Origin of the sequence: Micromonospora sp. NPDC047187, from assembly GCF_040643355.1 — a bacterium.
GTDB classification, from domain to species: Bacteria; Actinomycetota; Actinomycetes; order Mycobacteriales; family Micromonosporaceae; genus Micromonospora; species Micromonospora salmantinae.
Window position 1 is genome coordinate 57,672 of the sequence record NZ_JBEYUF010000022.1, and the last position, 48,957, is coordinate 106,628.

Annotated in this window: 50 protein-coding genes, 1 tRNA gene and 1 pseudogene (1 of these 52 cut by a window edge); 24 read left to right on the plus strand and 28 right to left on the minus strand. The window is 71.0% G+C overall.

Features of this window, described 5'->3' with window-relative positions:
- From ABZ794_RS26785 to ABZ794_RS26810, 6 genes and pseudogenes are all read left to right on the plus strand, one after another.
- On the plus strand, positions 1–236 hold the end of the coding sequence (locus ABZ794_RS26785) for an FAD-dependent oxidoreductase (RefSeq protein WP_357518117.1). 1,003 nt of this gene lie to the left of the window's left edge; the window shows 236 of its 1,239 coding nt (coding positions 1,004–1,239); the start codon falls outside the window, past its left edge; its stop codon occupies positions 234–236.
- Between the two features lie 121 nt (positions 237–357).
- Positions 358–434: transfer RNA gene (locus tag ABZ794_RS26790), tRNA-Ile, on the plus strand.
- A gap of 109 nt (positions 435–543) precedes the next feature.
- Positions 544–798 carry a hypothetical protein gene (locus ABZ794_RS26795; protein WP_210783910.1) on the plus strand — a complete coding sequence of 85 codons (255 nt, stop codon included), beginning with the start codon at positions 544–546 and terminating at the stop codon, positions 796–798.
- Positions 795–1,196 (plus strand): type II toxin-antitoxin system VapC family toxin, encoded by a 402-nt coding sequence (locus ABZ794_RS26800; protein WP_357518119.1) that lies wholly within the window; start codon positions 795–797, stop codon positions 1,194–1,196. The genes ABZ794_RS26795 and ABZ794_RS26800 overlap by 4 nt, the downstream gene beginning before the upstream one ends.
- Before the next feature lie 928 nt (positions 1,197–2,124).
- Positions 2,125–2,500: pseudogene (locus ABZ794_RS26805) on the plus strand (DUF5753 domain-containing protein).
- The gene (locus ABZ794_RS26810) at positions 2,490–2,678 is read left to right on the plus strand and encodes a DUF397 domain-containing protein (protein ID WP_210783913.1); all 189 of its coding nucleotides are present in this window, start codon (positions 2,490–2,492) and stop codon (positions 2,676–2,678) included. Before ABZ794_RS26805 ends, ABZ794_RS26810 begins: the two are co-directional and overlap by 11 nt.
- A gap of 398 nt (positions 2,679–3,076) precedes the next feature.
- On the opposite strand, the gene ABZ794_RS26815 is transcribed toward ABZ794_RS26810, so the two are convergent.
- The 10 genes from ABZ794_RS26815 to ABZ794_RS26860 all read right to left on the minus strand — a co-directional run bounded on the left by ABZ794_RS26815 (position 3,077) and on the right by ABZ794_RS26860 (position 11,441).
- Positions 3,077–4,990, minus strand: coding sequence for an EAL domain-containing protein (locus tag ABZ794_RS26815; protein WP_357518121.1), 1,914 nt, complete (start codon positions 4,988–4,990; stop codon positions 3,077–3,079).
- Positions 4,977–5,597: an RNA polymerase sigma factor gene (locus ABZ794_RS26820; RefSeq protein ID WP_357518174.1), complete on the minus strand. Its 621-nt coding sequence runs from the start codon at positions 5,595–5,597 to the stop codon at positions 4,977–4,979. Before ABZ794_RS26820 ends, ABZ794_RS26815 begins: the two co-directional genes overlap by 14 nt.
- Positions 5,597–5,890 (minus strand): hypothetical protein, encoded by a 294-nt coding sequence (locus tag ABZ794_RS26825; RefSeq protein WP_247669373.1) that lies wholly within the window; start codon positions 5,888–5,890, stop codon positions 5,597–5,599. The genes ABZ794_RS26820 and ABZ794_RS26825 overlap by 1 nt, the downstream gene beginning before the upstream one ends.
- Before the next feature lie 319 nt (positions 5,891–6,209).
- Positions 6,210–6,674, minus strand: coding sequence for a hypothetical protein (locus ABZ794_RS26830; protein WP_357518124.1), 465 nt, complete (start codon positions 6,672–6,674; stop codon positions 6,210–6,212).
- Positions 6,675–7,290: 616 nt separating this feature from the next.
- Positions 7,291–7,995, minus strand: coding sequence for a TMEM175 family protein (locus ABZ794_RS26835; protein ID WP_357518126.1), 705 nt, complete (start codon positions 7,993–7,995; stop codon positions 7,291–7,293).
- Positions 7,996–8,085: 90 nt separating this feature from the next.
- Positions 8,086–8,277: a hypothetical protein gene (locus ABZ794_RS26840; RefSeq protein WP_357518128.1), complete on the minus strand. Its 192-nt coding sequence runs from the start codon at positions 8,275–8,277 to the stop codon at positions 8,086–8,088.
- A 340-nt stretch (positions 8,278–8,617) separates the two neighbouring features.
- A complete protein-coding gene (locus ABZ794_RS26845) occupies positions 8,618–9,070 on the minus strand; it encodes a hypothetical protein (protein ID WP_357518130.1) in 453 nt (150 codons plus the stop codon).
- Positions 9,071–9,127: 57 nt separating this feature from the next.
- Positions 9,128–9,760: a dihydrofolate reductase family protein gene (locus ABZ794_RS26850; RefSeq protein WP_210783921.1), complete on the minus strand. Its 633-nt coding sequence runs from the start codon at positions 9,758–9,760 to the stop codon at positions 9,128–9,130.
- A gap of 37 nt (positions 9,761–9,797) precedes the next feature.
- A complete protein-coding gene (locus tag ABZ794_RS26855; protein ID WP_210783922.1) occupies positions 9,798–10,382 on the minus strand; it encodes a hypothetical protein in 585 nt (194 codons plus the stop codon).
- Positions 10,383–10,472: 90 nt separating this feature from the next.
- Positions 10,473–11,441, minus strand: a complete 969-nt coding sequence (locus ABZ794_RS26860; protein ID WP_357518133.1) for a helix-turn-helix domain-containing protein — start codon at positions 11,439–11,441, stop codon at positions 10,473–10,475.
- Between the two features lie 132 nt (positions 11,442–11,573).
- On the opposite strand from ABZ794_RS26860, the gene ABZ794_RS26865 reads away from it, so the two are divergent.
- The 5 genes from ABZ794_RS26865 to ABZ794_RS26885 all read left to right on the plus strand — a co-directional run bounded on the left by ABZ794_RS26865 (position 11,574) and on the right by ABZ794_RS26885 (position 17,835).
- Positions 11,574–14,339: a BTAD domain-containing putative transcriptional regulator gene (locus ABZ794_RS26865; RefSeq protein ID WP_357518176.1), complete on the plus strand. Its 2,766-nt coding sequence runs from the start codon at positions 11,574–11,576 to the stop codon at positions 14,337–14,339.
- Between the two features lie 94 nt (positions 14,340–14,433).
- A complete protein-coding gene (locus ABZ794_RS26870; RefSeq protein WP_357518134.1) occupies positions 14,434–15,153 on the plus strand; it encodes a hypothetical protein in 720 nt (239 codons plus the stop codon).
- A 42-nt stretch (positions 15,154–15,195) separates the two neighbouring features.
- Positions 15,196–16,080, plus strand: coding sequence for a hypothetical protein (locus tag ABZ794_RS26875; RefSeq protein ID WP_210783925.1), 885 nt, complete (start codon positions 15,196–15,198; stop codon positions 16,078–16,080).
- Positions 16,081–16,252: 172 nt separating this feature from the next.
- Positions 16,253–16,525: a hypothetical protein gene (locus ABZ794_RS26880; protein ID WP_357518136.1), complete on the plus strand. Its 273-nt coding sequence runs from the start codon at positions 16,253–16,255 to the stop codon at positions 16,523–16,525.
- 101 nt (positions 16,526–16,626) lie between these two features.
- Positions 16,627–17,835, plus strand: coding sequence for an Imm21 family immunity protein (locus tag ABZ794_RS26885; protein ID WP_210783928.1), 1,209 nt, complete (start codon positions 16,627–16,629; stop codon positions 17,833–17,835).
- A gap of 194 nt (positions 17,836–18,029) precedes the next feature.
- Here the strand turns inward: ABZ794_RS26885 and ABZ794_RS26890 are convergent, their stop codons facing one another.
- The 6 genes from ABZ794_RS26890 to ABZ794_RS26915 all read right to left on the minus strand — a co-directional run bounded on the left by ABZ794_RS26890 (position 18,030) and on the right by ABZ794_RS26915 (position 23,649).
- Positions 18,030–19,217, minus strand: a complete 1,188-nt coding sequence (locus ABZ794_RS26890; RefSeq protein WP_210783929.1) for an FAD-dependent oxidoreductase — start codon at positions 19,215–19,217, stop codon at positions 18,030–18,032.
- 82 nt (positions 19,218–19,299) lie between these two features.
- Positions 19,300–20,244, minus strand: a complete 945-nt coding sequence (locus tag ABZ794_RS26895) for an RNA polymerase sigma-70 factor (protein WP_210783930.1) — start codon at positions 20,242–20,244, stop codon at positions 19,300–19,302.
- Between the two features lie 26 nt (positions 20,245–20,270).
- A complete protein-coding gene (locus ABZ794_RS26900) occupies positions 20,271–21,029 on the minus strand; it encodes a hypothetical protein (RefSeq protein ID WP_238690507.1) in 759 nt (252 codons plus the stop codon).
- Positions 21,030–21,188: 159 nt separating this feature from the next.
- Positions 21,189–22,409, minus strand: coding sequence for an MFS transporter (locus ABZ794_RS26905; protein ID WP_357518140.1), 1,221 nt, complete (start codon positions 22,407–22,409; stop codon positions 21,189–21,191).
- Between the two features lie 75 nt (positions 22,410–22,484).
- Entirely contained in the window at positions 22,485–22,964 is a 480-nt protein-coding gene (locus tag ABZ794_RS26910) for a hypothetical protein (RefSeq protein WP_357518142.1), read from the minus strand.
- An 82-nt stretch (positions 22,965–23,046) separates the two neighbouring features.
- Complete coding sequence (locus ABZ794_RS26915; RefSeq protein ID WP_357518144.1) at positions 23,047–23,649, minus strand: TetR/AcrR family transcriptional regulator; 603 nt, start codon at positions 23,647–23,649, stop codon at positions 23,047–23,049.
- 133 nt (positions 23,650–23,782) lie between these two features.
- Between ABZ794_RS26915 and ABZ794_RS26920 the strand changes: the two genes are divergently transcribed.
- The 3 genes from ABZ794_RS26920 to ABZ794_RS26930 all read left to right on the plus strand — a co-directional run bounded on the left by ABZ794_RS26920 (position 23,783) and on the right by ABZ794_RS26930 (position 26,685).
- On the plus strand, positions 23,783–24,802 hold the full coding sequence (locus tag ABZ794_RS26920; protein WP_357518146.1) for an aldo/keto reductase: 1,020 nt from the start codon (positions 23,783–23,785) through the stop codon (positions 24,800–24,802).
- 576 nt (positions 24,803–25,378) lie between these two features.
- The gene (locus ABZ794_RS26925; protein ID WP_357518148.1) at positions 25,379–25,648 is read left to right on the plus strand and encodes a hypothetical protein; all 270 of its coding nucleotides are present in this window, start codon (positions 25,379–25,381) and stop codon (positions 25,646–25,648) included.
- Positions 25,648–26,685 carry a hypothetical protein gene (locus ABZ794_RS26930; RefSeq protein ID WP_210783936.1) on the plus strand — a complete coding sequence of 346 codons (1,038 nt, stop codon included), beginning with the start codon at positions 25,648–25,650 and terminating at the stop codon, positions 26,683–26,685. The genes ABZ794_RS26925 and ABZ794_RS26930 overlap by 1 nt, the downstream gene beginning before the upstream one ends.
- Positions 26,686–26,732: 47 nt before the next feature.
- Here ABZ794_RS26930 and ABZ794_RS26935 read toward each other — a convergent pair whose 3' ends face one another.
- Both ABZ794_RS26935 and ABZ794_RS26940 read right to left on the minus strand, forming a co-directional pair.
- Positions 26,733–27,263 carry an SRPBCC family protein gene (locus ABZ794_RS26935; RefSeq protein ID WP_238690511.1) on the minus strand — a complete coding sequence of 177 codons (531 nt, stop codon included), beginning with the start codon at positions 27,261–27,263 and terminating at the stop codon, positions 26,733–26,735.
- A complete protein-coding gene (locus ABZ794_RS26940) occupies positions 27,264–27,575 on the minus strand; it encodes a metalloregulator ArsR/SmtB family transcription factor (RefSeq protein ID WP_112699184.1) in 312 nt (103 codons plus the stop codon).
- Positions 27,576–27,673: 98 nt separating this feature from the next.
- Between ABZ794_RS26940 and ABZ794_RS26945 the strand changes: the two genes are divergently transcribed.
- Complete coding sequence (locus ABZ794_RS26945; RefSeq protein WP_238690513.1) at positions 27,674–28,603, plus strand: LLM class F420-dependent oxidoreductase; 930 nt, start codon at positions 27,674–27,676, stop codon at positions 28,601–28,603.
- An 18-nt stretch (positions 28,604–28,621) separates the two neighbouring features.
- Here the strand turns inward: ABZ794_RS26945 and ABZ794_RS26950 are convergent, their stop codons facing one another.
- Positions 28,622–29,044, minus strand: coding sequence for a hypothetical protein (locus ABZ794_RS26950; protein WP_357518152.1), 423 nt, complete (start codon positions 29,042–29,044; stop codon positions 28,622–28,624).
- Between the two features lie 120 nt (positions 29,045–29,164).
- On the opposite strand from ABZ794_RS26950, the gene ABZ794_RS26955 reads away from it, so the two are divergent.
- On the plus strand, positions 29,165–29,917 hold the full coding sequence (locus tag ABZ794_RS26955) for a hypothetical protein (RefSeq protein ID WP_357518154.1): 753 nt from the start codon (positions 29,165–29,167) through the stop codon (positions 29,915–29,917).
- Positions 29,914–31,185 (plus strand): FAD-binding protein, encoded by a 1,272-nt coding sequence (locus ABZ794_RS26960; protein ID WP_357518156.1) that lies wholly within the window; start codon positions 29,914–29,916, stop codon positions 31,183–31,185. Before ABZ794_RS26955 ends, ABZ794_RS26960 begins: the two co-directional genes overlap by 4 nt.
- Before the next feature lie 74 nt (positions 31,186–31,259).
- Here ABZ794_RS26960 and ABZ794_RS26965 read toward each other — a convergent pair whose 3' ends face one another.
- Positions 31,260–32,399 (minus strand): site-2 protease family protein, encoded by a 1,140-nt coding sequence (locus ABZ794_RS26965; protein WP_210783942.1) that lies wholly within the window; start codon positions 32,397–32,399, stop codon positions 31,260–31,262.
- A 106-nt stretch (positions 32,400–32,505) separates the two neighbouring features.
- On the opposite strand from ABZ794_RS26965, the gene ABZ794_RS26970 reads away from it, so the two are divergent.
- Together ABZ794_RS26970 and ABZ794_RS26975 are read left to right on the plus strand one after the other, a co-directional pair.
- Positions 32,506–32,787, plus strand: a complete 282-nt coding sequence (locus ABZ794_RS26970) for a hypothetical protein (RefSeq protein WP_210783943.1) — start codon at positions 32,506–32,508, stop codon at positions 32,785–32,787.
- On the plus strand, positions 32,784–33,194 hold the full coding sequence (locus ABZ794_RS26975; RefSeq protein WP_357518158.1) for a hypothetical protein: 411 nt from the start codon (positions 32,784–32,786) through the stop codon (positions 33,192–33,194). Before ABZ794_RS26970 ends, ABZ794_RS26975 begins: the two co-directional genes overlap by 4 nt.
- 256 nt (positions 33,195–33,450) lie before the next feature.
- Here the strand turns inward: ABZ794_RS26975 and ABZ794_RS26980 are convergent, their stop codons facing one another.
- The 3 genes from ABZ794_RS26980 to ABZ794_RS26990 form a co-directional block, all read right to left on the minus strand.
- Positions 33,451–34,305, minus strand: a complete 855-nt coding sequence (locus tag ABZ794_RS26980; protein WP_210783945.1) for an alpha/beta fold hydrolase — start codon at positions 34,303–34,305, stop codon at positions 33,451–33,453.
- Between the two features lie 356 nt (positions 34,306–34,661).
- Positions 34,662–35,573: a L,D-transpeptidase gene (locus ABZ794_RS26985; RefSeq protein WP_357518160.1), complete on the minus strand. Its 912-nt coding sequence runs from the start codon at positions 35,571–35,573 to the stop codon at positions 34,662–34,664.
- A 75-nt stretch (positions 35,574–35,648) separates the two neighbouring features.
- Complete coding sequence (locus ABZ794_RS26990; protein ID WP_210783947.1) at positions 35,649–37,094, minus strand: alpha-amylase family protein; 1,446 nt, start codon at positions 37,092–37,094, stop codon at positions 35,649–35,651.
- 272 nt (positions 37,095–37,366) lie between these two features.
- Between ABZ794_RS26990 and ABZ794_RS26995 the strand changes: the two genes are divergently transcribed.
- The 4 genes from ABZ794_RS26995 to ABZ794_RS27010 are packed head-to-tail and all read left to right on the plus strand — an operon-like array spanning position 37,367 to position 42,039.
- The gene (locus tag ABZ794_RS26995) at positions 37,367–39,013 is read left to right on the plus strand and encodes a ferric reductase-like transmembrane domain-containing protein (protein ID WP_238690519.1); all 1,647 of its coding nucleotides are present in this window, start codon (positions 37,367–37,369) and stop codon (positions 39,011–39,013) included.
- Positions 39,013–40,476 carry an NADH-quinone oxidoreductase subunit NuoF family protein gene (locus ABZ794_RS27000; RefSeq protein ID WP_210783948.1) on the plus strand — a complete coding sequence of 488 codons (1,464 nt, stop codon included), beginning with the start codon at positions 39,013–39,015 and terminating at the stop codon, positions 40,474–40,476. Before ABZ794_RS26995 ends, ABZ794_RS27000 begins: the two co-directional genes overlap by 1 nt.
- A 52-nt stretch (positions 40,477–40,528) precedes the next feature.
- Entirely contained in the window at positions 40,529–41,161 is a 633-nt protein-coding gene (locus ABZ794_RS27005) for a thioredoxin-like domain-containing protein (protein ID WP_210783949.1), read from the plus strand.
- A complete protein-coding gene (locus ABZ794_RS27010; RefSeq protein ID WP_357518164.1) occupies positions 41,158–42,039 on the plus strand; it encodes a cytochrome c biogenesis CcdA family protein in 882 nt (293 codons plus the stop codon). The genes ABZ794_RS27005 and ABZ794_RS27010 overlap by 4 nt, the downstream gene beginning before the upstream one ends.
- 47 nt (positions 42,040–42,086) lie before the next feature.
- Here the strand turns inward: ABZ794_RS27010 and serS are convergent, their stop codons facing one another.
- The 5 genes from serS to ABZ794_RS27035 all read right to left on the minus strand — a co-directional run bounded on the left by serS (position 42,087) and on the right by ABZ794_RS27035 (position 47,418).
- On the minus strand, positions 42,087–43,370 hold the full coding sequence (serS, locus tag ABZ794_RS27015; RefSeq protein WP_210783950.1) for a serine--tRNA ligase: 1,284 nt from the start codon (positions 43,368–43,370) through the stop codon (positions 42,087–42,089).
- Positions 43,371–43,467: 97 nt separating this feature from the next.
- Positions 43,468–44,550, minus strand: coding sequence for a MerR family transcriptional regulator (locus ABZ794_RS27020; protein WP_357518166.1), 1,083 nt, complete (start codon positions 44,548–44,550; stop codon positions 43,468–43,470).
- A gap of 25 nt (positions 44,551–44,575) precedes the next feature.
- On the minus strand, positions 44,576–45,772 hold the full coding sequence (locus ABZ794_RS27025) for a saccharopine dehydrogenase NADP-binding domain-containing protein (RefSeq protein ID WP_357518168.1): 1,197 nt from the start codon (positions 45,770–45,772) through the stop codon (positions 44,576–44,578).
- A gap of 51 nt (positions 45,773–45,823) precedes the next feature.
- On the minus strand, positions 45,824–46,972 hold the full coding sequence (locus ABZ794_RS27030; protein WP_357518170.1) for an alcohol dehydrogenase catalytic domain-containing protein: 1,149 nt from the start codon (positions 46,970–46,972) through the stop codon (positions 45,824–45,826).
- Positions 46,969–47,418, minus strand: coding sequence for a hypothetical protein (locus ABZ794_RS27035; RefSeq protein ID WP_238690525.1), 450 nt, complete (start codon positions 47,416–47,418; stop codon positions 46,969–46,971). Before ABZ794_RS27035 ends, ABZ794_RS27030 begins: the two co-directional genes overlap by 4 nt.
- A gap of 136 nt (positions 47,419–47,554) precedes the next feature.
- Here ABZ794_RS27035 and ABZ794_RS27040 point away from each other — a divergent pair.
- The coding region (locus ABZ794_RS27040) for an AAA family ATPase (RefSeq protein WP_357518172.1) at positions 47,555–48,957 on the plus strand (1,403 nt) is incomplete at its 3' end.

The window sequence follows — 48,957 nt, forward strand, 5'->3', positions numbered from 1 at the left end:
AGTTGACCCGGTTGTACGGCCGCTCCACCGCCGACTGGACCCACCTCACCACGGTGGCCGTCCCCGAGGCGCTACCCGCCGCGCCACCGCCACAGGGACGGCTGCGCAAGCCGGTGGCGCTGGGGGAGGGCCTGTTCGTGGCCGGTGACCACCGCGACAGCCCATCGATCCAGGGCGCCCTCACCAGCGGCTGGCGCGCCGCCGGCGCCGTACTGGACGAGCTGCGCGCCGGCTGACAGGCGTACCCGAGCACGCTGTTATATTCCTGTTGCCCATCGTGCTGGCGCAGGCGTGGGCGCCGGCCGGCTCGGTGCTGGCTGCTGACCGCCGAGCGGGATAAGATCCGGCGCGGTGTTCGGGGCGGTAGCTCAGCCGGTTAGAGCAGGGGACTCATAATCCCTCGGTCGCGGGTTCGAGTCCCGCCCGCCCCACCAACTTCCTGACCTCTGGCTCTTGACTGAGCTGCGATCGCCATGGGATCCGTTGACCGAGGGATCGAGCCCTTCCAGGGCAGCGAGGCGCTGATGCATGCATAATGAATGCATGGTTGCTATCCAGATTCGGGACGTCCCGGAAGAAGTACGAGACGCCTTGGCTGCCCAGGCCAAGGCGCGCGGGCAGTCCCTTCAGGCGTACCTGCTGGAGTTGGTGGAGACGCAGGCTCGACGTCTGCGCAACACGGCGACCCTCGATCGCTTCGCCGGCCGGTCTGATGGCACTCGCGCCCTTCCGGGGGAAAGTGCCGCCGAGCTGGCAGACCAGCGGGAGCAGCGGGGGCCGTGGGGTAGCGCCGCATGATTGTCGTGGACGCCTCAGTCCTGGCTGATGCGTTGGTCGACGACGGGCCGGTAGGCGACGCGGCGCGGGCGGAACTGACCGGAGATCCGCACTGGGCGGCGCCAGGCCATCTTCTGGTGGAAGTCATGTCGGTGATCAGGGGCAAGGTCCTCGGTGGCAAGCTCGGCCCTGCCCGCGCTCAAGAGGCCGTCGACGCTCTGCCCTCACTGGTCATCGACGAGGTTGAAATCCCGGGTTTGCTCGACCGAATGTGGCAGTTGCGGAGCAATGTTACGGCGTACGACGCAGCCTATGTCGCGGCGGCGGAGTTGATGACCTGTCCACTTGTGACCGGAGATGGTCGGCTCGCCAAGGCCAGCGGTGTCCGCTGCGAAATCCGACTGCTTGCACCGTCCTGACGACGGCTGCCACGGATCATCGGCCCGTGCCTGGACGCGGTGGTACGAGAACGCCACAGTGTCGCCGAGGTCGCGTACGAGCGTTGCCTTGCGTCCGAGGGGTAACGGAGAGAGGGCTGATGGGCGACTTCCATGACTGGAACGACATCCGCGCAGAGCTACACGACGGGGACAACGACGCGCTCGATGTGGAACGTGCCCGCACCGAGGCGTGGGTCAGCGCGTTTCACCTCGCTGAGGAGCGTAAGCGTCTCGGTCCGCCAGCAGTAGGTGGCCGAACTGATGGGGCCACACCCGCCAGGCGGGTCAGATCGAGAACGGCGATCTTGAGGCTAACGAGATGGCGCCCGACTCTGAGCCGGGTATGCATGAGCCTGGACGAGTAAGTCCTAACCTGGCTGGGGCTGTGGGTGCAGCCGGCGGTCGGCGGTGACCGTCGGTCGCCTCCGTCGGGGCGGACACGGTATTGAGCGGTATACCTCAGAGGTATAAATATGACTTTGAGGTATACCGCTCAACAGCACATCGACATGCCGGGTCAGCCAACGCGCATGCTAAAGGTTGGGCGTAGGCGATCAGGGCGTCAGATCGCTTAACCTCAGCCACATCGAACGACACCCGCGTCCGACCACACCGGGGCGCAGAATCACGGCATGCCTCGATTTACGCCCGCTTCATCGCGCTCCGGGCCGGAGGCTACGCAGCTCCGCGAAGCGAAGGGCCTGACCGGTGAGGGAGTGGCGGAGACCGTCGCCTGCTCACCGTCTCGATCGCGTACGGCGTCCAGATCGATGAGGAGCCGGGAACCTCGCTGCTCGATCAGGCGTGCGGTCTGCGGGAGGACGGCTGGTGGTAGCGGCTTGGTAGCAAGTACGCCACCTACATCGCGTACGAGATCGAGGCCGTGGAACTCAAGAACTTCGAGCCGATGCTCGTGCCCGGTCTACTGCAGACCGAGAGCTATGCCCGCGAGGTCAACGTCATCGGCCGGGAGACCGACCAGGAGACCATCGACCAGCGGGTTTCCGCCCGGATGACCCGACAGGAGGCCGAACGTGACGATCCAGGTGCTGCGCTTCGAGGCCGGCGCTCACCTGGCGGACAGCAGCGGCTTCGCCCTGCTCAGCTTCGAGCGGGACGAGCCGCCACTGGGCTACATCGAAACCCTGGCTGGCGAGCTGTTCCTTGAGTCGAGCCGCGACCTGGCGCGGCTGTCGGCGGCGTACGACAATCTGAAGACGCTGGCGCGGTCACCTGTCGAGTCGATCAGGTTCATCAAGGAGCTGAGCAAGCATGGAACGTAACGCCTGGCGCAAATCGAGCCGTTCCGGCAGCAACGGCCAGTGCGTGGAGGTGCGCGACCGGCGCGTCCAGGTCGACGTCCGCGACTCCAAGGCGCCCGATGCCGGGACGCTGAGCTTCGCGCCCGCCGCCTGGGACGCGTTCGTCGACACGATCAAAACGAACGCCGGCCGCCCCTGAGTGGGAGGGGAGGGCATTGACGGCTGCCGTAGACAGGATGGTGCCGCCAGCCTCTCCGGCTGGGCTCTGGCCTGCTGGCGATATCGGCCTAGCCACCCGGCAACACTGGCCGAAGGCAGGCCTCACGTCTTAGCTGGGCTTGATGGCGTGCGAACTGCACGAGCAGCTGAATCAGCCGGTGGGCATCGCCGAGGTCAGTGGCCTGGAAGGCGACGTCCGACCGCCGTCGACGCGGGCCACACCCGGCGCCAGAACGTCGAGGTCGACCATGTAGGGCCGTACAGATCGACCTCGACGTCTAACCGCCCGGCCATCTTCGCCGGGGACCGATGCGTGACGGGTGATCGCATCGACGGCACCGTGGCGCGGCCGCGTTGGCTCACGTCTCTGGCTCCTACTCAGCCCATGGCGGTCTGCTGCGGCGGGAGCCGCAGTTCGAGTTCGATCGTCCGCACCGGCTTCTCGGGGCTCACCGCGATCGGTTCGGGTCGTCCGGTCTTGTAGCCCTGGGCGAAGTCGACTCCACTCCTCTTCAGAAACTCGAGCGTCTCCTCGTCCTGGACATATTCAGCAGCAACACGGATGCCGAGCGTGTGGCACAGCTCCACCAGCTTCGAGACGACGGCCTGGTCGGCAGGCGACCGGCAGAGATCGACGATGAAAACCCCATCGATCTTGACCAGATCCACCGGAAGGTATTTCAGGTGAGCGAGGGCGCCGTATCCCGTACCGAAGTCGTCCAACGCGAGGTGGCAGCCGATCTCTCTGATACCCGTTGCGAAGGCGAGGGCCTCGTTGCGGTTCTCGATGAGGGTGGTTTCGGTGATTTCGAAGGTCAGGCATTCCGGCTTCACCCCGTGTCGGCGGATCGCCTCCGTCACGTAGGTGAGCAGCCCTGGGTCGGCGAGGGACTTGCCGGAGATGTTGACCTGATAGTGGGAGGTCTGGGCCCCGCGGCCGATCAGTTCGAGGGCATGGTCGATGACCCACTTGTCCACGGTGAGGATTTCGCCGACGCGCTCCGCCATGTCGAGGAATGCCCACGGTGCCACGGACTCGCCGGTATCGTTCCGAACCCGCAGAAGGATCTCGTGGCGAGTGACCTCGTTGAGGCGGAGGTCGACGATGGGCTGGGCGTAGAGGGCGAACCTGTTGGCAGACACTGCCTGTCGTACCTGCGAACGGCATTTGTCTATCCGGTCCCTGGGCGCCACCGGCTTGTTGAGTACGGTCGTCGGGATGCCGCTGCGGCGCGCGTCGCGGGCTGCGTGTTCGCCGTCGATGAGCAGGTCGAATCCGGTGGCGACGACCCCGGTCCCGAAGAGCACCAGACCAGCCCACGTGTTGAGGCGCAAGGTCTTGTGCTGAACGCTGAACAAGTGGCGGCGGAATGTGTCGACGATCCGAGCCGTCAGCGCCTCCGGAGCTTCCGCGTGCTCTTCCGCCGGAGCGAGGAGTACGCCCCACAGGCCGGGTCCGACCAGACCGCAGGTCACCTCGTCGCCAACGATCGTTCGCAGGTGCTGTGCGACCTCTGCCGTCAGCTGGTCGTGGTTCTCGTCGGTGAGCGCATCGGGTAGCCGGGTGGTGGGTTCGGTTGCTACGACGATGAGTGCACCGCCGGTGGTGCGGCGGGCTCGGTCGACCTCGTCGGTCAGGTAACTGCGGGTCGGCAGCCCGGTGACAATGTCCAGCGCGGCCAGGTCGGCACAGAGCATTTCGTTTCGAGTGGCGAGCCGGCGACGCTCTTGCCGGGCGAGTTCGAGTGCGGTGGCATCTGCGCCGGTGGCGATGATCCCTGATGGTGCGCCGTCGGTGGTGAGTATCTCGATGTGGCAGTGAACGTGGCGAACGGCGCCACCCGGCTGGATCACCCTGAACGTGACCTCGTCGGGGCGGCGGCGGTCCCATGCCGTCCGCACAACCTTACGAACCGTCCCCACGTCTGCGGGATGAACGAGGTTGGCGAGCCTTTCGGGCGTGAGGCGCAGCGTTCCCGGAGCATGCCCGAAGATCATCGCCATCTCATCCGACCAGGTGAGGTGCCCGAAACCACCGGACTTCCCTCCACCGGTCGTCCAGGTGACCGTGCCGAGCTTCGCCAGTTGCGCGGCACGGGCGACCCTGGTCGCCTCATCGACAACCGCGGTCAACGGGTCGACGAGGTCGGCATCGACAATGATCTCGTACCCGTCGACGACGGACAGGTCGTACTGGCCCTGCGCCGCCCGCGCCACGCGGCGTGCCCGGGCGAGTTCCAGAGGACTGGGTTGGCCTGTCTCGGCCAACGTGAGAATGTCATCGAGGTCCACGGCTGCCTCCCTGCCGCCGGCGGCTCTCCGAGTCCGTATAGCCGGCCTCCTCGGCCAGCTCACGCAGGCGCTTCTTGGCAGCGAGCTTGTAGGAGCGGATGCTGGTTTCGGCCAACCCGAGGATGCGCGCGATCTCCTGGTTGGAGAATCCCTCGCGAGACATCTGGAACACTTCGGCATGCCGCGACGGCAGGTGGTGCAACCAGGTCCTCAGCGTCTCCTGCGCTTCCCATGCGTCGGCGAGGTCCGTGTGCGGTGCCGGGGGCAGATCTTCCGGCGCTACCGCGGCTTCGCGCTGACGTCGGTGCAGCTCCTTGCGAATCTTGTTTCGAGCCGTGATGATCACCCAGCCGATCGGCTCGGTGTAGGTACGGATCTTGAACCACTGGACCCGCCCGTGCAGGTACGCCTCGTTGAGAGCGTCCTGAACCACCTCGCGGTCCCAGCACGCCGCCCGGAGAATCCGCTCCACAGTGTGGTAGCTGACCTCGGCGAAAGCGGCGAACTCCTTGTCGTGCTCTGCTTTGAGGCGCGCGGCCTCCGCCCTGCGCGCCGCTTCACTGTCGACCGGCTCTGGTGTCAGGGCGGCGGTGCCCTCCACCCCCATCACGCGGCCTCCCTGGTGCCATCGCGCCGCGCCGTGTCGCGGCTGCCCAGCTCCACCTCGCGATGCCCGTCCCGATCACGCTCCACGATCCGCACGACGTCGTGATCAGCCTCCGCCAGCCTGATCAGCCAGGTCGCCCGGGCGGCAGTTCGTGTCGACGCCTCACGCTCCTCGTGCAGACGTGTTCGGTGCGCAACGTATGCGCGTACCAACCCTGCCGCCGTTCCGGCGATGGCTAGAGCCAAGGCCAACGCTCCGTGATCGGAGACGGCCGTCGCCAGCGTTTCGTTCATCATTTCCCCTCGTCATCCCCGGTTAGCTAATTACTATCCGTGGCGAGGGGCGAATGTAGATGTCTAACCGTCCACAATATTCTGCTTGATCAATGATCAAGTGCTTGAGCTGCTAAAACTTCCCAAAGTCATGCTACCGGCACGTCGAGCGAGGGGATCTCGCTCCGCCCCCACGCCCCACGGTATGGCCCCTCGACTACTGTGGGTGAAATTGGGATCACCTGGGCCCGGTGCTTGAGGGCGGATCCCGCAGGACCGGACTCAGGACTGAGAGCTACCAGCGCGGTCCTTGGGTCGACAGCCGCTCCGTGTGCCGCGCCTACGGGTGGTCCAAAGGAGGGTGGTCCACATACTCGCCGAACGGCTCGATGGACCCATCCCAACCATTCCAACCCTGTTGACTGATCTGCCGATCGGCGTAGGTGTACGACCAGCGGGCGCCGTCCTCGCCCTCGATCTGGACGGTTCCCGAGCGAACGAACGGCGCGATCGCGACGTAGAAGGCCGTTGTCTGGTTCGACCACTTGGGGTCGCCCTCGTCGTCGTACCCGAACTCGATCCAGTCTCCGTCGCGGACGATTGTGGCCCTGGCCGGATCGGCCAGGTCGACCAGCGTGCCATTCGACGGAAACTCATCCGGCCCGTACCAGCCGCCTCGTCCTGCCAGGGCGGCCTGAACAGCGGCGACCGCAGCGGCGTCGTCCGACTCCGGGAGGTGCAGACGGCCTGAGGGCATCACCGTGTATCCCACGGCACGCACCCTACAACGGTCGATGTCCACCACGCCCCAGCCAGGATCCGGTGGGGCGGCTGTCGCATAGGTGGAACTGGCCAGGGGAGGTCGCAGCAGCCTTCGGCGTGGAGGTCGAGGGCGGGGGCGTTGAGGGTGGACGGCGCGAAGTAGGACGGGTCGGGGTGATAGTCAGTTTGGTGCCGGTGCCACCTGGTGCGTCGAAATCGTGGACTGGACCGGCGGGGCGTAAGCCGGCGAGGTCCTGATGCTGGGCGTGGCCTGCCTGCCAGGTCTCGATCACGGAGTGGGTGCTCACAGCGGCGGCTGCGGCCTGGACCCAGCGGTAGGAGGTCAGGAGGGATCCGTAGTAGCCGGCGGTTGAGCCGTCCGGGCCGGTCGGCCAGTTGTCGATTATCGACAAGGCGAGGTCGTCGAGGATCTCCGCGGTGACCTCGGGTGGACCGGTGGGCGCGACTCTCGGGCCCGGGTGGAGTGAGGCTATGACGACTGCGGTCAAGACGCTGGTCGCCAGGTGCGCATCGGCCCCGAAGTACATGCCTGGCCGACGGCGGACCGACTCGTCGAAGTCCAGGACCGTGATGTTCGCTGCGGTGTACTCACTCACGGGCTAACGGTGCCCGAACCGGCAGGGAAAGAGAAGGTCGGTCTACGAGCCACCCTGACTCTGCGCGCGGGTGCGTTGAATGCTGCCGACCTCGCCTTTGATCGGCAGCCAGTAGAAGGGGATGAACGCGATGACCACTACGAGGCCCACGACCGGATGAAGTGCGCCCAGTGCGGTCCCGACGGCGATCCATAACGGCGCGGGGCGGAAGCGTCTGCTGATCGCCCGGGCGGTGTCGTTGTCGGTGGTGGAGGTCAGCAGGCGACGGCCGTGCCTGGCGTACTCCCAGATCACGTTGAAGAGGATGGCGGCCACCACGTAGGTGGCCCCGTAGAAGATGAGCGCGGTGCGCTTGCCGTGGCCGGACTCGAACGCGTGGGCCAGGAGGGACGAGGCGAACGGCAGGAACGCGATCACCATCAGCAGCAGGGTGTTGAGCAGGAGCAGCATGCGGTCGGCGGAGCGGATGTGGTCGAACATGACGTGGTGGTTCACCCACATCTGCCCGATCAGCAGAAAGGTGATGGCGTACGCCACGTATGAGGGCCACAGTTCGATGAGACCGCGGAGCAGGTGCTCGGTGTCCTCCGGCGGCTGGATCTCCAGGACGAGCAGGGTGACGGCGATGGCAATGACCGCGTCGCTGAAGGTGACTGCCCGCTTCGGATCTCGTTCCGCACCGATCGGGTTGCTGGATCTGGTCGCGCTCGTCGTGGAGGCGCCGCGCGCCGCGCGGAACCAGCGCATGAGCCTCCCCCACTGTGAGAGCACCCGGTCACGCACCGCGGGCAGGGCTGCCCACGGTGGTCATCCACGAGCCTTCCGGTGCCGCGGCCGTCACCGTTCCCTGATCCGTTGCCGCCACCACGCCTGCGCGTGCCACGGACTCGGCTCGGCAGCTCGGGGGTCGGGCAGCGTCTTCCGGAGAAACTCGTCGTCCAACGGGTCGACGACACGCCGCAACTCGCGGGAGGCGGCCGTTGGCAGTCGGCGCATCGCGTCGCCCAGGACGTCTCGCTGGTACAACACATCGCAACCCGGACAGGGACAGTCATCCCCTAGATCCAGCCACCGTCCCGAGCGTCGAATGGCGCGACGGTAACCGGCCAGCGCTGTCGCTACTGGAACGAAACCCGGATGGGTGCCTTCGAGCCTGGCGATCGCCGCGTTCGCGCCGTTCGACAGACCATCGATGGGGCGGAGCTTGCCCGCATTCCGCCCGGCCGACTTGAACAGTGCGCGCAGCGCACCGGGTGACCTACGCGCCATGGACCTTTCGGGGCTGAGTCATGACGAGCACCTTGCCACACCACGGCCAGGCCCCGCCAACCGATTCGCGCTGTGGTGACGCCGCCTGGATGAGTCGGCCTCAGCCGATGTTGAGCAGCAACACCTGGTCGTCGCGGATTTCGGTGACGGTGTCGCGCAACAGCCTCAGCGTGTCCAGACCGGCCGCGCCGCTTTCCTCGAAGTCCACCCCCATCTCCTCGAAGTGGGCGACCAGGTCCTCCGCGCGGTGCGCGCCGGGATCGAGCTGATCCAGTAACCCCGGTGCTGGAGTGATGAGCGTGGTCAAGCCGTACGCGCTGTTGATGGCCTCCGACTCGGCATTGAACTCCGACTGGTCCAGGTCGATGCCGCGCTCCTCCAGATAGGTCAGGACGTAGAGCATGCAGTAGCCGGACCAGTCGTACTCCTGCCGCGTCTTGCTCCCGTGTTCGGCCAGGTACGTGCGGAACGACGACGGCGATGTGCGGGCCAGGCGGGCCAGCTCGGTGATGCTGTCCCTGGGGACCACTGTCAGTGAGGCGATAGCAGACAACGCATCCTCCGTCGTACGACTCTGCCGCTACGGCTTTCCGCCGGCTCGTCGGGCAGGCTACCGAGAGGGAGTGACGAGCACGCGGTAGGTGACGTGCAGGACCGTGCTAGCCGCCCGCGCCGTCATCTGTTCGAGGTTCAGCGGTGGGACGCCGTCGAACAGCCGCACACCGTCGCCGAGGGTGAGCGGCACTATGTGCAGCCGCAGTTCGTCGACCAGACCGGCGGCGAGGTACTGGTTGATGGTGGTCGAGCCGCCGTGGATCAAGATGTCGCCGCCACCGGCGGCCGCGCGGGCCCGCGCGAGTGCCGACTCGATCCCGTCGGTGACGAAGTGGAAGGTGGTGCCGCCCTCCATCGGCTGCGGCTCCCGCGCGTGGTGGGTGAGCACGAACACCGGCTTGTGGAACGGTGGGTCGTCACCCCACCAGCCGTTCCACTGCCGATCCCACTCGCCACGCACCGGGCCGAACATGTTGCGGCCCATGATAACCGCTGAGGCGGCGTCGCTCAGGGCGAGTTCGGCCTGGTTCTCCTCGGCGGCGTCGAACATCCAGGCGTGCAGCCCACGGCCCCAGCCGTCACCGCCGTCGTCGCCGAACGGGCGATCCTCGCTCTGGTTGAGCCCGGCCGAGTACCCGTCGGCGGAGATGGTCTGGTCGGCGATCACCCTGCCGTTACGTGTGTTCATTGCGGATTCTCCATTGGCGTCGGTGTGTGCCGGGTAGTCAGCCTATGGCCGCGATGATCAGTGCGATGCCCACGCCGACGTCGACGATCGCGCAGAATTGCGCCCACGAGCGAGTCACCACGAGGTTGACGCGGTAGTGGTAGGCGTCCCAGATGCCGTGTGCCAGGAACCCGACACCCGCCACGGCGGTCCCCACCTGCGGTTGCGTCGTCGCGGTCAGCAGAGTGATCGCGCCGAACACCATCATGCCGGCGGTCTGCACCGAGAACGTCCGGGTCGGGCTGGACCGACGTCGAGTTGCCGCCCAGACCCACAAAGGCACCAGCAGCAGCGTCATCCCGACCGCCGGATCGACCGGCAGCGCGAGCAGCCGTGCCAGCAGGTGCAGGCCGGTAACCACGACGCTCAGGATGACGAATGCCAGCCACGCGGTCCACGGCCGGCCGAGGGCGTACGCCATGAGGTAGATGCCAGCCATGGTGGCCACCGCCGGCCCGAACAGTTCCGCCTGCTCGTTCACCAGGCCGATCACCGTGACCGCGCCCGCGACGACGGCGAGTGCGACCGCGATCGGCCACCGGTCGGCCAGTCCCGGCCGGCGCCTTGACGACTGCTCGGTCATGACCAGGATCATGCCGACGTCGCCACGGTCGGCGCCGCTTCGGGATCGATCGTGTCCGAATCGCTGGGACGCTGGGCCGAAGCCCTGGCATCAACCCGTGGGCGCCGCCTGCGCCGCCCGGTAGCGGGCGGGGGGCATCGCGTACCGGTCGACGATCGCCTGCCGCAGTGACTCCGGCGAGCCGAATCCGCACCGTCGTGCCACGGCCACCAGCGGTAGAGCGGTCGAGGCCAGCAGTTGCGCGGCGGCCTCGGTTCGTACCCGGCGCACGTAGCGCCCCGGCGTCTGCCCCAGATGCTCGACGAACAGTCGGGACAGGTGACGCTCGCTGACGCCGGTGAGCCGGGCCAACGCCGCAGTGCTCAGGTCGTCGGCGAGGTGGCTGACGATGTGGTCGCTGATGTCGCGGACCATGACGTCGTCGGTGGTCCGGCGGGCCAGGAACATGCTCATCTGGGCCTGCCCGCCGGGCCGGTGCAGGTACGCCACGGTGCCCATCGCCACGCCCCTGGCCAGGGCAGCGCCGTGATCCTCCTCGATGAAGGCGAGGGTCAGGTCCAGGGCGCTCGTCATGCCACCCGAGGTCGCGAGGTGGCCGTCCCGGACGTAGATCGGTTCGGCGTCGACCCGTACGTCGGGAAACCGCTCCGCCAGCTTGTGGGCGTACATCCAGTGTGTGGTGGCCCGCCGGCCGTTGAGCAGGCCGGCCTCGGCCAGCACAGTCGACCCGGTGCAGACCGACGCGACCCGTTCCGCGAGACCGGCCAGCCGCCGGACGTGGCCGACGAGGTGCGGGCTCGCCGCCGCCTGCTCATGCCCACGGCCGCCGGTCACCAGCAGCGTGTGCACGGGCCCGGTGAACCGTTCCAGGCTCGCCTCGCCCGCCAGCCGCAGGCCGGAGTCGCAGGTGATCTCCCGCTGACCGGGGGTGGCCAGGACGATCCGGTACGGCGGCGCGGCGCCGATCCGGTTGGCGATGTCGAGACTGGACGTGACGCAGGCGATGTCGAGCAGCTCCGCCCCGTCGTATCCGACGACGAGGATCACCCGTTCGCGCATGGCCACAGCGTAGCTACCCCCTGGGGGTATTGAAAGTGCCGACAGCCCCATTGGGCCGCTGGATCTTGTCCAGTGCGCGACGAACAGAACGAGCATGCCGGGCTGGAGATTTAGCCTGATTCGGTGATTTCGATGGTTGGTACGGGAGTGCGCGTCAGGCTGCTCGGGCCGGTGGAGGTGGTCGTCGCCGGCAGTCCACAGGCGGTGAACGGCGTGCGCCGCAAGGCGGTTCTGGCCACGTTGGCGCTGCACGCGGGGCGTGTCGTCAGTGTCGACCGGCTCATCGACGTGGTCTGGGGCGACCAGCTACCAGCCACCGCGGCGAACACGTTGCAACGCCACGTCTCCTACCTACGCGGGGTGCTCGGCGAGCCCGGGTCGATCGTGGCGCGCCAGCCCGGATATCTGCTCGACACCGGGCCGGACTCCACCGACGTACAGGCCGCCGAGCGCCTCATCGAGCTGGCCCGGCGCTCGACGGACCGCAACGAGCAGGTGCGGCACCTGACGGCCGCGGTCGCACTGTGGCGAGGTCCACCGCTGGCCGACGTGGCCGGGTCGGCCTGGCTCGAGGAGCAGGCGGAACACCTGGCACGCCTACGGTTGGAGGCCGAACGATCGCTCGCCGAGGCCCGGCTGTCCGTCGGTGAGCACGCCGGCCTCGTCCCCGGGTTGGAACGGCTCGTCCGACAGCACCCCTTCGACGAGCACCTGCACGCGCAGCTGATGCTCGCCCTGTACCGCGACGGCCGACAGGGGGAGGCGGTCGCCACGTACCGGCGGCTGCGCGACAACCTGCGGGAGAACCTCGGCCTCGACCCGGGTCCGCGGCTACGCGACCTGGAGTGCGCCATCCTGCGCCAGGACACCGCTATCGCCGCACCGGCCGCGGCGGCACCAACGCGGGTCGCGGCGCAGCTGCCTCCCCCCGTACCCACGTTCACCGGACGCGACGCGGAGCTGGCGGCCCTCGACGCGCTGGTCGACCGGGGCGGCGCCGTCGTGGTGTCCGGGACCGCCGGCGTCGGCAAGACCGCCCTCGCCGTGCACTGGGCGCACCGCGCGGCCGAACGCTTCCCCGACGGGCAGCTCTACGTCAACCTGCGCGGCTTCGACCCGGCGGCCACACCGACCGAACCGGCGCGAGCGCTGCACGGCTTCCTGGAGGCGCTCGGCGTTCCGGTCGCCCGGATGCCCCGCGACCCGGACGCGATGGTGAGCTTGTACCGCACGACGGTGGCGGGCAAGAAACTGCTGGTGGTGCTGGACAACGCCCGCGACGCGGAACAGGTCCGGCCGCTGCTGCCCGGCTCACCGGACTGCCTCGCCATCGTCACCAGCCGCGACCAGCTCATTCCGCTGGTCGTCACCGAAAGCGCCCAACCGGTGGCCCTCGACCTGCTGAGCCCCGGCGAAGCCCGCGACATGCTGGTCCGCCGGCTCGGGGGGCGCCAGGTCGCCGCCGAACCCGCCGCAGCCGACACCATCGCCGAGCGGTGCGCGCGGCTACCCATCGCCCTGGCCATCGTTGCCGCCAGAGCCGCCACCAACCGGCACTTCTCGTTGGCGGCCGTCGCCGGCGAACTGGGCGACCTGAACGCCTTCCGCGCAGGCGACGAGGCCACCGACGTACGAGCGGTCTTCTCCTGGTCGTGTCGGACGCTCAGCCCACCCGCGGCCCGGCTGTTCCGGCTGCTGAGCCTGCATCCCGGCCCGGACGTCTCCGCCCCGGCCGTGGCCAGCCTGGCCGGCGTCGACGGGCCGGCGACCGGCCCCCTGCTCACCGAGCTGACCCGGGCGAACCTCTTCACCGAGCACACGTACGGGCGCTACGCGTTCCACGACCTGCTGCGCGCGTACGCCGCCAGCCTCGCCGACGAGGCCGAGCCGCCGGCCGAGCGTCGGGACGCCGTGCACCGGCTGCTCGACCACTGCCTGCACACCGCCCACGCCGCCGACCTGGCGCTGCACCCGCACTTCAGCGCGATCAGCCTCCCGCCACCCCGGGCGGGCGTGACGCCGGAGCGCCCCAGGAGCCGGTCTGCCGCCGCGGCGTGGTTCACCACCGAGGTCCCCGTCCTGCTCGCCGCGGTACCGCTCGCGGCACGGTCCGGGTTCGAGGGACACGCCTGGCGGCTCGCCTGGGCCATGGCCGGCTTCCTGCACCGGCAGGGGCACTGGCAGGACTGGCTCGGCACGCAACAGATCGCTCTGGCCGCCGCGTCCCGCATCGGGGATCAGGCGGGGCAGGGCCACGCGCACCGCAGCCTCGGTCTCGCCTGCTCCCGGCTCCGACGGTACGACGAGGCCGACGACCACCTGCGGCGCGCACTCGACCTGTTCACCGACGTCGGTGACGACGCCGGACGGGCGCACACCTGCCTCAACCTTGGTCAACTGGCCGAGCGGCAGGGGCAGCACCAGCAGGCGCTGCGCCATTCCCGGCAGGCGCTGACCCTGTTCCGGGGGACCGGGAACCGGGCCGGGCAGGGGTACACCCTCAACGCGGTCGGTTGGCAGGAGGCGCTGCTCGGCAACTACCACCACGCGCTTGAATCGTGCGGCGAGGCGCTGCGGATGTTGCAGGAGGTGGACGACGTCCAGGGGCAGGCCGACACCTGGGACAGCCTCGGCCACGCCCACCACCAGCTCGGGGACGACCGGCGCGCCATCGCCTGCTACGAGCACGCCCTCGAACTCTTCACGCAGGTCAACGACCGGTACGCCGAAGCCAGCACGTACGTCAACCTCGGCGGCAGCCACCGGGCGCTCGGCGACATCCCCGCCACCCGTGCCACGTGGCACCGAGCCCTGACCATCCTCGACGAGCTCGGCGACACCGACGCCGACTCGATCCGCGCCGACCTCGACCAGCTCGACGCCACGCGGCTGCACTGACGTACCCCGCTTTCAGCGCCGTTTCCGGGCCGCTTCAGCGCGCCAAGCCACTCTTCGGACATCAGTTTCTTCCGCACCAGGAATGGAGCGTTCGATGAGTCGTTTGGCACACCGCCTCGCGGTGATCGGGGTGGTCAGCGGGACGGTGCTGGCCATGTCCTCCGCCGCCGTGGCCCACACCGACAAGCCGCCGCAGAAGGGCGCCGACTGCGTGGTCCAGCACGTCGACGAGCGCGGCAAGATACTCCGCACCGAGACCGCGTCCGAGGGCCGGGAGTACGGCCAGTTCCGCTGCGTCGCCGGGCAGTGGACGTTCGCCTGGGCGCCGTTCGGAGCGGACGACCTGATCACGGCCGACGAGATCCGGATCGACCCGGCGGGTGACGCCTCGGTCCGGCGGTTCACCGGCCCCGCGCTCGGCAACGACCTCACGGTCGGCGAGATGACAGGCATCGCCCAAGCCATCAGCGGCAGCCGTGAGGTGCTGATCGACCGCGCGATCGTGGCCGTCGACGACGGCAAGGAGCGGACCCCGGAGCAGGTCGAGGCGCTGCTCGCCGGCAAGGACGACACCGGGGTACGGGTGCTGGACATCATCGAGAAGCCGAATGCCGCCATGTCGACGAAGGACGTCATCGACGAGGCTGGCGGAACCCCTGAGACGACAGTCGTCTACTTCAGCCTCTGGGGCGCGATTAAGTCGTTCTTTGCCTGGATCGTGGACACGATCGGCGAGATCGGTGAGTGGATCGACGACCACTGTGACGTGGGGTCCCCCAACGACTTCGGCGACATCGTCACGTGTCGCTGGTAGCCCGTCCCACCCCGCCGACACCGATCACGAGATGAGGACAGGATGACAACTCTGCGGGACATCACCAGGCGCGCCGCCATCGTCACGACCGCCCTGATCGTCGGGCTGACCGCTTCGTACGCCCCGTCGCAGGCCGCCGAGGGGGAGGCCCGGACGACGATCACCGACCACCCCGGTGCCCCGGGCACGATGCTTCAACAGTTCGAGGACCTGACCGGCCGACCCGTCGGCGACCTGGACAGGGTGCTGGCCGTCGACACCGGCGGGCGGAACCTCACCGGCGACCAACTCGCAGCGCTCGCCGCAGGTAAGGAGGTCGACGGTGTCAAGGTCGTCGGCACGATTCCGGGCAGCCGGGACGTCCTCGGCACGACCATGGCCGACCTCGCCGACGGCACGTACGACGGCAGCGGCGACAGCGGGACGGCCACGTCCCTGCTCTTCGCCTCGTCCACCCCCGACGGCCGGGAGTGGTGCCTGACCATGTGCGTCGCGTCGGGCAAGACGATCTGGGAATGCCTGTTGTCGCGCCGAACGGGCGAACTGGTCCTCACCCTCGACCTTGATGGCGGCACCACGGTGGGCGAAACGAAGGCTGCCTTCGAGAAGGCCAATGGCGTCGCCGTCGACGGCCCGTACACGGTGGAGACGCTGATCGGCGAGCGTGAGCCCTCGGCGGACGAGATCAAGACGCTCCTCGACGGCAGGGACATCGAGTCGATGCGCCGGGTGGCGACACTGGACGGACCGGACCCCGGGTGGGCGCTGGCCGACATCGCCGAGAAGTCCGGCGTTGTGTACGCGAAGACCAAGGGCCACCTCTTCAGCCTCAACCTTCCGATCCTCGGCAAGATCCTCGTCTTCTGCGTCTCGCAGGATGGTGGGAAGACCTGGAAATGCTCGGCCAAAAAATGGGGCGGGTTCTGACGGGTAGCCGCGTCGACGGTCCCGCTCCGCATCGACCTCCCCGGTCGAGCGGAGCGGGATCCCGCGCTTGAGCGAGCCGGTTCATACTCGGCAGGTGATCAGCAATGAGCCTCGCGTTCCGTGGTCGACTCGCGCGCCTCACCCGGCAGACAGTTCAACCCTGCCGCTCTACATGGTCATCTTCTTCTTCCTCGGCCTCGTTGGCTTCGCGGCGCGCGGAATGGCCGACGGCGGGGAAGGGTTCGTTCTCGCGAGCATCGTCTCGGGAGTGTTCTTCGCCTGCTTCCTGATCCTCTTCGCGATCTACTGGATCGGATACCTGCTCAAGGGGCACGCCGTCTGGCAGGCCGAGCGCCAGGCCGGGTCCGACGGGTCGCCCGTGGAGACCGACAGCAGCGCGGGAGGTCTGCCCGGCGACAGCCCGGCCACCCGGGTGACACCCTGACGCAGCGGCAGGCGGGCCGAGCCGTCCGAGGACGGCTTCGGCCCACGTCGGCCTCTAGGATCGACAGCCGTGACGGCGAAGACGGCCTGCGGGAGCGCATGGTGACGAGCGAGGCAGAACGGCCACTCGACCGGCTCGCCGAGCGGGCCGATGTCGTACTCGTCGACTTCGACGGTCCGATCTGCCGCCTCTTCGGCAGCAGGGCCGCGCCGCGTATCGCGGCCGACCTCCGTCAGCTGATCCTCAGCCGGGGTGTCGTCCTGCCCGACGAGCTGCGCGACGGGGACGATCCGCTGGAGCTGTTCCGCGCGACCGCCGTGTTCGCGCCCGAGTTGGTGGGTGTCGTCGGTGCGGCCCTGGCAGCGGCGGAGGTCGAGGCGGCGGCGTCCGCGGAGACCACGATCGGAGCCTTCGACCTGGTCGCGGCATGCCTGGCGACCGGGCGCCCCCTCGCCATCGTCAGCAACAACTCCGCAGCCGCCATCGGCGCCTACCTCGGGCGCCGCGACCGGGCCCGCTACTTCGCCGCCGTCATCGGCCGAGGCGAGCACCCCGATCTGCTGAAGCCCAACCCGGCGCCCGTTGTGCAGGCCCTGCAAGAGCTGAAGGTCGCAGCCGATGCCGCTGTTCTGGTCGGTGACTCGGTCACCGACGTCACAGCCGCCCGAGCAGCCGGTGTCGCCTGTATCGGGTACGCCAACAAACCCGGCAAGGCCGAACGTCTCGCCGCCGCCGGTGCCGACGCGATAGTGACCGACATGACCGACCTGGCCGGCGTCCTTGCTCGTACGCGCACGCCGGTCAGCCTGCTGCAGTGGGTCGATTCGGGCGGCGGGCCGCTCATCGTCGTGCCGACGACGGCACTCGGCGAGTGGAAGGGCGCGTCGGTCGACGACGATGATTCCTGGGGTGACTACGACCGGGCCTGCCGGGTCGACGGTTACGTGGGCGTGCTCGACGTCGGCACCGGCCAGGCGCTCGTTCTGGCCGACGAGCCGGCTTCCACCACGTACCTCCCGGACCGGCGGATCTTCGTGCGGTGGCTCTACGCCGCCTCCGAGGCGGACGTCGTCCGCCTCATCCCCCGAGCGGTCAAGATCGCCCGCTGGGAAGACGCGGGTACGTGGACGACCAGCGGGCCAGCCGAGTTGTTCGACTCCGGCTACACCGGCGACGGGCTGGAGCACACCACCCATCTCACGGTGGACCTGGCTCGTGGCACGTACCTGATCCGCACCGCTCTCGTGCAGCCCGACAAGGTAACGGCGCTGATGCTGGTCCACCTGGTCGAGCAGACGCAGACAGCGTGAGCGCCGCGCGGGCGGACTTCTGCCGCCTCGCTCGTCTGTGTCGAGCAAGAGGACCGCGCCGATCTTGCAGCTTCTGTTGTTGACTTAGGTGTATATGCACCTTAGATCGGGACAGAAACTGCAAGATCGCGGGAGCGGGGTCAGATCGACGAGGCAGTGCTGGCTGACGAACAGCCGTCCCGCCTACACGCCACTCAGGAAGCGGCCGCGCGGACCGCCGTTCGGGTCGGGACGATGCGGTGGCGGCGGACCGGGTACAGGATCGGGTGCGCGATGTTCCAGGCCCCGCCCGCGCAGGCGAGCTCCTTGTAGCGGGCCGCCAACTTCCCGGTGAGGAGGGACGGCTTGGCCCGGTCGTCGGCGGTCACGTACTGGATGATGCCGTCACGGCGGCCGAGGCTGATGCACTGGTTGAAGTAGCGCAGCGGGGCCTTGGGGAACTTCGCCCGACCGGTCAGGCGTGCGGCGATGGCGTCGGCGGCCTGCCAGGCCATCGGGATGCCCGAGGCGCAGGACATCCGCAGTGGCTTGCCGCCCGGTCCTGCGGCGATCGCGGCGTCGCCCACCGCGTACACCTCGGGGTGTGAGACCGCCCGCATGCTGGCGTCGACGATGATCTGTCCGGTGTCCGCGACCGCCAGGGTCGTGGCGGCGGCGATGGGGTGGACGGCGAAGCCGGTCGTCCACACGGTCACCTGGGCCGGGATCTCCCGACCGTCACGGGTGACCGCACCGGCCGCCTCGACCCGCGCGATGTCGGTGTGCTCGTGGACGGTGATGCCGAGCCGATCACAGACGCCGCGCAGGTGCTGCTGCGCCTTGACGTTGAGCCAGTCGCCGAGACCGCCGCGGGCGGCGAGCGCGACATCGAGGTCCGGCCGGGCCTCCGCGATCTCGGTGACCGCTTCGAGGCCGGTGAGGCCCCCGCCGACGACGAGCACGGTCCCGCCGGCCGCGAGGTGGGCGAGGCGGTCGCGCAACCGCAGCGCCGTCGACCTGCCGGCGATGTCGTACGCGTGCTCGGCTACCCCGGGAACGCCCTGGTCCGCGGTAGCGCTGCCGAGGGCGTAGACGAGCGTGTCGTAGGCGATCTCGTCGGTGCCGTTGTCGTCGGCGAGCGCGACGGTCCTGAGATCGGCGTCGACGGCGGTGACCCGCGCCAGCCGAGGCTTGACGCCGGTGCCGGCGTAGACGTCGCTCAGCGGGAGGCGTTTGAGGTCCTGCCCGACGGCGAGTTGGTGCATGCGGACCCGCTCGACGAAATCGGCCTCGGCGTTGACGACGGTGATCTCGGTGTCGTCCGGGTGCAGCCGCCTGGCGAGGCGCCCGGCGACGATGGCGCCTGCGTAGCCGGCTCCGAGGACGACGATGCGGTGCTTCATGGTGGCACTCCTGTCTCGGTGGTGGTCGCTTCCTGAACCGGACAGCGACGCGATTCCTGACAGGAGCCGGCTATGAGCTGGATCACCAGACGTGGAGGGTGGGCTCCTCGTGCTCCGAGGCGGACCACTGCCGGGTGGCGCGGACGAGCTTGTCGGGGTTGACCTGGTTGTGGATGGCCGTGACACCCTCGGGCGTCACCTCCACTGACATCACGCCGATGACCCGGTCGTCGATCACGACCACCACCGCCGGAGCGCCGTTGGCGGTGGTGACGTGCATGGCTGGGCTGCCACCGACCAGGTCCCGTTTGACGTCGGTGGGCTTGAACAGGCTACGCAGGAACTTCGCCACCGCCAGTGCGCCGACGATGGGCGCGGACCGGGCCGGGATCTTGCCGCCGCCGTCGGCGGTGCTCGTCGCGTCGTCGGTCAGCAACTGCACGAGCCGCTGAATCTCGCCGTTGTTGGCGGCCGTGAGGAACTCGGCGACGATCTTCCGGGCGGTGGTCAGGTCAACCTCCGCGCGGGCCCGTTCGGCGGTGACGTGCTGCTTGGCACGCCGGTAGGTCTGCTGGCAGTTCGACTCGGTGAGGCCGAGGATCTCGGCGATCTCACCGTGCGAGTAGCCGAAGGCCTCCCGCAGCACGTACACCGCGCGTTCGTTGGGCGACAACCGCTCCAGCAGGGTGAGCACCGCCATCGAGACCGACTCGCGCTGCTCGGCGGTGTCGAGCGGGCCGAGCATCCGGTCCCCGGCGAGGACCGGCTCGGGCAGCCACGTGCCCACATAGGTCTCCCGCCGGGCCCGCGCGGAGGTCAGCTGGTTGAGGCACACGTTGGTGAGGACCTTCGTCAGCCACGCCTCGGGCGTCTCGACGTGCTCCCGGTCGGCGCCCTGCCAGCGGAGGAAGGTGTCCTGGACGGCGTCCTCCGCGTCGCTGGCCGAGCCCAGCAGGCGATAGGCGATTGCCTCCAGGCGCGCCCTGGAGTGCTCGAACACCTCGACTTCGTCCGGACTGAGCGGCATGACTAGACAGTATCCAGGCGGACGGTTCAGGGTTGGCTCGTGCTTGGGCCGGAAACCCGGCTCGGCTCCCGCCGACCCACGTAGAAGATCAGCCCGGCCAGCAGCAGCACGAGCGCCAGCGGCACCAGTACGGGAGCGAGGGCCGCCCAGATCGGCCACGCGGGCTCCGCCAACCCGTTTGCCATCAGGCCCTGCCAGGTGAGGACGACACCCGGGAGGAGAACGATCGTCACCAGCGTGCCAACCAGTCGGGGTACGGGCGGACGTTGCCGTCCCGCCAGCCAGAACAGCGCCGCCCCGGCCGCGGCACCCAGGACGGCGGCAGCGAGGGTGACAGTGACGTAGCCGTCGGGCGCGGCTGGCGCAAACCTCAGGACCGCCCCGCGGTCCACCTGCGTGAACGTGGCCGTCAGCCCATCCCGTTCGGCCCGCCAGCCATCGCATGGCGTGCCCGTGACCCGATGGCTGCCCTGCCAACCCAGTGCGGTGGCGTTGCGCTGTACCGACTCGGAGTGCGTGCAGTCGGCAGCCTCGTCGTAGTGGAATTCCACGAACGGCGAGCCGAAGTCGTCGGGGGCCAGGACACCGTAGAGGTAGTTGCGGCCGACGCTCGAGCCGAATGGTTCGGTGCCGGGAAGCAACTCCGCCGCCATGGTCTGTGCCTGGTCGGAGTTGACTGGCGCGGTGCCGCGGCCGGCGTACCAGGAGCCGAGGCTCAGGCCGGCCGTGCCGAACAGCGCCGCGCCGAGCAGGATCATCGCGACCTGCCGTCGTCGAATTCTCACCGGTGGACCCCTTCGCTGGTGTGGGGGAGCGTAGCCAAGGCGAACCAGCTCTGGATGCCCCGCGAGAGGGACCGGGCGCGCGCGGTGGTCGTACCCTTGCCGCGGTGACGTCCAATTCGTTGCGCCGCGCCCTCACCGCACCCGCGCGGGTGAACCCGGTCAGCGGCTCGGCGGACCCGTTCCCGCCGTTCGGAGCGGCGAGAGTGCGGTCGGCGTCTCGTCGTACGGCGTCGGCCGGCGGCGGAACGTGGCCACCACCACGGCGGTCAGGCAGATCGCCGCGGCTGCCATGAGCGGCGGGCGGGCGCCGAGGTGGACGGCCGCGGAGCCGAGCGGGATCGCGACGACGAGCGGTCCGAACATCGCGGTGTTGGCCGTCGCGGAGACCCGTCCCAGCAGCGCCGACGGCGTGTGGGTCTGCACGGCGGTCACCGCCGCGACCAGGGTCCAGGGCAGCCCGATGCCGGCCACCACCGCCCCGACGACAGTCGCCGGCCACCACGGCAGGCAGCGCGCCAGGCAGCCGACCGTGAACAGCGCCGTTCCGGCGACACCGACGGCAACGGGACCTCGCGCCGCGATGAGCCGGCCGACGATCAGGCCACCGAGAATGGAGCCGGCGCCCTGCGCGCTGGCCAGCACACCCAGGAACGTCGTCGGCAGGCGCAGCTCGGTCACGACGATCGCGTAGATTCCCGCCGTCGTGAAGCCGGACATGGCGATCGACACCGCAGCGAGCACGACCGGCAGACGTGTCGCTGGCCGTCCGAACAGGACCACCGATCCGGTACGCGGGCCGTCGTCGCGTTCGGTGGGCCGGTCGGTCGGCGTCCGGTTCAGGCGAAGGAGCGCGTACAGGGTGGCGACCAGCACCGGCATGGCCGCACTGAGGACGGCGACCGCGTGGCCGCCCCGCCAAACGTAGAGGCCGGCCCCGGCCAGGGGAGCGACGAGCTTCATCCCTTCCTGTGCGCTCGAGCGCCACCCGTTGACGTCGCCGAGTTCGGTCGGCGCGAGTGCCGACGGCAGCAGCGCCGTCTCGCCGGCGTCGATCAGCACGTAGCTGACGCCGTAGGCGCACGAGACGGCGAAAATGAGCCAGGTCTGTCCCGGCCCGCGCACCGCGAGCAGCGCCAGCAGGGCGGCTGCCAGCGTGAGGTTGACGGCGATGACCAGCGGCCGCCGGGGTGCCCGGTCGAGCAGACCGCCCAGCCATGGGCCGGCGAGCACCGGGGCGTAGACGCAGAGCCCGGCGAGGGCGGCGAGGCTGGTGGAGCCGGTGAGGTCCAGGATCCAGATGCCGGCGACCAGGGACATGGTGCTGCTGCCGAAGCCGGACAGCAGGGAGATCGCCACGAACAGGCCCGCGTTGCGACGCATGAGCACTCCGAGTTGAGTCGATGTGACTCATATCCTCAAGCTTGAGCGATGTGCAGGCAATGCCGCTGCAATCTGTCAACGGTTCATTGACAAGGCGGCGTCGATCTTCGTGGCTGCCGTCCGAGCGGGCGCGGGCAGTCGCTCACCCGCTTCGGCGAGATCGGTGGCGAGGAGCCCTGCCAACGCGTGCAACGAGCCCGGGGTGGCATCCAACACGGCGTCCACAGTGCTCCGCACGAGCGCCGCTCGACGAAATCGGCTGTCCCACCGCTGATCGGCGCCGATCCACCGGGCGAGGTCGGCCACCGCCGCCCGCAGCGCCGCGATCTGCGGAGGCATCCGGAGGTCGAGCTGCCGCCGCCGCGACCACCGCGCCGCCGCCAGCCGTTGCCGACGCTGCTCGGCGGCCTGCCGGCTGCCGAGGCCGAGTGCCGTCGCGATCTCGGCCCACGTCGCACCGTCGTGGCGCGCGCGGTCGATGATCTCCAGCTCCTGCTCGTCCAGGCGGGCGCGGGTAGCGCGGACCTCCGTCAACCGGGCCAGCTCCGACGTCATCTGTCAACGTTACATTGACACTGTCGGGACCTCGGCGGTGATTGACCCGGGTGCGCGCTCCCAGTCCGCCATGATCAACAAACTATCGCGGCCCGCCGCCCTGGTGGTGGCGCAGCCCCGCGACGAGGAGTTCGACCATGCGACGCGCGTCGTAGCGGGGTGCGCCGGCTCCGATGCAGAGATTGCCGACCCCGCGCAGCAACTCGAAGGCCGTCACGTCGGTGCGGATCTCGCCGGCCGCGGCAGCGGCGTCGAGTAGTTGGGCGCACACCGGCACGAGGCGGTCCAGGAAGTAGGCGTGCAGCGTCTCGAAGGCCGCGTTGTCGGACTGTAGCGCCTCGGCGAGGCCGTGCTTGGTGACCAGGAAGTCGACGAAGAGGTTGATCCACTGGGCGAGGGCGGCGTGCGGTGTGCTGCTGTCGGCCAGCAGCGTCGGGCCCGCCTGCGCGCACGCCTCGACCTGGTGCCGGTAGACGGCGACGATGAGGTCGGCGCGGGTCGGGAAGTGGCGGTAGATGGTGCCGACGCCGACGCCGGCCCGGGCGGCGATGTCGCGTACGGGCGCGTCCACGCCCGAGATGACGAAGGCCGTGGCGGCGGCGTCCAGCAGTGTCGCCTCGTTGCGCCGGGCGTCGGCCCGCTTCCGCGGGGTCGACCTCCCCGATTCGCTGTCGATGTCGGCCATCGCGCCGTTACCTCCGTCACTTGGCAAACGGAACGCTGTTCCGTATCGTTCTTAGCGGAACGTGGTTCCACTTACTCAGGATGCCAGAGCGAGTGGGCCAGTGTCACCTCACCCTTCCCGTGGAGGAACAGCCATGCAGTACCGCACCCTGGGGCGCACCGGCGTCCAGGTCAGCACCCTCGTGCTCGGCGCGATGAACTTCGGCAAGCTGGGGCACACCACCCAGGGCGAGGCGACGGCGATCGTCGACGCCGCGCTGGAGGCCGGAATCAACCTGATCGACACCGCCGACATGTACAGCCAGGGCGAGTCGGAGCAACTGGTCGGCAAGGCCATCGCCGGCCGTCGCGACGACATCGTGCTGGCCACGAAGGCCGGCATGCCGATGGGCGACGAGCGCAATCAGCGGGGCGCCTCGCGCCGCTGGCTGGTCACCGAGTTGGACAACAGCCTGCGCCGCCTCGGCGTCGACCACGTCGACCTCTACCAGATCCACCGGTGGGACCCGACCACCAGCGACGAGGAGACCCTGTCGGCGCTGACCGACCTGCAACGGGCCGGAAAGATCCGCTACTTCGGCTCCTCGACCTTCCCCGCGTACCGCATCGTGCAGGCCGAGTGGGCCGCGTGGGAGCACCACCTGAGCCGCTACGTCACCGAGCAGCCCAGCTACTCGATCCTGCAACGGGGGATCGAGGCCCACGTCCTGCCCGTGACCGAGCAGTACGGGCTCGGCGTGCTCGCCTGGAGCCCGCTCGCCTCGGGCTGGCTCTCCGGTGCGATCCGCGCCGGCCGGGAGATCACCACCAGCCGCTCGGCGCTCCTGCCCGCCCGCTTCGACCTCAGCGTCCCGGCCAACCAGGCGCGGCTCGACGCCGTCGAGCAACTCGCCACCGTCGCCGACGAGGCGGGGCTCACCCTGATCCAGCTCGCCCTCGGGTTCGTCACCGCGCACCCGGCCGTGACCAGCGCGATCATCGGCCCCCGCACCATCGAGCACCTGCACGCCCAACTCGCCGCCGCGGACACCGTGCTCCCGGCTGACGTGCTCGACGCGATCGACGCGATCGTCGCACCGGGGGTCGACCTCGCCGCAGCCGAGAAGTTCGACACCCCGCCCGCCCTGCTCGACCCGGCGCGGCGGCGTCGCTGAGCCTTCGGGTGCGGTGGTCAATCCGACCGGGCCGCGCTGCGGGAGTTGCTGGCCACCCGGCTGCCGGTCGATCCGGACCTGTCGATCCGGCTCACCGCGCGGGCCTGGGCCGTACCTGGCACGCCGTCCGAGTAACCGTCGCGCCGAGCCCTTCCGGGCCCTTGTCGCAATTCGGACAAGACGGTAAAGCCCCTGGTAGAGCACCCTAGGGACAGGTGGAGGCAGACGGGTGGCGGGCCACATCCCGATCCTCCGGCCCGGTGGGGACAACATCGTCCCCACCGGTGCCGGCCTCACCCAGCCCGGCCTCGAAGCCGTGGCGGTCACGGCACAGCCGCCGTGCCGATCGCGCGTACGACAGGCCATGGCTGCCACCGACACCCCTGCGGGCGCCCGCAGCGGTGCCTCCGCCCATCGGGACAAGGACGTCAGCACCACCGGCAGTCAGGCAGCAAGGTCCGCCGGTCGTGCCTGCCGTCCCCGTGCCCCGCCGGCCTTTCGCACTGTGGACCCCGCCGGTCCGACGTCGCTGAACCGCGCGCCGAGGCCCGGCGACCGAGCAAGAAAGGGCCCGACATGGCCGCTCCCACTGCAACCGCAGCCCTGAACGCATCCGTCTTCGCGCCGGGTGACCAGATGCTGCTGACCATCACCTACTCAGACGCCGACACCAAACCGCTGACCGTCACCATCGTGGTCACCGACGCGCAGGGCAACAGCAGCGCGCCGGTCAAGGTCACGGCGGTCATCGACCCGCTCACAGTGACCGTCAACGACAACTCCGGACGTACCTGGACCCGGGTTTCCGACAACGGCTCCGTGGCCGTGTATCGGTCGGTGGCGTGATGCCCCGGGTAACCGTCCAGGTCCGCGACGCCGCCGGCCACACCGCGACGGCCGTCGCCGACTACAGCCTGGGCCAACCCGTGCTCGGCGGCTACTACCTCTCCGGCGGTGCCGACCCGACCGCCGACATGGCCGGCGGCAACTTCCGGTCCCTCACCCAGTACCGCAGCTTCGCCGACGGCTACATCTTCCCCGGCTACAACCGACCCTGGCTGGTCAGCCTGGGCAAGGCTGGGGTGCAGATGAACATGGTCCTGGAGCTGAAGCACTACGGCGCACCGAACTACGGGCCGCAGAGCTTCGCTGTGGACGGCACCAGCTACACAGTGCCGGCGCCGACGATGACCATCCAGCAGCGTCCCGGCGCGACCTGGCCGAAGGCGTACGGGTACGGCCAGGTGCTCAAGGGGCAGTGTGACGGGTTGTTCGCCCGTGCCCTGTCGCAGTACCGGACGCTCGGCTTCGGGGTGAACATCCAGCTCGCCTCGGAACTGGACACCGATCACGAGTTCGGCACCACCGAGGACGGCAAGGCGTACACCTGGGCCGAGTCGGACGCTCGGGCGGTGCAGGCGATGAACTACATCCTGACGTGGTTCAAGGCGCGGACGCTGCCGGCCGGGACGACCTTCTCGGTGGGGCTGGGCGGCTTCGACCGGGCCTGCTTCCAGCGCACCCACCCGGAGTCGCTGATGTCCCGCCTCGACTATCTCCAGTGGAACGCGTACGGCACCAACGCCAGCCACACCGCGCTGGCCCGGTTTCGTCGGACGAAGGACTGGGCGGTCGCGGATCTCGGCCCGGTGGCGCTGTCCCGACCGGTGATCATCGCCGAGTGGGGGGTCAGGTCGGCCGAGATCCCGGACCAGGCGGCCTGGATCGCCACAGTGCCGGCGGCGATCGCCCAGCTCAACGCCGAGCGTGGGCCACGGATCGTGCGCACCAACTACTTCAACTCCGGGTGGGGCACCCTGACGCCGAAGTCGGTCGGGTTGGCCGCGCTCCGCGAGGCGTACGCCAAGCGGCCGTACGTCTGACCGGGTTCCGGCGGCTCCGGGCTCCGGGGCCGCCGGGACCGCACCGGTCAGCCCTCACCGAGCCGTTCGGCGTACGCGTCGCGCAGCTCGGGCCAGCCGTGGTCCTTGGCCTCCGCGCCGCGGATCGGGCCGACCGGGTCGCCGTCGAGCAACCGGTCGGCCACGTCGAGACAGAGGTGCCAGCCGGCCGCGACCATCGGCAGAATGCCCGGGTCGGCGACGGTGTGCCGCAGGGTGAGCCGGGTGCCGCTGCCCAGCGGGCTCAGCTCCCAGCGCAGCAGGTCGTCGCCCCAGGTGTACTCCAGCAGGTGCGGCGGCTCGGCCCGGCGTACCGTCGCCGGGTCCTCCTGGGTGGTCTCACCGTCGACGAGGGTGAGCACGGCGACGCCGGCGTGGCCGAGGTCGCGGTCGGCGAGGAACGGCGCCCACTGCGCGAGCTGGGCCGGGTCGGTCAGTGCCGCCCAGACGGTGGCTGGCGGATGCCGCAGGTCGCGGACGAAGACGAGTGTCGCGCCGACGTCGGTGGGCTCGGCGCGCACGTCGGCGGGTGGGCTCGGGCGGAACGCGTCGCGGTCCATTCACTGCTCCTGACTGTCGAGGTGCCGTTCCAGGGCGTCCAGGTGCCGGGCCCAGAGTCGCCGGTACGGGTCGAGCCAGCCGTCGACGTCCCGCAGCGGGCCGGGGTCGAGGCGGTAGATCCGCTGTCGGGCGGCCGTCCGGCAGGTGACGAAGCCGGCGTCGCGAAGCACCCGCAGGTGTTTGGAGACGGCCGGCTGGCTGACCCCGAGCCCGTCGACCAGCTCGCCGACGCTGCGTTCGGCGTCGCGGAGCTGGTCGAGGATCCGGCGCCGGGTGGGCTCGGCGAGGACGGTGAAGGCGTCGGTGGACACCTTCCCAATATGCCTTCTCCGTCATATGACTGTCAAAGCATACGACGAGAGCAGCCGTCCCGACGCGGCACCGCCGATCGGCTCCCTATGCTCGGATCATGGAACTTCGGATCTTCACCGAGCCCCAGCAGGGTGCCAGCTACGACCAGTTGCTCGCCGTCGCCCGCTGCGCGGAGGACGCCGGCTACGGCGCGTTCTTCCGGTCCGACCACTACCTGATGATGGGTGACGTGAGCGGCGAACCCGGCCCCACCGACGCGTGGACCACGCTCGCCGGCCTGGCCCGGGACACCAGCCGCATCCGGCTCGGCACGCTGATGACCGCCGCCACCTTCCGGCTGCCCGGCCCGCTGGCGATCACCGTGGCGCAGGTCGACCAGATGAGCGGCGGCCGGGTGGAGCTGGGCATCGGCACCGGCTGGTACGCCGAGGAGCACAGCGCGTACGGCATCCCGTTCCCGCCGCTGGCCGAGCGGTTCGACCGGCTGGAGGAACAGCTCGCCGTCATCACCGGGCTCTGGACCACGCCGGCGGGGGAGCGGTTCGACCACGACGGCAGGTACTACCCGGTCCGGGACTCGCCCGCCCTGCCCAAGCCCGTGCAGCAGCCGCGTCCTCCGATCCTGCTCGGCGGGACGGGCCCGAAGCGCACCCCTCGGCTGGCCGCCCGCTACGCGGACGAGTTCAACCTGCCGTTCGCCTCGGTGCCGGACACCGCGGCGCAGTTCGACCGGGTCCGCGCGGCCTGCGTCGAGATCGGCCGGGACCCGGCCGAGATGGTCTGGTCCAACGCGCTGGTGCTCTGCTGCGGGCGCGACGACGCCGAGGTGGCCCGCCGGGCCGCCGCCATCGGCCGCGAACCGGACGAGCTGCGGGCCAACGGTCTGGCCGGGACGCCCGCCGAGGTGCTGGACACCATCGGCCGGTACGCGGAGATCGGCAGCGAGCGGCTCTACCTCCAGGTGCTGGACCTCAGCGACCTGGAGCACCTCGAGCTGGTCGCCAGCGAGGTGATGACGAAGCTCTGAGTCGACCACGCCTCCGGGTCAGGCCCGGTGGGCGCCGGTCTCGACCGCGTTCGGGTCACCCAGCACGGTGTCCAGCCGCCCGTCGCGGTCACTGTCCACGTAGGTGATGTCCGGGATCCCGTCACCGTCCACGTCGATCTGGACGACGTCGGCGATGCCGTCACCGTCGAGGTCGGTGACCACCTCCACCGAGCCGTCCAGGTGACGGGTCACGATCGACTGCGCGCCACTGGCGCGCGGCGGCGGGCCGGGTGCCGGCACCGGCGTCGGGGCGGGCGCGGGCGTTGGTGTCGGCCGAGGACCGGGAGTGGGCGACGGGTGGCTCGGAAACCCGCCGGTCGGCGGCGCGCTGGCCTGCTCGACCCCGGTGCCGGTGGGGTCCATTTCCTCCTCGGAGGGGAAGACGTCACCTCGTGCGGCCGGATCGCGGTAGCTGCTCATGGGCGTAGGGTTCCCCGACGACGACGAGAACAACCGTGCCCGATCGACCGGTGTCCTCGGTGCCCGGTCTGGCGGAAGATGTCGGGACCGACGCCACGGTCATGAAACGGGGGTCCGAGCGTGGAACTGCGCCGGAATCGGGGGGCCCGTGCGCTCGCCCTGGTCTGCGTACTCGGTGGAGTGCTCCTGTTGGTCTATCCCAGCGACGGCGCCCTGCTACGGACGATCATCGCGGTGGGCGCGATAGCGCTCGGAGCGGTGGCGCTGGTCAGCGCGATGCGGCCGTTCCGGTTCGGGATCCACGCGGACGGGCTCACCGTCCGGCGGCCCGGCCTGCGCCGGGATGTCCGGTGGGCGGAGGTCGACGCGCTGGTCCTCGACGAGCCGCCCCGGCGCGACGGCCATCCGGAGCCGCCGCGACTGCTGTTGGTGCCCGTGCCGGGAGTGACGATTGAGCCGGTGACCGCCCGTCACCCGCTCGACGGCCGACCCGCCGTCGAGTTGCTCGTTCTCGACCAGGTCCGCGAGCAGCCCGAGCAGGTCTCCGCCGCGCTCACCCAGTATGCCGGCGGCCGTTTCGTCGACCTGCTCGCGCTGCGTCGCGCCGCCTTCGAGACCCCGGAACTCCCGGTCGGCCTGCGTGGCTACCAGATGGACCGGGTCGACCGGTTGATCCGACGCGGCCAGGACGCGCTGATGTCCGGAGACGCATCGGCCCGGCAGGCGACCCGGGGAGAGATCGAACGCGCCACCACTGCCGGCCTGCCGATCGCCCAACGTGGTTACAGCACCTTCCAGACGGATACGGTTCTGGACGCCCTCGTCACCGCGTTGGCCGACCACCAGAGCACCGATCGGGAGACCGCCACATGACCGCGCAGGGATCGCACGCCGCGTCGACCACTGACGTTCCGCGCCGCAACTGGGCCGGCAACGTGCGGTACGCCGCGAAGGCGTTCCACCGCCCGACCTCCGTCGACGAACTGCGCCGGCTCGTCGCCGGCAGCAGCCGGATCCGGGCGGTGGGCAGCGGGCACTCCTTCAACCGTCTCGGCGACACCGACGGTGACCTGGTCAGCCTCGCCGGGCTGCCACCGGTCGTCGAGGTGGACCGCGAGCGGGGGCAGGCCACAGTGAGCGGCGCGCTGCGCTACGGCGACGTCGCCCGACAGCTACACACCCAGGGGTACGCGCTGGCGAACCTCGCCTCACTGCCGCACATCTCGGTGGCCGGCGCGGTGGCCACCGCCACCCACGGCTCCGGCCAGACCCACGGCAACCTGGCCAGCGCCGTCGCCGGCCTGGAGCTGGTCACCGCCGACGGCGATCTGCTCCGGGTCGACCGCGACACCGACACGTTCGCCGGCATGGTGGTCGGGCTCGGCGCGCTCGGCCTGGTCACCCGCGTCACGGTGGACATCGTGCCGACCTTCGCGCTGCGCCAGTACGTACGCCTCGACCTGGACCGGACGGCGTTGGACGAGGCGCTCGGCTCGGCGTACAGCGTGAGTGTCTTCACCGACTTCCGTACGCCCCGGCTGCGCGAGGTGTGGCGCAAGCAGGTGGCCGACCAGCCGCCACCCTCGGCGGAGTGGCTGGGCACCACCGCGGCCGACCAGCCCCGGCACCCGGTGCTCGGGATGCCGGCGGAGAACTGCACCCCGCAGCTCGGCGAGCCGGGCCCGTGGCACGAGCGGCTGCCGCACTTCAAGCTCGGCTTCACCCCGAGCAGCGGCGACGAACTGCAGTCCGAGTACCACGTCGCCCGTACGGCGGCGGCTGACGCGCTCGCCGCGCTGGACGACCTGGCGGACCTGATCGCCCCGGTGCTGCTGGTGTCCGAGCTGCGGACGGTGGCGGCCGACGAGCTGTGGCTCAGCCCGAACTACCGGCGGGACAGCTTCGTGCTGCACTTCACCTGGGTCGACGACACCGCGGCGGTGCTGCCCGTGGTGGCCGCCGTGGAGGAGCGGCTGGCGCCCTTCGCGCCCCGCCCACACTGGGGCAAGGTCTTCGTCACCGACCCGGCCGAGCTGTCCGCCCGCTACCCGAGGTACGCCGACTTCGCCGCGCTCCTGACCAACCTGGACCCGAAGGGCACCTTCCGCACCGACGCCCTCGACCGCCACTTCCCCCGCTGACCGTCCCCCTGCTGTCTGCGTTGATCATGAAGTTATTGCCACCCGGCGCGGCGTGTCGGGGCAAAACTTCATGATCAACGGGAGGGGGTGGGGGTGCGGAGGGTGCTGCGTTGGACGGCGCGGCTGATGTCGCTGGGGGAGACTATGCCGGTCAGGTGGCCGTCTTCGGTGATCACCAGGGCGCGGCCGTCGGCGCACTCGGAGAGCCGGGGGAGCAGGTCGTTGAGCTGTTCACCGGGCTTGGCCAACACCAGTTGGTCGGCTCGACAGGCCACCTCGGCCAGCGTTGTCGACGCCCGCCGTTCCGGCGGCACGCCCCGCACCCGATCGACGGTGACCAGGCCGGTCGGCCGGCCGTCCTCGGTCAGCGGCAGTGCCGAATGCCGGTACGCGAACAGGTAGTGATCGACGAAGTCAGCGACAGTCATCTGCGCCGAGGCGGTCTGCGGCTGTGGGGTCATCACATCGCCCACCCGAATCCCGCGCAGCGCGGTGCCGGTGCGGGCCTGCCGCTCCTCCATCCCGGCCGCGCCGATCAGGAACCAGCCGATCAGCGCCAACCAGAGCCCACCGAAACCGACCCCGGACAGGAACTGCCACAACCCCAGGCCGATCAGCAGCACACCCAGCACCCAGCCGGCCCGGGCGGCGACCACCGACGCTCGGGTCCGGTCACCGGTGGCCTTCCAGACCGCGGCACGCAGCAACCGGCCACCGTCCAGGGGCGCGGCCGGCAGCACGTTGAAGACGGCCAGCAGCACGTTGATCCCCGCCAGCCAGGCCACCGCCCCGAACAGCAGCCCGCCCTGCCCGGCCAGCGCGACCAGCGCCGCGATGGCACCGAAGAACGCCCCGATCAGCAGGCTGACCAGCGGGCCGACGCCCGCGATGCGCAACTCCGCACCGGGGTCACGCGGCTCGCCCCGCAACTCGGCCACGCCGCCGAACAGCCACAGCGTGATGCCGTCGACCTCCAGCCCGTTGCGTTTGGCCACCACCGCGTGCGACACCTCGTGGGCGAGCAGGCCGACGAAGAACACCACCGCCGCGGCGAGCCCGGCGATCAGGTACGCCACTGGCGACCGGTCGGGGTACGAACGGGGGAACTGGTTCGCGGCCAACCCCCACGCGATCAACGCGAAGATGACCAGCACGCTCCAGTTGACGCCGACCGGCACTCCCGCGACCCGGCCAAGCCGGAAACTGGCCCTCATCCCACCGAGATACCCCAGGCGGGCCTGCCTATGCCAGACCCGGCTGAGCCGGACACGCGGCACTGTCATCCTCTCCGCCTGAGTATGCAGCGGGTAGGCTCAGAGTATGACTCGCCGCATCACCATCAGCCTGCCCGATGATGTCGCCGCGTACGTGGAGCGCACGCAGGGCAACACGTCCGGCTTCATCACCGGGATCCTGCGCCGAAAGATGCGCGCCGACAGCCTTCGTGCCCGTTGGGCGCAACTCGGCTACGTGGTGACCGACGAGGATATCGAGCGGACCCGTTCGCACCTCGCGGCACGAGCGCCGATCACCGACGAACAGCACGCCCGTAACGCCGAATGGCTGCGCCAGTTCGACCAGGACGGGTCGGCTGCCGCGTGAACGGTCTCGTCCTGGACACGTCCGCCCTGCTCGCCTATGCGTCCGGCACGAGCATCGAGCCGGGGGCGATCCTGACCCTCGCCGAGGAGGACCCGGCGCAGGAGGTGTGGATTCCGGCACTCTGCCTGGGGCAGGCCCAACTGGAGGTGGCTGGCACACCAGCGGCCCACCTGCTCGACCTGCTCCTCACTGAGGAGCGGGACATCAGGGTCGCGGTGTACGACGCGCCGACCAGCCGGCGGGTGGCCCGGATTGCAGCGCGGTTCGACGTGCCTCTGGACGTCGCCCACGCCGTGGCGACCGCTGTCCTGTACCGCTGCTACCTGGTTTCCCGTGATCCCAAGCGGGTCGCCCCGGCCGCGCCACCCGATCTGGAGATCCTCGACATCTCCCTGGGCTGGGGCTGAGCCAGCGTCTTGGACGGTGGTGAACTCGCTTCCGCGCAGTTCACCGCCGCCGACATCACGAGCTGGGTGCTGCCCCGCGTCGATCGTGATGGCTCGCTCACTCTGCGCGCCGAAGGTCGACCACAACTCCATGATCGCCGGACCCGGACTCCTCTGCTCATGATCTTGCACTTTCTGTCGCGACACAACGGGCGTTCCACCCATATTGACGACCGAAACTGCAAGATCCGCGCGATCTTCTCGCTCGTGAGACCGGTCAGCGGCGGGGGGTTTCGCTGGCGATGGTCGCCTCCCGGGGCAGGGCCGCCGCGCGCAATGCCCAGTCCAGCGCGTAGTCGGCGATCTGCTCCCAGCCGTCCTGGCCGACGGTGAAGTGTGATCGGCCGGCGAACTGCTCGTACGCGGTGAGGGCCCGGGACTTCTGGTAGAGCCCGGCGTTGGCGCGGACGACCGACGCCGGCACCACGTGGTCGACCTCGCCGGCCATCAGCAGCAGCGGCGCCCGGTCGGTACGCCCGACGTCGACCCGGGCCGGCGAGCGGGGGTCGAGGTTGGCGAACGCGCCCTCGAAGAAGACCCGCCCGGCACCGGGGACGGCGTAGCGCCGCCAGGCCCGGTCGGAGTCCTCGCGACTCATCGTGTTGCCGAAGGTGTAGGCGAAGTCGTCGGGGGTGAACGGGACGGCTTTGCCGCGGTTGGCGGGGCTGCGCAGGATCGGAAAGCCCGAGCGCAGCTGACTCAGCGGCACCTTGAGCACGCCCTTCACCGCAGCGGGGTGCACTCCCACCACTGCCGCCCCGAGACCCCGGTCGGCGAGGATCTGGGCGAACAGGCCACCGAACGAGTGCCCCATGATGATCGGCGGTCGGGGTAGCGCCCGGATGATCCGGTCGTAGTGCGCCACGATCGTGGCCATGCTCTGCTCGGCGATCGGGGCCGGATCGTCGCGCAGTTCCTCCACGGACCGGTCCATGCCGGGCCAGGCGGGGGCGATGACGTGCATGCCGCGCTCGGTGTACCGCCGGGACCACCCCTCCCAGCTACGAGGCGTCATCCAGAGCCCGTGGATCAGCACGACCGTGTCGACCTGACCCTGCGGCGTGGCACCCATCGCGTCCTCCCGGTGTCGCGGTTCGGCCCGGCGGTTACCCGCTGTGCCCGTCCGGAATCCGGCCGCCCTGACAAATGTCACGGTCGGGGCGTGACGACCGCTCCGGGCATCGGGGTACGCCCGGCCGGAGCATCAGTGGCATGATCAGTACGCATCCGGCTGTCGAGGTGGACGGCCTCACCAAGAGCTTCGGCGAGGTCACCGCTGTCGATGGTTGTGCCTACGAGCGCAGCCGGGCCGCCCTGCTCTCGCTGGAGGAGGACCTACAGTGGTCGCCGAGGTCGGCTGGGCCGACGCGATCCGGGTCGCCGAGCAGAACGGCTGGCTGCTCGGCGAGTGACAGTGCGCTCAGGCGCTCAGGCGGTCGGCGGTGGGGCGGCCAGTTGGTCGACCACGACGACGCTGCTGCCGGGACGGACCTCGGCGAGCAGTTCCCGCTGACCGCTGCGGGTCAGCCGGATACATCCATTGGTGGTGTTCTCGCCCAGCTCGCCGTCGTGCTGCCAGGTGTGCACCCCGATGTGCGCGCCGCGCAGCCCGGACGGCACCGACTCCGGGTCGTCGGGCACCGAACCGAGGGCGTAGATGTCCACCCCGCCGTAGACCTCTTCCGGGGGTGGGGTGCGGCCCAGGATGAAGGTCCGCCCCAGTGGAGTCTCCTGGCCGGACTGGCCGAGGCTGACCTCCCAGGAGCGCACCGCCCTGCCGGCCCGGTACCAGGTGAGCCGGTGGACCTTGCGTTCCACCACGATCTGGTCGCGCAGCGGCACCGTCTCGAACCCGCCCGGCGGCAGCCAGGCGAGCCGTCGGTTGGCCGAGGGCAGCAGGACGGCCGTCCAGCCGGCGCGCCGCTGGGCGATCGGCATGGTCAGCTCGACACCGCGGATGGTCGGTTCGAGGAAGGCACGCGGCCGACCGCCGGGCGCGTCGTAGGCGGCGATCCGCCGGGTCGGGTGCACGCCGTCGGTCAGCGGTGTGACGTCCATGGTGTTCGGGTCGGCGGGGAACCCTCCGGGTGCGGGGTCGTAGTCGACCACCGGCAGCCCGTCCGGGGCAGGCGCGGCCGGGGGGATCGACTCCTCCGGGCTCTGCTCCACACTGCTCGGTGTCGGGTCGGCCGCCACCACGTTGCGGTCGTCGGGGGCCGTCGAGCTGGGGGTGAGAGCCTGGCCGACCAGCAGCGCGGTCACCAGCAGCGCGGGTACGCCGATCGCGGCGGCCACCCAGACGCCGCGACGGCGGTACGGAGTCTTTCGGTCAAACGGCACGAAACCACTCTATGGTGGCGGATGCGTCGGGGCCCCCGGTTCGGCGAGACCCGCCGTCCGGAGGCCCCTGTCGAATCAAATCCGTGCGCCGATGTGGATGGCCACGGCGTCGTGCGCCGGCACGTTCGCCGCGAACCAGCCGCTACCGTCCACCGTGATCACCGGTCCGCTGCACGTGCCGCCCGCGTAGGTGCCGTGGATGACGTCGCAGTATCGACCGGCGGGCAGCCCTGTGTAGTAGGAGCGGCCGTTCACAGCGGCGTCCTCGTCGTTGACGGTGAGGAAGCCCTTGCCGCTGCGGCTGAACGCGATGTGGTTGTTGCCGTTGTCGTACCAGTTGGCCACGCCGGCGCCCTCGGTGGCGTTGCGGAAGCCGACCATGTTGGCGATCACCGGCCAGCGGTGTTCGCACTCCCAGCCGGAGTAGCAGGTGGTGTTGAGCGTCTTGTTGGCGCCGTCCGACGGTGGGCCGGCGTCCCGGTTGCTGAAGGTGTAGCTGGACATGACGGTCGGGGAGCCGTACGGCCAGGCCAGCATGAAGGCGTTCGCCAGCGCGTAGATGCCCCGGTCGCGGTAGGTCAGCACCCCACCGGAATCGCGTTGGGTGTCGTGGTTGTCCACGAACACCGAGGCCGGGCCGGTCGGCAGGTGCCCCCAGCCCTCGCCGAAGTTGCGCAGGTACGCCAACCGCTCGGAGCGGAACACCCGGGCCAGGTCCTTGCCGTAGCGGAACTCGTGCACGTCACCGTTGCCGGTGTACTCGGTCGGCTGCACCGGCTCGCCGGCGCCGTGGATGACCTCCTGCACGATGTACGCGGAGCGGGACAGCTTGCCCCTGATGGCGGCGATGTCGGCGGCCGGCATGTGCTTGCTGGCGTCCATCCGGAAGCCGTCGACGCCGAGCGAGAGCAGGTCGTTGAGGTATGAGGCGATCTTCGTGCGGACGTAGTCCGACTCGGTCCTCAGGTCCGACAGGTTGACCAGCTCGCAGTTCTGCACCTCGTACCGGTCGTTGTAGTTGGCGATGTCGTCGCCGCCGTTGCGCCCACAGTGGTGGAAGTCCTGGGTCTGGTAGATGCCCGGATAGTCGTAGTGCGAGTAGGACGAGCCGGCCCAGCCGGTGCCGCCGTTGTCCTGACCGGACATGTGGTTGATCACCGCGTCGACGATCACCTTGACCCCGGCCGCGTGGCAGGTGTTCACCATCGACTGGAACTGGGCCCGGGTGCCCTTGCGGGACTCGATCCGATAGCTGACCGGCTGGTACGCCAGCCACCACTGGTTGCCCCGCACGTGCTCCTGCGGGGGTGAGACCTGCACGAAGCCGTAACCCTTCGGGCCGAGGGTGCTCTGGCACTCGCTGGCCACCGAGGGCCAGTTCCACTCGAAGAGCTGGACGATGACCTTCTTGCCGCCGGACGGGGCGGCGACGGCCGGGGGTGCCGTCACTGCGGTGGGGACGAGCAGGCTGGCGATCAGGCCGAGGGCGAGGAGTGCCGAGCCGCGTCGACGTCGGTGCATGGGGACTCCTGACGGGAGCGGGAGGTGGTGGTGCGGTGGGGGATTGCCGGCTTGCCGGAATCTTGCAAGCCTGGCTGAAATTTGCTGAAAGGTTACAAGCGTGTTGCGGCGACTGTCAATGCATGGACGTTTGTCACTGTCCGGATCGGTGGTGGAAGCGGGGACAACGCACGGCCGCGCCCCTCGGTTCGATTTCGGCCCAGAAATTTCCGTCGACGAGTGATCCGCGCGCCCCGCCGGTCCGTACTGGATGGGGGAGCAGGGGTCGGCCGGTGGTACGCCGCCGCGAGACGATCGAGGAGCAGATGGCCCGGGCACAGCAGGACAAGAAGGCGGCGACGGTCCGGACCAGCGCCAGCAGTCGGGGGGTGCGGACCCCGTCGCGGTCGGCGAGCGCCCTGCTGATCGCGTCGGTGCTCGCCGCGCTCTGGGCGGCGATCATGCTGACCGGCGCCGGTCAGACGGCGTACGCGTACGGCTTCTTCTTCACCGAGTTCTTCGCCGGGGTGGTCTCCCTGGTGGCGTTGAGCCTCACCGTGATGCTCGGCCTGCTCGCCACCGACCGGCTGGTGCTGCGCATCTCGCACCGGGTGCTGATGCAGTCGGCGCACCGGGCCACCGGCGTGCTGGGCGTGGCCGGGCTCGGCTTCCACGTCCTCACCAAGATCGCCACCGGGCGGGCGGCGGCGACCGACGCGCTGGTGCCGTTCGTCGGCGGCCGAGGGCTCTACGTCGGGCTCGGCACTGTGGCCGCGCTGCTGATGGTCAGCGTGATCTGGACCGGCATCATCCGGGCCCGCTTCGCCGGCGTCGGTCCGAAGTGGCTGTGGCGCACGCTGCACTCCACCGCGTACCTGGCCTGGCCGTTCGCCGTCTTTCACGGCCTCAACGCCGGTCGGGCCGCAGCGCCCTGGGTGATGTTCAGCTACCTCGGCTGCATTTTGCTGGTGGTGCTGGCCCTGCTGGTCCGGTTCTCGGTCACCATCGGTCGGCGCAGCCGCGAGCAGCACCAGGCAGCGGTGCGCAACGCGGTGATGGCGGGCCGGGCCGAGGAGGCGAAGACCGCCAGATCGCTGCTGGCCGGGTTGGGTCGGCGCAGCAAGGCGGCGGACAAGCGTCCCGCCTGGGCGGACACCACCACCGCCACCTGGGCCGCCCCTGCCGCGCGGCGCGACCCCGAACGGTTCACCGTCCCCGTGGTGCCCGAGCCCGGCTCCCTCGTCGAGCCGGCCCGGCCGAGCCGACGTCGCCGGGAGGAGGAGCCGGCCGCCCGCCGCGACACCGAACGGTCCTCGCGCAGCCGGCGGGCCGAGGAGACCACTACCAGCCGATCGGCCCGCCGCAGCGTGGAGGACACCGGCACGTTCCGACGCGACGAGGAGGAGCTGGAGCCGGTGACCCGGCGGCGCGGCTCCCGCACCCGGGACGAGGCCGTGCCGACCAGCCGGCGACGCGCTGAGGAACCGGCCCCCGAGCGGTCCCGTCGCCGGTCCCGTAGCGAGGACGACGGCAGCCGCTACTCGGCGCCGCCGCAGTCGACCTTCGACGAGGCCGAGGAGCCGTGGGACAGCCCACGCCGGTGGCAGGCCGACGAGCCCATCTCCGCCGGCCCGATCTCCGTCGAGCCCATCTCGGCCGGCCCGATCTCCAGCAGCCCGATCTCGTCGGCGCCGCGCAGCGGCAGCGGCCGGCACAGCGCCGAGGACGACCTGCCCGAGGAGCCGGACTACTGGCGGCCGCCGGCCCGGTACGTGCCGGACGAGGTGGCGCCGCCCGTCGACGACACCCCGACCCTTGTCGACCTGGCGTCCCGCCGTGCTCGACGGGCAGCCGGCGAGGGCAAGTCCAAGCGCCGCAAGGCCAGCCCCGACGCGGTGGACGGGGCGTACTGGGCCGGGCTGCGGGGTGAGGCGAAGTGATGCGGACCGCCGTGCCACCGGTCGCCTGTGTGGGCGAACCCCGGCTCACCGCCGGCTTCGCCGAGTACGGCCGGCTCGACCTGCTCGCGCACGAGGAGGTGCACGGACCGATCGGCCCGATGGAGCCGGCGCAGCTGCTCCAGCTCGCCGAGGGCATGCAGCTCAAGGGCAAGGGCGGAGCGGGTTTCCCGTTCGCCCGCAAACTGCGCGCGGTGCTGGAGTCCTGCGAGCGGCAGGACCTCGCCGCCGTGGTGGTCGTCAACGCCACCGAGGGGGAGCCGGCCAGCTGGAAGGACAAGGTGCTGCTGACCCGCGCCCCGCACCTGATCCTGGACGGCGCGGCGCTGGCCGCGTACGCGCTGGACGCCGACGAGATCGTGATCGGCGTGGCGGACGACGGGGTCGGCCGGGACTCGCTGATGGAGGCCCTCGACGAGCGCCGGATGCCGGTGCAGACCACGATCGTCACGGTGCCGCACCGGTTCATCTCCGGCGAGGGCGGCGCACTGGTCAACGGGATCAACGGGCTGCCGCACATCCCGCCGGGCACCAAGAAGCGCTCCAGCGACTCCGGGGTCAGCGGCCTGCCCACCCTGCTGTCCAACGCCGAGACGTACGCCCAGCTCGCCGTCGGCGCCCGACTGGGCCCGTACGAGTACGCGGCGCTCGGCACCGACGACGAGCCGGGCACCGTGCTGCTCACAGTGACCGGCGCGGCGGGCCGGCCGGCGGTGGTGGAGTGCACCGCCGGTATGCCGCTGCGCGACGTCCTCGACCTGTGCGAGGTGCCGGCCACCCAGGGCATCCTGATGGGCGGCTACCACGGCAAGTGGATCACCCCGGAGGCGGCGGAGACGGCCGAGGTCTCCCGCAAGGGCCTGGCCGCCGTCGGCGGCACCCTCGGCGCCGGCATCATCGTCCCGCTCGGTGTCGACACCTGCCCGCTCGGTGAGGCCGCCCAGGTGGTGCGCTACCTGGCCGGCGAGTCCGCCGGCCAGTGCGGGCCGTGCAAGATGGGCCTGCCGGACCTGGCCCGCGCCGTGGACCTGGCCGTCGCCGGCAGCCAACCGGCCGACGTGGTGCGCGCCGCCGCCGGCGAGGTGAAGGGCCGAGGCGCGTGCAGCCACCCGGACGGCACCGCCCGGTTCGCGCTCTCCGCGATCGAGGTCTTCGCCGAGGACCTGCGGCTGCACAGCACCGGCGACGGCTGTGGCCGACGGGTCAAGGGCGTGATGGGGCTGCCGGGCGCACCCGACGCGAACCCGCAGAAGCTCACACTGGACTGGTCGCGCTGCGACGGGCACGGCCTCTGCGCGCACGTCGTACCGGACTTCATCCGGCTCGACGCGAACGGTTATCCCGCCTTCCCGGCCACCCCCGTGCCGACCTGGCTGCGCGAGGGTGCGCTGAAGGCGGTCAAGGTCTGCCCGGAGCTGGCTCTCCGACTCGCCAAGGCCGAATAGCGAAGCCTCAGGCCCAGCAGGGGTCCCTTCCGGACCCGGAACGGAGAAGCGGATGCCGATCAGCAGGGCGTGGACAGGGGCCGGGCAGCTTCGCCGTGCCGCCACCGCCGGGGCGCTCGTGGTGGCGCTGCTCGGCGTTGCCGCCTGTACCGGCACCGCGCCGGGTGGGCCCGCCGCGGCCGGATCGGCCCCGGCCTCGACCGGCGCGCCGCCCACGTCGACCAGCGTCCCGCCCACGCCGACCGGCGTCGCGACCGGCGTTCCACCTGCGGCGCAGGTCCCGGACGTGCTGCGCTTCACCGGGACCACCCTCGGTGGGGCCGCGTTCGACGCGGCACAGCTGGCCGGCAAACCGGTGGTGCTGTGGTTCTGGGCGCCGTGGTGCGCCACCTGCGCCAGCCAGGCCTGGACGGTGGCCGAGATCGAACCCCGGTACCGGGACACAGTGCCGATCGTGGGCGTCGCCGGGCTGGGCGAGCGGAAGGCCATGAAGGAGTTCGTCACCGAGTTCGACCTCGGCGCGACGCCGCAGATCGAGGACACCAAGGGTGCGCTCTGGAAGCGGTTCAAGGTGACCGAGCAGAGCATCTTCGTGATCATCGACCGGAACGGCACTGTCGTCCACCACGGTTTCCTCGACGGTGAGGCGCTCACCGCCAAGGTCGCCGCACTGGCCGGGGCGTGACCGCCACACTGCTGCTCGCGCTGACCGCCGGCATGCTCGGCGCGGTCAACCCGTGCGGCTTCGCGTTGCTGCCCGCGTACCTCTCGCTGTTGGTCGCCGGGAAGTCGGACACCCGCGGCGCGGTCGGCCGCGCGCTCACCGCGGCGGCCGGGCTGACAGTGGGGTACGTGCTGGTGTTCGGCGCGTTCGGCCTGGCGCTCGCGCCGCTGGCCGGCTGGCTGCGGCCCCGGCTGCCGTGGCTGACAGTGGCGCTCGGCGTGCTGCTGGTGGTGGCCGGCTGCTGGCTGCTCGCCGGTCGGCGGCTGCCCGCCCCCGGCTGGTCCGCCCGGGCACCCCGGCTGACCCGGTCCTGGCCGTCGATGGCGCTGTTCGGCGCGGCGTACGCGCTGGCGTCACTCGGCTGCGCCATCGCGCCGTTCCTGGCGATCGTGGTGACCAGCCTCCAGGCCGGCTCGACCGGTCAGGGGTTGGCGCTGTTCGGCGCGTACGCCCTCGGGATGGGTCTGGTGGTAGCGGTCGCCGCGCTCGGCGTGGCGCTGCTGCGCGACGGCCTGGTGGCCCGGCTGCGCGTCGCCGGTGCGCTGGTGCCCCGCCTCAGTGGCCTGGTGCTGCTGATCGCCGGCGGCTACGTCGCCTGGTACGGCCGCTACGAGCTACGCCTGGCCGCCGGCCACCGCGAAGCCCTCAACGACCCGCTAATCCAGGCGGCGTCCCACCTGCAACAAACCCTGTCCAAAACCCTGGACACCCTAGGCCCAACCCTGCTCGTAGCCGCCCTAGCGGCCCTCCTCCTAACCGCAGCCCTGGTGAAGCGCTCCCGCCCCCGCCCTGTTGATCATGAAGTTATTGCCATGACACGCCGAGGCGAGCGGCAATAACTTCATGATCAACGCCGGGAAGGGCGGGGGTGAGGGCTGGGCTGGGTTTAGCGGGGGGTTAGGCGGTCGGTGCCTAGGCGGTCTTGGAGGACCTTGGGGACCAGGACGCTGCCGTCGGCCTGCTGGTACTGCTCCAGGATGGCCGGGAAGAGCCGGCTGGTGGCCAGCGCCGACCCGTTGAGGGTGTGCACGAAGCGGGTCTGCTTGCCGCCCGGCTCGCGGTAACGGATGGCCGCCCGACGAGCCTGGTAGTCGCCGGCCCAGGAGACCGACGACACCTCCTTGTACTTGCCGGTGCTCGGCATCCACACCTCGATGTCGAGGGTCTTCTTCATCGAGGCGCTGGCGTCACCGGCCGAGAGCAACGTGCGCTGGTAGTGCAGACCCAGCCCCTCGACCAGGCTCTCGGCGTGGGCGAGCATCTCCTCCAGCGCCGCGTCGGCCTGCTCCGGCAGGGTGAACTGGAAGATCTCCACCTTGTTGAACTGGTGCCCCCGCACCGTGCCGCGCTCGTCCGAGTGCGAGCCGGCCGACTCCCGCCGGTAGCAGGGGGTGTACGCGAACGCCTTCAGCGGCAGCTTCGGGGTCTCCAGGATCTCGTCCTGGTACGCGCCGAGGATCGCCGTCTCCGACGTGGGCAGCAGGAACTGGCCACGCGGAGCGGACGCCGAGTCCAGGTGGTAGACGTCGTCGTAGAACTTGGGGAACTGCCCGGCGGCGAAACCGGCCGAATCCAGCAGCAGGTGCGGCGGGAGCAGGAACTCGTAGCCGGCCTTGATGTGCTGGTCGACGAAGTAGTTGAGCAGCGCCCACTCCAGCCGGGCGCCGACCCCGGTGTAGATCCAGAAACCGGACCCGCCGAGCTTGACCCCGCGCTCGTAGTCGACAAGGCCCAACGCGCGGCTCAGCTCCACGTGGTCGCGGACCTTCTCGATCACCGGCGGCTCACCGAAGGTCTTCACCACCCGGTTGGCTTCCTTGCCGCCGGCCACGACGTCGTCGCTGGGCAGGTTGGGCAGCTCACTCATCGCGTCGCGCAGCCGGGCCTGCACCTCGTCGAGCTGGGACTCCAGCTCGGCGAGCTGCTTACGCTCCGCCTCCGGCGCGACGGCCTGCGGCTCCTCGCCGGCCCGCTTCGCCTGCGCGTACGCCCGGGCCTCGGCCTTGCGGCGCTGCCGCTCGGCGTCGATCTCCGTGATCAGGGCGCGGCGTTCCTGGTCGAGCCGCTGGATCTCGTCCAGGGCACGGGTGACCTCGGCGGGATCCAGACGCTTCGCCAGCGCGGTCGCCACCGCCTCGCGATCCTTCCGGATCAACTCCATGTCGAGCATGCTGCTCCGTACGCCTCCGTCCGGGGTTCACAGGTGAACCAGCAGATGCTACCGTCGCGGGCTTTTCCTCCCGGGACGGGGAGTGCTGGCCGCCGGCTCAGAGCCGGATCGGCATGAGTACCGAGTAGGTGTCCGCGTCGTCCGGTCGGCGTACCGCCAGCGGGGCGATCGGCCCGTCCAGCTCCAGCACCAGTTGCGGCGCGCCGGCCGCGTTCAGCGCGTCCAGCAGGTAACCACCGTCCACCCCGACCCGCAGCGCGTCGGTGCCCAGGTCGGCGGCGGGAAGCAGCCGCAGCCGGCCCTGGTCGTCGACGCCGAGCACCGTGACCTCCCGGGTCGTGCCGTCGTGGTCGAGGGCGACGGTGGGGGCCGCGGGGTCGGCCAGCGCGGCGCGCAGCGCGGCCACGTCCACCGGGATCCGGCGCGCGGTCGGCCGCTCACCGACGGACCTGCGCAGCAGCCGGTGGTAGTCCGGGAAGTCGTACGGCAGGGCGGCGCCGGTCAGCGTGCGGTCGGCCACCCGCACCCGCAGGTCAGCGCCCGCCACTGTCAGCCGTACCGGCCAGGTGTCGGCGGTGTCGAGCAGTGGCCGGAGCTGGTCGACGAGGGCCACCGGCACGAACACCCGCACCGGCGGCCCGTCGACGTCGACCCCGGCCCGAGCCAGCGCGAGCCGGTACCGGTCGGTGGCGACGAGCCGGACACCGTCGGACTCCACGTCGAACAGCACACCGGCGAGCATCGGCAGCTCCCTGTCGACGCCGACGGCGAAGCGCACCGCGTCGAGCGCGGCGGCCAGGGCGGCGGGCGCGACCAGGAGGGTGGTGGCGGTCGGCGGGGCCGGGTCGACCAGCGCCCGGAGCCGGTCGGCCTCGCGGCGGGCGTCGCTGAGCCCGTCGGCCAGCCGGCGCAGGTGCGCGTCGAGCAGTTGGTGCACCACGGCCGGCTCGGCGCGCACCGCGGCGGCGATCTCCGGCACCGGCATGCCGATCCGGCGCAGCCCGGCCACCAGCCGGGCCGGGGCGATCTGCTCCCCGGCATACCAGCGGTAGCCGGTCACCGGGTCGACCACTGTCGGCTCCAGCACCCCCGCCGAGTCGTAGAAGCGCAGTGCGCTGACGGTCAGGCCGCTGGCCCGGGCCAGCTCGCCGATGCTGTGCAGGTCGCTCACGCTGGGCATCCTGCCCCCTCGACCCGGTTGAGGGTCAAGCCGCGGGCTCCAGAGTCTCCTGCTTGAGCACCCGGAAGGTGAGCCCGGCCCGGACGAGCCGGTCGAGCAGCGCGTCACCCATCGCGGCGACCGGGGTGAGCTGGCCGGCGGTCGACGGCAGCTCGTCGAGCGCCAGGCACAGCGCCGACTCGGCGAGCATCTTCGCCGTCTCGTCGTAGCCGGGGTCACCGCCGGCGACCTCGGTGACCACCCGCTGCCCGCCGCCGGTGCCGACGAACCGGACCCGGAACCAGGACGACGCTCGCTGCTCCGCTGTGGGCCCCTGCCCGGACGCGAGCCGGCCGAGCAGCCAGCGTCGGCTGGGCGGCAGCTTCACCAGCCCGATCAGCGCGCCGAGCCCGGCCGCGCCGGCCAGCACTGTGGGCAGCCGCTTCACGGCGGCGAAGTGCCGGTAGCGGAAGTCCGGGCCGTACTCCGGGCGGGCCGCGGCCGAGCGGCGGACCACCTGCGGGTCGAGGGTCGGCAGCGGCACCGTCCAGATGCCCAGCTCCGCCGAGCGGGCCAGCCGGCCGGGCACCGCCCGGACCCGCCGGTCGGTGGGGCGCGGCTCGACCGCCCGACGGGCCCGGGCGGCCTGGCTGGCCTGCCCGGTACGGGAGAACGCGGTGAGCGCCGAGTGGTAGGTGCCGGCGGAGAACCGGCCGCCGGCGCACACGTACCCGTCCACTGTGATCGGGACGTCGGCGGGCAGCTGCTTGACTGTGAACCAGACGCCCAGGTCGTGCGGGACGGAGTCGAAGCCGCAGGCGTGCACCAGCCGCGCGCCGGTGCCTGTCGCCTCGGCGTGGTGACGCACGTACATGAGGTCGACGAACTCCGGCTCGCCGGCGATGTCCAGGTAGTCGGTGCCGGCCCGGGCGCAGGCCGCGACCAGCGGCTCCCCGTGGTGGATGTACGGGCCGACCGTGCTGGCCACCACCCGGGCGCTTCCCGCCACCGCCCGCAGGGAGTCGGCGTCGGTCACGTCGGCGGTGAGCAGCGGCAGCTCGGCCAGGCTCGGGTCGACAGCGGCCAGCCGATCCCGTACGGCGGCGAGGCGCTGCGGGTTGCGCCCGGCCAGCGCCCAGCGCAGCTCGGCCGGCGCGTGCCGGGCCAGGTATTCGGCGGTCAGGCCGCCGGTGAACCCGGTCGCCCCGAACAACACCACGTCGTACGTTCGGTCCTCTGCCATCCCCGGAGTCTGCCATCCACCGCCGACGATGACGTGATCACGAGTGGGAGGTCAGGGCGTGAACACGGCGCGTACGCAGCCGTCGGCCCGGTCCCGGAACAGCGCGTAACCCTCGGGGCCCTGCGCCAACGGCAGCCGGTGGGTGGCCAGATGTTCGGTCCGCAGCTCGTCGCGGGCCATCCGGTCCAGCAGCATCGGCACGTCCCGCAGATCCGGCCGACCGGCGCCGCGCAGCGTGAGTCGCCGCTCGGTCAGCGCACCCAGCGGGAACGCGTCGACGAACCCGTCCGTCCCGCCGAGCACCACCACCACGCCGCTCTTGCGACACGCGTGCACGGCCTCCCGCAGCGCGTCCGGTCGGTCGGCGTGCTGGCCACCGAACCGGTCGGCCCTCGACCGGGCCGGCGGCGTGCCGACCGCCACCACGCACACGTCCGGCCCACGCCCACCGCTACGGTCGCGCAGCTCGGCCGCGACGTCGGTGCGGCGGTAGTCGAGCGGCTCGGCGTCGGAGTGCCGCTCGGCCATCCGCAACCGCTCCTCGTACCGGTCCACGACCAGCACCCGGGCGGCGCCGCGCAGCACCGCCGACCGGGCGGTCAACTGACCCACCGCCCCGGCGCCCCAGATCGCCACCACGTCGCCGGGGCGCACCGCACCCAACTCGGTGGCGAGCCACCCGGTCGGCGCCACGTCCGCGGCGAACACCGCCCGGTCGTCGTCGACGGCGTCCGGCACCCGGAAGGCGCTCACGTCGGCGTACGGCACCCGCACGTACTCGGCGTGGCCGCCCGCGAATCCGCCCGCCGCCCGGGGCCTGCCGAAACAGCCGGCGTCGGAGCGGGCCCAGTCGGGGTCGGCGCTGGGCAGGTCGGCGCTGGCGTTGTCACAGCAGGAGTGCAGGCCCTGGCGGCAGTACCAGCAGCCGCCGCAGGCCACGCTCGCGCCGACGACCACCCGATCCCCGGCGCGGTGTCGGCGGACCCCGGGGCCGACCTCCACCACCTCGCCGAGGAACTCCGCACCGAGCACGTCGCCGGGCCGCAGCAGCGGGTGCCGGCCGGCCAGCAGCGGCAGGTCACCCCCGCCGGTGGCGCTGCGCCGAACCCGGACGATGACGTCCCGCTCGTTGCGCAGCTCCGGGTCGGCGACCTCTCGTACGGCCAGTTCGCCTGCGCCCACCCAACACAGCGCTCTCACCCGTGGACCTCGGGGCGGTCCAGCGCGGAGCGGTCCGCGCGGAGCACCTCACCGGCCTCCACCCGTTGCTTGATCTGGCGCAGGGTCCGGCGCACCAGCAGGCCCGGGTCGTCGCCGACCAGATGCGCGGCCAGCCCGGTGGGCGGGGTGACGCCGGCCAGCGGCCGGGCGGCCAGCTCGGTGCCCCGTTCACCGGGCGCCGGGCGCACCCGCACCTCGACCGCCCCGTCCAGGCGGCGCAGCGGCTCCGGCCAGCGGCCCTCCGGCAGCACCTGCTCCGGCGGCCGGTCGACGGTCACCACCTCCCACCGGGCCGGCGCCGCAGCGTCGCCGTCCGCGCCGGGCCGGGCACCCCAACGGGGTACGCGCAGCAGCCGCGCCGCCCCGGCCAGCGCCGCGCCGCCCAGGGCGGGTCCCGCCCGCGCCAGCCGTCCCATCGGTACCACCCGTCCTCCCGGTTCACGTCCCCCGATCGTCTGTCGCACCCGGGTGAAGCGCGCTCGCCCGGAAGGGGTGAACCGGCCCGTGCCGGGTAACCGCTCGCCGACCGGGGGCGGAGCGCGTGGTGGGGGGTGGGGCTGGGTGCCGGAACAGGATCACGTACGGGTCGAGCCGGCACCGGGGCCACCGCTGTTGGCGTCCCGGCTGACGCCGGCCGTGCCGCCGGAGCCGGTGGTCGCCCGGCCCCGGCTGCTGCGCCGGTTGGACGAGGGCAGCACGGGACCGGTCACCCTGGTGGCCGCCCCCGCCGGCTGGGGCAAGACCACGCTGCTCGCCTCCTGGACGCGGCTGGGCGGTGCGCCACCCGACGTGGAGCCGGGGGCGATCGTGCCGGACTCCGGCGACCTGTCGGTCTCCTCGGCTGACGAGCCGGTCTCGGCGTGGATGTCGGTGGAGGCCGGCGACGACTCCGACCGGCTCTGGGCGTACCTCGCCGCGGCGCTGCGCTCGGCGACCGGTGCGACGGAGGGCGGCCCGGTGCCCGACCGGCCGCCGCGCCCCGACCAGCTGGAGGCGCTGGCCGCCACGCTCGCCGCCGCCGACCGGCCGGTGCTGCTGATCCTGGACGACCTGCACCGGGTCGCCGACCCGGCGGCGTTGACCGGCCTGGAGTTCCTGCTACGGCATGCCGGGGGGCGGCTCCGTCTGGTGATCGGCGCGCGGGCCGGACTGCACCTGCCACTGCACCGGCTCCGCCTCGCCGGGGAGCTGACCGAGATCGGCCCGGACGAGCTGGCGTTCACCGACGACGAGGTGGCCGACCTGCTCACCGCCCACGCCGCCGCGCTGCCGGCGACCGCCGTGCACCGGCTGCGGGAGCGCACCGGCGGCTGGCCGGCCGCGCTGCGCATCGCCGCCCTGGCGGTACGCGGACAGCCCGACCCGGAACGCTGGGTGGGGCAGTTCGGCGGAGACCAGCCGGAGATCGCCGGCTACCTGCGCGAGGAGGTGCTGGCGACGCTCGACCCGGCCGAGGAGGATCTGCTGCGGCGCACCGCCGTCGTCGACAGCGTCTGCGCCGATCTGGCAGGGGCGTTGACCGGCCGCGCCGACGCCGGGCAGGTGCTGGCCGACCTGGCCGGGACCGGTGGTCTGCTGCACCGGGAGGACACCCGGCCGCCCTGGTACCGGTACGAAGTGCTGCTCGCCGACCTGCTCCGCGCCGACCTCGCCCGGTTGCCCGCCGAGGAGCTACGCGAGCTGCACGTCCGCGCCGCAGACTGGTACGCGGGTGACGGCCGGCCCGCCGACGCCCTGCGGCACGCCCTGGCCGCCGGCCGCTGGGACCTGGCCGGTGACCTGTTCGTCGCGCACTGGCCGGAGCTGACCCGCTACGACCGGGACCCGGTGCACGCCCCGGCCCCCACGCCGCCGCCGGCGGAGGTGATCCGCGCCGACCCGGAGGTGGCGTTGGCCTGCGCCGCCGAGCGCGCTCACGCCGGTGACCTGCCGGCCGCCACCGGTCACCTGCGGGCCGCCGCCGG

Bases quoted from the DNA above. Each gene is read 5' to 3' on its own strand.
- ABZ794_RS26880 (WP_357518136.1), top strand. From the start codon at position 16,253: ATGGTCATCTTCTTCTTCCTCGGCCTCGTTGGCTTCGCGGCGCGCGGA.
- ABZ794_RS26835 (WP_357518126.1), bottom strand. From the start codon at position 7,995: ATGCGCTGGTTCCGCGCGGCGCGCGGCGCCTCCACGACGAGCGCGACC.
- ABZ794_RS26870 (WP_357518134.1), top strand. From the start codon at position 14,434: ATGAGTCGTTTGGCACACCGCCTCGCGGTGATCGGGGTGGTCAGCGGG.
- ABZ794_RS27005 (WP_210783949.1), top strand. From the start codon at position 40,529: ATGCCGATCAGCAGGGCGTGGACAGGGGCCGGGCAGCTTCGCCGTGCC.
- ABZ794_RS26860 (WP_357518133.1), bottom strand. From the start codon at position 11,441: ATGCGCGAACGGGTGATCCTCGTCGTCGGATACGACGGGGCGGAGCTG.
- ABZ794_RS26960 (WP_357518156.1), top strand. From the start codon at position 29,914: ATGACCGCGCAGGGATCGCACGCCGCGTCGACCACTGACGTTCCGCGC.
- ABZ794_RS26990 (WP_210783947.1), bottom strand. From the start codon at position 37,094: ATGCACCGACGTCGACGCGGCTCGGCACTCCTCGCCCTCGGCCTGATC.
- ABZ794_RS26895 (WP_210783930.1), bottom strand. From the start codon at position 20,244: ATGCCGCTCAGTCCGGACGAAGTCGAGGTGTTCGAGCACTCCAGGGCG.
- ABZ794_RS26855 (WP_210783922.1), bottom strand. From the start codon at position 10,382: ATGACCGAGCAGTCGTCAAGGCGCCGGCCGGGACTGGCCGACCGGTGG.
- ABZ794_RS26930 (WP_210783936.1), top strand. From the start codon at position 25,648: ATGCCCCGGGTAACCGTCCAGGTCCGCGACGCCGCCGGCCACACCGCG.
- ABZ794_RS26875 (WP_210783925.1), top strand. From the start codon at position 15,196: ATGACAACTCTGCGGGACATCACCAGGCGCGCCGCCATCGTCACGACC.
- ABZ794_RS26915 (WP_357518144.1), bottom strand. From the start codon at position 23,649: ATGGCCGACATCGACAGCGAATCGGGGAGGTCGACCCCGCGGAAGCGG.
- ABZ794_RS26850 (WP_210783921.1), bottom strand. From the start codon at position 9,760: ATGAACACACGTAACGGCAGGGTGATCGCCGACCAGACCATCTCCGCC.
- serS (WP_210783950.1), bottom strand. From the start codon at position 43,370: ATGCTCGACATGGAGTTGATCCGGAAGGATCGCGAGGCGGTGGCGACC.
- ABZ794_RS26865 (WP_357518176.1), top strand. From the start codon at position 11,574: ATGGTTGGTACGGGAGTGCGCGTCAGGCTGCTCGGGCCGGTGGAGGTG.
- ABZ794_RS26950 (WP_357518152.1), bottom strand. From the start codon at position 29,044: ATGAGCAGCTACCGCGATCCGGCCGCACGAGGTGACGTCTTCCCCTCC.
- ABZ794_RS26800 (WP_357518119.1), top strand. From the start codon at position 795: ATGATTGTCGTGGACGCCTCAGTCCTGGCTGATGCGTTGGTCGACGAC.
- ABZ794_RS26810 (WP_210783913.1), top strand. From the start codon at position 2,490: ATGGAACGTAACGCCTGGCGCAAATCGAGCCGTTCCGGCAGCAACGGC.
- ABZ794_RS26970 (WP_210783943.1), top strand. From the start codon at position 32,506: ATGACTCGCCGCATCACCATCAGCCTGCCCGATGATGTCGCCGCGTAC.
- ABZ794_RS26825 (WP_247669373.1), bottom strand. From the start codon at position 5,890: ATGAACGAAACGCTGGCGACGGCCGTCTCCGATCACGGAGCGTTGGCC.
- ABZ794_RS26935 (WP_238690511.1), bottom strand. From the start codon at position 27,263: ATGGACCGCGACGCGTTCCGCCCGAGCCCACCCGCCGACGTGCGCGCC.
- ABZ794_RS26980 (WP_210783945.1), bottom strand. From the start codon at position 34,305: ATGGGTGCCACGCCGCAGGGTCAGGTCGACACGGTCGTGCTGATCCAC.
- ABZ794_RS26965 (WP_210783942.1), bottom strand. From the start codon at position 32,399: ATGAGGGCCAGTTTCCGGCTTGGCCGGGTCGCGGGAGTGCCGGTCGGC.
- ABZ794_RS27000 (WP_210783948.1), top strand. From the start codon at position 39,013: ATGCGGACCGCCGTGCCACCGGTCGCCTGTGTGGGCGAACCCCGGCTC.
- ABZ794_RS26945 (WP_238690513.1), top strand. From the start codon at position 27,674: ATGGAACTTCGGATCTTCACCGAGCCCCAGCAGGGTGCCAGCTACGAC.
- ABZ794_RS27020 (WP_357518166.1), bottom strand. From the start codon at position 44,550: ATGCCCAGCGTGAGCGACCTGCACAGCATCGGCGAGCTGGCCCGGGCC.
- ABZ794_RS26905 (WP_357518140.1), bottom strand. From the start codon at position 22,409: ATGCGTCGCAACGCGGGCCTGTTCGTGGCGATCTCCCTGCTGTCCGGC.
- ABZ794_RS26890 (WP_210783929.1), bottom strand. From the start codon at position 19,217: ATGAAGCACCGCATCGTCGTCCTCGGAGCCGGCTACGCAGGCGCCATC.
- ABZ794_RS27025 (WP_357518168.1), bottom strand. From the start codon at position 45,772: ATGGCAGAGGACCGAACGTACGACGTGGTGTTGTTCGGGGCGACCGGG.
- ABZ794_RS26910 (WP_357518142.1), bottom strand. From the start codon at position 22,964: ATGACGTCGGAGCTGGCCCGGTTGACGGAGGTCCGCGCTACCCGCGCC.
- ABZ794_RS26920 (WP_357518146.1), top strand. From the start codon at position 23,783: ATGCAGTACCGCACCCTGGGGCGCACCGGCGTCCAGGTCAGCACCCTC.
- ABZ794_RS26820 (WP_357518174.1), bottom strand. From the start codon at position 5,597: ATGGGGGTGGAGGGCACCGCCGCCCTGACACCAGAGCCGGTCGACAGT.
- ABZ794_RS26795 (WP_210783910.1), top strand. From the start codon at position 544: ATGGTTGCTATCCAGATTCGGGACGTCCCGGAAGAAGTACGAGACGCC.
- ABZ794_RS26925 (WP_357518148.1), top strand. From the start codon at position 25,379: ATGGCCGCTCCCACTGCAACCGCAGCCCTGAACGCATCCGTCTTCGCG.